Source organism: Pseudarthrobacter sp. S3 (assembly GCF_050156905.1).
Lineage (GTDB): Bacteria > Actinomycetota > Actinomycetes > Actinomycetales > Micrococcaceae > Arthrobacter.
On the sequence record NZ_CP189583.1, the window covers coordinates 397,619 to 453,656 of the forward strand.

Consider the following 56,038-nt stretch of genomic DNA (forward strand, 5'->3'; position numbering starts at 1 on the left):
ACCACTGGCTTCATCCAACTCACCGACCGTCTGACCCCACCGGACAGAGCCAGCGAGGGCACTCTCGCTGCCAGCATGTCGGGCTGACGGTTTGAGACCATGCCCGTGCTTTACCGAGTCAAAAGACCGGACGCCTGCTGCTGACAAGGGACTGAGATACATGTCGAACCACCTTGAAAGAAGGTGTTGCTTCGATCAACAGAATCCGGTGGGGGGATAGCCGGTACGTTCAAGACCATGACCGGGCTGCTGAACGGTCACGCTCGCGTATCCACCAACGGCCAAGACCTCAATGATGGCGAATCCGGCCCGGTCGAAGGCCTTCGAGACGGCGGCGAAATGGCCCTGTGCGCGCTTTAGGGGGTTGATCACAGGGTGAGTTGTGTGGGATTCAGCTCCAAGGGATGCTCCAGAATAGCTCGCGGGTGTTTCATGACTTATACCCCCCAGGGTGTTTTGACTACCCCGGGGGGTATCTGTAATATCGGTGGGTATCCACCCGACCCCTCCCGAGAGGCCTTCAATGACGTCCCCTTCCAAAGCAGCCGCCGTTAAGGCACTTGCCCCGGAGACCCTTCAGTCCTGGTTTAAAGAGCACCGGGATTTGGTGGTAATCGATGTGCGTTCCGCCGCGGAGTTCGAGTCCATGCATATCCGCGGCTCCTACAATGTGCCGCTGCCGTTGCTGTCCGAGCACACTGACGAGCTCGCCGCGCGGCTGGGTTCGCGAGTGGTTCTGGTCTGCCAGTCCGGGGTACGGGCCGAGCAGGCCCGCCAGCGCATGGCGACCGTCGGCTTGGACACTGCTTACGTCCTCACCAGCGGCGTTCCTGGCTTCGACGCGGCCGGCGGCGACGTGGTCAAGGGCAAGGACCGCTGGGACCTTGAGCGCCAAGTCCGCCTGGCCGCGGGTTCCTTGGTGGTTTTGGGCCTGGCCGGGGGCAGGTTCGTCTCCCCGAAGATCCGCATGCTGGCCGGCGCCATCGGCACCGGCCTGACGTTCTCGGCCGCGACCAACACCTGCGCCATGGGCAAGGCCCTCTCGGCCATGCCGTGGAACAAGGCAGCCACGGAGCCCACCCGAGAAAGCGCTATCCTGCAGCTTCCCGTTCCGGCCGCAGAAGAGGACGCCGCGGCATGATTCCGGCCCTGGGTCTGGGGCTCGTCGTCGGGATCGTCCTGGGCGTAGTGGGCGGCGGCGGGTCGATCATCGCCGTTCCAGCTTTGGTGTACGGGATGGGCATGAGTCCGGCGCAGGCCATCCCCACCTCTCTGCTGGTAGTGGGGGTGTCTTCGCTGGCAGCCCTGCTTCCCCGGATCCGGGAGGGCCTGAACTGGCCCGTGATCGCATTGGTCGGGGCCGCCGGTATTCCGGCGGCCTGGGCCGGCGCGGCCGTAGGCAAGCTGCTGGATCCGAATATCCTGATGCTGGGGTTTGCCGTGATCATGGTGGCTGCGGGCATCCGGATGCTGATGAAGCCCCGCGAGTCCGAAGGGTCCTGCAGCACCGGCCCCCACCGGGCTTTCCGGTCCTGCGCCCCGAAGGCCGTGGCGGTGGGCCTGCTCGTAGGATTCCTCACCGGACTGCTCGGGGTAGGCGGCGGGTTCCTCATCACCCCCGCGCTGACCATCTTCCTGGGCCTGCGGATGAAGCAGGCTGTCGGAACCTCCCTGGCGATCATCATCATTAACTCCGCCGCCGGCTTCAGCGCCCACGCCGCCGGCTACACCATCGACTGGGCCACCACCCTGGCGTTCGCGGTCCCGGCCATCCTGGGTTCCGTCCTCGCCGCCCGCCTGGCCCGCCGCCTGCAGGACAAGCACATCCGCATATCCTTCGCGGTACTCATCTTCGCTGTCGCGGCGTGGGTTACCGCCGGCACCCTCACCGCCTGACGCCACCCAACAAGTACAACACCCGAACATCACCTCCATCCCCACCCTCATGGCCTCCAAGGACAACACCCTCGTCTTCTCCCAGCCCGGAGCACTCAACGCCGCCGGACTCGACGAAGTCATCCAAGCCGTCAAGAACCTGGACGTGGACAAACTTGAACGAGCTATCCAGTAGGGAATCCGATTTGGCACCTACTCAATTGCGGGATACCCCTGGGGGTATATACTAGGTTGAGAACTGAACCTCCCGATCCCCTTTCACCTGAAGGAGAACAACAGATGCTTATCGAGCGTATTTACGACGAGGACCTTGCCCAGGCCAGCTACCTGATCGGCTGCCAGGCCAACGGCACGGCCGTCGTTGTCGACGGCCGCCGCGACATCGCCGTTTACCAGTACTTGGCCGAGAAGAACGGCATGAAGATCGTGGCCGTCACCGAAACCCACATCCACGCCGACTACCTCTCCGGCACCCGCGAACTCGCAGCCGCCACCGGCGCGAAAATCTACGTCTCCGGTGAAGGCGGGCCGGACTGGCAGTACGAATTCGACGGCGAACGCCTTCACGACGGTGACAAGATCACCGTCGGCAACATCAGCATCCAGGCTGTTCACACCCCGGGCCACACCCCGGAGCACCTGTCCTTCCTGGTCACCGACGGCGCATTCAGCGACCAGCCCGGCTACCTGCTCTCCGGGGACTTCGTCTTCTCCGGTGACCTGGGCCGCCCTGACCTGCTCGACGAAGCCGCCGGCGGCGTCGACACCCGATTCGAGAGCGCCAAGCAGTTATTCGCCAGCTTGCGGGATAAGTTCCTGACCCTGCCGGACTACGTCCAGGTCCACCCTGCTCACGGCGCCGGCAGCGCCTGCGGCAAGGCACTCGGCGCCATCCCCTCCTCCACCGTCGGCTACGAGCGTCTCTACGCCTGGTGGGGCCCCTACCTCGCCACCAACGACGAGCAGGGCTTCATCGACGAACTCCTCGAGGGCCAGCCCGACGCCCACGCCTACTTCGGCCGGATGAAGCGCGAAAACCGTGTGGGCCCGGCCGTCATGGGGGAACGCGCTCCGCTACAGGAACTGAATCCCGAAATGGTCGCGAAAGACCTCTCCGAGGACAAGGTCACCTTCATCGACAGCCGCCCGAACAGCGAAGTCCACGGGGGCACCGTGGCCCGGTCCCTGAACGTTCCGGCCGCGAAGTCCGGGGCCAGCTACGGCGCCTGGGTGGTAAACCCGGAGACGGACAAGAACCCGCTGGTGCTCCTGGCCGCCGACCAGGAATCCGCGCACGACATGTGGGATCACCTGGTCCGCGTGGGCATCGACAACGTTGCCGGCTACCTCACCAGCATCGACGGTCTGCCCACCTTCATACCCAAGCTTATCCAGGCCGAGGACCTCGCCGGCTTCGAGGCGGCCATGGTCCTGGACGTCCGCAACCGCACCGAGCACACCGCCGGGCACATCCCCGGCTCACACCAGCTCAGTGGCGGCCGCGCCATGTGGCACCTCGACGAACTCCCGGCCGAGGGCACCATCGTGAGCTACTGCCAGTCCGGCGTACGGAACTCCGTGGCTGCCAGCGCCCTCCGCCGCGCCGGGTACGACGTCGTCGAACTCGACGGCAGCTACGCCGCCTGGAACGCCTGGCAGAACAGCGTTCCTGCTGTCTAAGCAGGCGTAGCGGTGCGAACACCAACTAAGTAAAACCAGGGTGCGGTTGTGCGGGTGCGTTCCACCCGTGCCACGCACCCCCCTGTTCAGCGACTTACCAACCAAGGAGAATCACATGTGCCGGGCAGTGAAATGCGATAAATGCCACAAGACGGCGTGGGCCGGATGCGGCCAACACGTAGACGAAGTCCTGCGCGGAGTTCCCAGCTCCCAGCGCTGCCTCGGTCACGCGCGGGAGAGCCGGTCCGCGAGGGGCTTTTTCGCCAAACTCTTCGGGCGGTAGAGCTCCTTAGCCGCCCCGGAGATCGTCAGCTACGGCAGTACCAGCAGGTAGCCGGACGGTCCGAGCTGCTGGGCACGATCGGCCCACGTGCCGCGTTAAACGCCGACGGCGGGGCGTCCCAGAGTGCGGCCGGCGCGCAGGACCAGGACGCGGCGGAAGCTGCGGTCCACTACGAGGACGTCGGCACGCAGGCCCGCGCGGAGGCTTCCGATTTCGTGTTCCCGGCCGATGATGGCCGCCGGCACCGCCGTGGCTGACAGAACAGCGGCGGCCGGCTCCACCCCGGATTCAATGGTCCGCCGCAGAACGTCCAGCATTGTGGCCGTCCCGCCGGCGAGCGTGCCGTTGCTGAGCCGGGCCACGGCACCGCTGACGGAGACGGCTGCGGGGCCCAGCTCGTAGTCGCCGTCGGGCAATCCGGTGGCGGCCATGGAGTCGGTCACCAGGACCACGTTCTCCGCGCCTACCAGCTCGAAGACCATCCGGACCGTTTCGGGGTCCAGGTGCGCGCCGTCGGCGATGAGTTCGACGGCAATCGTGCCGGCACCGGCCAGCCGGAGGCACGCGGCGACGGGTCCGGGGCTGCGGTGGTGCAGCGGTGGCATGCCGTTAAAGAGGTGCGTGACGGTGGGGCGCGATACGGTCCCCAGACCGGAGGCCGCCAGCAACTCCGCCGCCTCGGTGAGGGAGGCCGCCGTCGTCCGTGCGTCCGCGTCAGTGTGGCCCAGCGACGGTGTGACGCCGTGCTCGGCGAGCGTGCGCACCACGGCGCCGGCACCGGGAAGTTCAGGCGCGTAGGTCATTGTCCGCAGGTGGCCGCCGGCCGCGGCCAGCAGCTCGGCCAGCATGGGGAGGTCCGGCTTGAGCAGGTACCGCGGATCCTGGGCGCCGCAGCGTGCATGGGAGAGGAACGGCCCTTCGGCGTGGATGCCCGCGATGAGTCCTTCGTCGGCGAGCTGCCGCAGGGTTGCCAGGCTACGCATCAGGTCCTCGCGGGACGCCGTAACCATGCTTGCCAGCAGCGTGGTGGTGCCGCTGCGGTGCAGGAAGTCCACGGCGGTCCTGGCAGCCCCGCTATCGCCGCTGGGGAAGTCGCCGCCCACGGCGCCGTGGCAGTGCAGGTCTACGAGGCCGGGCAGAATCATGCTGCCCGGCGGAAGGTTAAGTTCTTCAAGGCCCGGCAGCGATGCCTCGTCCAGGCCCGCACGGGGCCCCACATACGCGATCCGGCCGTCCGCGACGGCCACCACGGCGTCGGCCTGGGCCGAGCCGCCGGTCAGGACCGTGCTGGCCAGCAAATAGGTCCCGGCCTCGGCGGCGGTGGGCTGTGTCTGTTCCCGCGGCGGATTCACTTCAGGGCCTCGGCGAACCAGCCGGTGATGGTGGCCGGGTGCGTGATCGCGGTTCCGACGACGACGGCGAACGCGCCGGCGTCGAGGCACTGCCGGGCCTGGGCGGGGGAGTGGAGGCGGCCTTCGGCGATGAGCGGCACGCCGAAGCTGGCAGTGGCGATCTGCTCCAGCAGTTCCAGGTCGGGGCCGTGCGTCTTGGGGCGCTCGCCGGAGTAACCGGAAAGCGTGGTGCCGATCAGGTCGGCCCCGGCCGCGACCGCTGCGGCAGCGTCGTCGAACGAGCCGCAGTCCGCCATGACCAGCGCGTGGGAATCCTGATGGATGCCCGCCACCGTCTGGGCCAGGGTCAGGCTGTCCGGACGCTCCCGTCGCGTGCCGTCGATCGCCACCACGTGTGCGCCCGCGTTGGCCACCGCCAAAGCGTGGCAGAGCGTGGGAGTGATGAAGACGCCGTCGTGCCCGTCCTTCCAAAGCCCGATCACCGGAACCTCAACCGCTGCCCGCGTGAACTGCACATCGGCCAGGCCTTGGACGCGGATAGCAGCGGCGCCGCCGATCACGGCGGAGGCGGCCACCTGCGCCGTGGTGCGCGGGTCCCGCATGGGCTCGCCCGGATACGCCTGGCAGGAGACGATGAGTTGCCCGCGCAGGGCTTCGAGGGCTTCGGGGGTCAGAATCACGGTCGGGTCCTCTGGAAGGTTTGGCGGAGCGGGTTGAAGATCGGGTTGGGGCGGGGTGCTTAGGACGGAGTGGTGAGCACCAGGCGCGCGGCGCCCACCATTGCTGCTGCGTTGCCGAGTTTAGCGGGCAGGACCGGGAGGCTGAGCAGGGCCGGCAGGAGTTCGGCGCGTAAGGCCCGTTCCATGGGGCGCCACCAGGGGGCGCCGGCGTCGGACAACCCGCCGGAAACCACCACTACCTCGGGGTCCAGGATATTCGCGAGACCTCCCACCGCCTGCCCTGCCGCGGCGGCGCCCATGCCCACAGCTTTGATGGCCACGGCATCGCCGGCGCCGGCAAGGGCAAAGACGCCGCGGGCGTCCAGCGCCGGCTCGTTGCCGCCCAGACGCACGTACGCCTCACGGATGGCAGGCCCGGAGGCGATCGCCTCAACGTGCCCGGCGCCGCCGCAGACGCAAGGAACGGGCAGACCTTCGTCGAAAGCGTACGGGGAGGCGAAGTGGCCCACGTGTCCGCCCGCGTACCGGTGACCCAGGACCGGGTGCCCGGCCAGGACAAAACTGCCGCCGACGCCGGTGCCGAACGCCACCAGGAGCGAACTGGTGGTTCCTGCGGCGGCACCCGTCCACGACTCGCCCAGGGCGTGCGCGTGGACATCGTTTACTGCCTGCACAGCCCCGGGCGCCAGGCCAAGCCGGGCGGCCAACCCTGCGGTCAGCTTGGTTCCGGCCCACCCGAGAATGGCATCCGTAGCCGACACCACCACACCTCGTCCGGCATCGATGACCCCTGCCGAGCCAACCCCGACCCCCACCATGTCCAGGTTCTCTGCTTGAGCCCGGGACATGAGGGAAGAAATGAGCGCCGCAGTAGCGTCCAGGATCGCGTCGCCGCCGTCCCGGTTCAGGGTGGGAATGGTTTCTGAAAACAAGACCTCCCCGTCCCCGGACACAACCCCGGCAGCAGTCTTAGTACCCCCAAGGTCGACACCGATCGCGTACATCATTTTCTACACCAGGCCGTTGCGTTCCAGGATGACGCGGATTGCCTTGGTCTCGGCCTCGTCCAGGGAGAGCATGGGGGCGCTCATGACGTTCGTCTTGATGATGCCCATGAGCTGCAGGGCGGTCTTGAAAGCGCCCAGACCCGCGGCGTTGCCGGACATGCGGCCGGCCTTGGGGGTGTAGACGATCTCGAAGACGTCGGCCAGGCGGTCCTGCTCGGCTGCGGCCTGGGCCCAGTCGCCGGCCTGCGCGGCGTCGAACAGGCGGCGGTAGCCGGCGGGGTCAACGTTGCCGAGGCCCGGAACAACACCCTGGGCGCCGCCCAGGAGGGCGCCGTCCACAACCACTTCGTGGCCGGTGAAGATGTCGAAGTTGGGGATGTCCTTGGCGGCCAGCAGCAGCTGGCGGAACGAGACGTCGTCGCCGGAGGAGTCCTTCACACCGGCAATGACGCCGTCGCGGCCCAGCTCGACCAAAAGGTCGGTGGGCAGCTTGAAGTGGGTGCGCACCGGCACGTCGTAGGCGAAGACGGGAACGTCGACGGCGGCGGCGATGGAGCGGAAGTGCGTGTTGTTCTCCTGGGCGTTGGAGATGGCGTAGTACAGGCTGGTGGCCACGATAGAGTCGGCGCCCAGCGCGATGACGCGCTTGGCTTCCTCAATGACGCGGTTGGTGGTCTGTTCTACTGCGCCCACGATGACCGGCACCTGGCCCGCGTTCACGCCTGCCACGGTCTGCACGACGAGGTCGCGCTCGCTGTTGGTCATGTGGGTGACCTCGCCGGAGGAACCCAGCACGAACAGGCCGCTGACGCCGCCGTCGAGCAGGTGCTTGGTGACGTTTTCCAGCGACGCTACGTCGATGGCGCCTTCGGCGGTGCGTGGGGTTACGACGGGCGGAATGACGCCCTGGAAACGGGAAGCGACGGTGGTCACAGAGTTCTCCAAATATTGATGGTTTAGACGAAAATTTATGGCGGGAAGGCTAGATGTGGAGCAGACTCGGGGCGGCGCCCAGGAGCTTCTTGGTGTAGTCGTTGGTGGGGCTGTCGAAGACCTGGGTCGCGGTGCCCTGCTCGACGATCTTGCCGAAGTACATAACGCAGATGCGGTCCGAGACGTAGCGGACGGTCTGGATGTCATGCGAGATGAAAACCATGCCGAGGTTCAGCTGGGTCTTCAGGTCCGAGAGCAGGTTCAGCACCTGGGCGCGGACGGAGACGTCAAGGGCCGACGTCGGCTCGTCCGCCACGATAATGTCCGGATCCAGCGCCAGGGCGCGGGCAATCGCCACACGCTGGCGCTGGCCGCCGGAAACCTGCGACGGCGTGACTTCTGCAGCGGACTGCGGCAGGCCCACGACGGCCAGCAGTTCCTTGACCTTCGCCGCACGGGATGCGGCGTTGCCGATGCCGTGGATCTGAAGCGGGTCGGTGAGGATGTCCTGGACGGTCATGCGCGGGTTCAGCGCCGTGGCGGGGTCCTGGAAGACCACGGACACGGAGCGGCCGAATTCCTTGCGCATTTGTGCGTTGCGCTTGATGGCGGGCTTGCCGTGGAACAGGACCTCGCCCGACGTCGGCGGCTGCAGTCCCACGAGCACGGACGCGAGTGTGGACTTACCGCAGCCGGACTCACCCACGATGCCCACGGTTTCGCCGCGGCTGATGGTGAAGTCGACGCCGTCGACCGCTTTGACGATGTTCGGGCGGAAGAGCCCGCCGCCACGTGCGTGGTGGTAGACCTTGACGTCCTTGAGCTCGATGACCGGTTTGCCGGTTGATTCGCTCACTTTGCATCCTCCTTCAGATGGCTCGCCCAGTAGTGGTCCGCGTCCCCGCCGTTGGCGGCTCCCGCCGACGTCAGGACCAGCTGCTGGTTGGGGTCGGCGTCGGACCGCAGTGAACGCGGGGCGAAGCGGTCTCCCGGGGCGAAGTCCCGCGGGGACGGGACGGTGCCGGGGATCTGGTGCAGGCGCACGGCGTCGGCCTCGATGGAGAGGACAGCGCCGAGCAGGCCGCGGGTGTACTCGTGCTTGGGGTTCTGCAGCAGTTCCGAAGCTTGTGCGGATTCCACCACCTGGCCGGCGTACATCACGGTGATGCGGTGGGCCAGGGAGGCCACCAGGGCGAGGTCGTGGCTGACGAAGACCATGGCGAAGCCGAGCTGTTCGCGCAGTTCGTTGAGCAGGTCCACTACCTGTTTCTGGACCGTGACATCCAGTGCGGTGGTGGGCTCATCGGCAACCACGATCTTCGGCGAACGGGACAGGGCCATGGCGATCAGGACGCGCTGGCGCTGGCCGCCGGAGAGCTCGTGCGGGTAGCTGGCAAGCGTCCGGACCGGATCGAGCCTGACCAGTTCCAGCAGCTCGGTGGGGGTCTTGCGGCCGCCGCGCTTGGTCAGCTGCTCCATCTGGTCCTTGATCTTCATGGACGGGTTCAGGGAGCTCAGGGCGTCCTGGTAGACCATGGCGATCTGCTCGCCGCGCAGGCCTTCGTAGGCTTTGACGCTGCTGTGGCTGGTGGCCGGATCCAGCAGTTCCTTGCCGTCGAACTTGATGGACCCGGTGACCTGCGCGGTCTTGGGCAGCAGGCCCATGACCGCGAGGGACGTGATGGACTTGCCGCAGCCGGATTCGCCCACCAGGCCCATGGCTTCGCCTTCGCGGACCGTAAAGGAGACGTTGTCCACAATCGCGGTGTCGCCGAAGCGGCCCGGGAAGCGGATGGAAAGGTTCCTGACCTCGAGGACGTTGCGCGCTCCGGCCGGTACCTGGGGGAGTCGGTCGGTGCGCGTAGCCTCGATGGCGGAAAGCAGTTCCAGTTCCTTGTCCAGCAACAGGTGCGGGTTCGCCGCGGCCAGCTTCGGATCGGAGAGGATGGCTGCCTCGTTGTAGTGCTCCTCGGTGAGGACGTCACCGTAGGCGGCGCGCACGCCGTCGAGCTCGTGTTCTTCCACCACCGAAGGCTGGGCCACGGAAGTGCCGATCTGGGTGTCGACGCCGGCACCCACCGCTGCGCCGGACACAACAGCCGATGCGCCGTCGTCGTCCTTTACTGCAGGTGCCTTGCGCAGTTTCGGGTTCACCATGGCGTCGGTGAGGCCCTCGGCGAGGATATTCAGCGAGAGGACGGTGAGCAGGATGGTCACACCGGCGAAGGTGGTGGCCCACCAGCCGCCGGACAGGACCAGGTTGCGGCCGTAGGAGATCACATTGCCCCACGACGGTGCGGGGTCCTGGACGCCGGCGCCGAGGAAGGACAGTGAGGCTTCGAGGATGATGGCGTCGGCCACCATCACCGTGGCGAACACCAGTACGGGGGCCGCGGTGTTGCGGACGATGTGCTTGAGCAGGATGTAGAAGCGGCCTGCGCCGATCACACGCTCGGCGCGGACGTAGTCTTCGCCGTACTGGGAGAGCACGTTGGCGCGGACCACGCGGGCCAGCTGCGGGGTATAGATGATGGCGATCGCGATGATGATGGTGGGAACCGAGTTGCCGAACGCGGCCAGCAGCACTGCGGCCAGGGCGATGCCCGGAAACGCCATCAGGATGTCCATCAGGCGCATGATCAGTTCGTTGACGGCCTTGCTGGATGTGGCGGCGAAGGAACCCAGCAGGGCGCCTGCCAGGATGGCCAGAATGACGGCGCCGAGGCCGATCATCAGTGAGGACTGGGCGCCGAAGAGCAGGCGGGAGAAGATGTCGCGGCCCAACCGGTCGGTGCCGAAGAAGTGCTCAGCTCCCGGCGGGGTAGCGGGGATGAAGGTCTCGAGCGGATCGTGCGGCGCGATGACGGGCGCGAACACGGCGGAGAGGACGATCATAATGAGGAAGAGGAGGGCGATGCGGGAGCCCCAAGGCAGGGCCTTGAAACGGAGGCCCGGGGCACTCAGCCGTTCAGCAAGCTTGCTACGCATGGGCTATACCGTCCTGATTCGGGGGTTGATGAGCAGGTACAGGAGGTCCACCACGATGTTCACCAGAACGAAGGTGACCGAGATGGTGAGCACCACGCCCTGGACCAGGTTGACGTCCAGGTTGGTGATGCCGTTGAGGATCAGCTGGCCCATGCCGGGCAGGGCGAAGATCATTTCAATCACGACGGCGCCGCCGAGCAGGTAGCCCACGCGGAGTCCCAGCACGGTCACCGGAGTCACCAGTGCGTTGCGGAGGACGTTCTTGGAGACCACTTCGCGGTAGGGGACACCGTTGCCGATGGCGGTGCGGACGTAGTCGCGGTCCAGCTCCTCCACCATCGAGGTGCGGACCACGCGGATCAGCGAGGCGGAGACCGGGATGCCGAGGGCCAGGGCCGGGAGGGCCATCGAGTTGAGCCAGCCGCCGAAGCCGGATTCCGGCGTCGCGATTCCCCCGGAGGGGAACAGGGGGCTGGCGCCGAGGGCAAACCACTGGATGAGCAGGATGCCCAGCCAGAACGAAGGCGTGGCGATCGCGGCGATCGAGAAAACGCGGACCAGCTGGTCCTGCCATTTGTCGCGGTAGAGGGCGCCGAGGATGCCGAAGGTCAGGGACAGGACGATTGCGATCAGCACGCCCAGGAAGGTCAGCTGCAGCGTCAGGGGGAACGCGGAGCCGATCATGGAGGCCACCGACTTTGCCGGCGGCGTGGTGACGCCGAGGTCCAGCTGCAGCAGCTTGCCGAGGAAGCTGAAGTACTGGATGACCAGCGGGTCGTTCAAGCCGTTTTCCTGGCGGTACTGCTGCTTCGCTTCTTCGCTGGCGCCGTCGCCGAGGGCGGAGCTTGCCTGGTCGCCGGGAGCGGCCTGCAGGACAAGGAAGACGAGCAGGGTGATGCCCAGGATCATCAATGGCAGTGCTGCGAGTCTGCGGCCAAGCAGACGCAATATCGTGACCAATTTGTTCTCCGGTTTGTTTGGTTGTGCCGCGGGGGCCGCTGCACGGGTGGTGCTTTCGAGCCCAGAGAGGCCATGGCCGGCGGGCCACAGCCCCTCCGCTGCGTCGAGTTCGTGATGCCGTTTCCCCGGGAGGCCCCGGGGTGCTGCGCTGGTTCTCAGCGCAGCTTAGGCGGTGCGGCCGACGTCGATGAACGACATGCCGGTGGTGGGCAGCGGCTTGAAGCCGTTGAGCTTCTTGTCGTCCCAGGCGGAGGGCAGCTGGCGGTGGAAGATCGGGTACAGCGGAACTTCATCGGAAACGAGGTCCACAATTTCGCCGGTGATCTTCTTGGCGTCTGCTGCGGCAGCCTGGGAGCCCTTGTTCATGAGCTCCTGCAGCTTGGCGCGTTCCGGGGCGGTCCAGTAGGCGCGCTTCTCCATCCAGGTGGCGCCCGAGTAGAACCAGCTCAGGAGCAGGTCCGCGTCGTTGCCGAAGACTGAGGGGTCGCCGGGGGCTGCGACCACTGAGTAGTCGCCGGTGCCGACGCGGTCGGTGTACAGCGCGCCGGACTGGATGCTCTTGACGGAGACCTTGACGCCCGGGATCTTGTTCCAGGATTCGAGGATCAGCGGGGCAACGTCCTTGACCCAGGCAGTGTCCGTGGTGAGCAGCTCGAATTCGAGGCTCGTGACACCGGCCTGCTTGAGCAGGTCTTCGGCCTTGTTGACGTCGTAGCCGTAGACGTTCTTGGCCTTGACGTAGTCCGGGTGGCCTTCCTGGAAGTAGGAGCTGGCGGGCTTGGCGTTGCCGAACAGGGCCTTCTTGATGATGGCTTCTTTGTCCAGGCCGTAGTGCAGTGCCTGGCGGACCAGCTTGTTGTTGAACGGGGCCTTGTTGCAGTTGAACATCAGGAACATCAGGCCGAAGGACTGGACGGATTCAACCTTGACCTTGGACTTCAAACCGTCGATGTCCAGATAGGGGACGTCCTCGATGGCCTGGACGCGGCCGGACTGGACGGCGGTGACGCGGGCAGCGGCGTCGGAGAGCAGGAGCCAGGTCATGCCCTTGGCCAGTGCCGGCTTGGGGCCGTTGTAGTCTGCGAACGCTTCGAAGACGATCTTGTCGTCCTTGGCGGCGGAGATGAGCTTGTAGGGGCCGGTGCCGACGGGCTTGGCGTCGAAGGCCTTGAGGTCCTGGGCCAAGGCCTTGGGAACAACCTTGACCACGGAGATGCGGGGGCCGAAGCCGGGGAAGGCGTACTTGAGGGTGAACTCAACCGTCTTGGCATCCAGGGGCTTGACGTCCTGGATGAACGGGATGAACTGCGAGAACAGGGACTTGTTCGCCGGGTCCATCACGCGGGTGAAGGAGAAGGCGACGTCTTCGGTGGTGACCGGGGTGCCGTCGTGGAACTTGGCGCCTTCGCGGATGGTCACCTGGTAGGTGGTGTCGTTGACCTTCTTGGGGTCCGAGGCCGCCAGCGCGTTGTACGGCACGCGGGTGGCCGGGTGCAGTTCGATGAGGCCTTCGAAGATGTGCAGGTTGGCGGCCATCGGAGTGGCGCCTGAGGAGCTCAGCGGGTCGAAGCCGGTGGAGAGGGCATAGGAGATGCCCGCCTCGATGGTGAGGTCCTTGTTGACTGCCGCAGCGCTCGCGGAGTCGCCGGTGGTGGTAGCTGCCGGGCTGCCGCACGCGGCGACAGAGGCGGTGAATGCTGCAGCGGCGCCCATGGCACCGGTGAGCTTGAGGAAGTTCCGGCGGCTGGCGTCATTGACCAGCGGCAGGTTCTTGGTGATGTTGTTCATGAGGGCCTCGCCATTCCAGAAGGTTTATCGGATGTAGGACGTCCGAGCTCGTATGTCGACTGTAAGCGTCATCACAGGTTCACGTCAAGCGCCAACTTCGTAACGCTTTCCACTTCCTGCGGGCTTTCGGCGAACGCTCTCTCACCCGGTCGCGCTGACGTCGCCTGAGACAGTGTCAAACCTGAAAGCACGACGGCGGCGCTCGGCAGTGCCGCCGCGCTCGCCGGTCACTTCAAACGTCACCTCGTAGGCCACCTCGGCGTAGCCGCGCGCCACATCGGCCCTGGTGACGGTGTACACCGGGGTGAAATACAGGGCTTCTTCCCCGGGGTCAAGATCCGTCGCGGGAAAGGCGTCCGAGCTGGGACCGGACAGCCGGACCGCGGCCACCGGCAGGGATCCGTCATTGCGCGCCCTGCCCGTGAAGGCCAGGATGTCCCCGGCCTTGTAGCCGGGAATGATGGGGCCGTAGTTCAGGTCCTGCGCCTCCCGGGTGCCGATGACCTGCGCAGCCTCGGCCGAGTAGCCCTGTCCGATTTCCTTCCAGGTGTGCACGCCCCAGTCCTCGCCGCCGGACTGCAACAGGTGGAACTCGCCGGCGTTCTGCCAGACCGTCGGCCGGCCGGGCGTGATGGACCGCAGTTCCATGTCGAACACAAGGCCGTCGCCGTCATTTGGCGCGCTTACCCCGCCGGTGGACCCGGGCGGGGTGCCCCCGGCGGGGCTCCCAGTGTCGGCGCTGCCGGAGCCGCCGGGAATGCGGGCGGTGAGCTGGGCGGTGAGTTGCAACGCAGGCACCGAGGCGAACACGATTTCCCGGTAGCCCTGGCGCTCGTAGAGGACGCCGATGTTGCCGTCGGGGAGCCGGGTTGCCGTCGAATACGCCGAGCTGCCTGGGCACAGGACCAGCTTGGCGGGCCAGCTGCGCCCGTTATCGGTGGACAGGCTAATCACCGTGTTCCGCCGCAGCGCGGTGTCCTGGTTGTTGGTTGCCAGTAGCCATGTATCCGTGGCCTCGCCGGCGAATGCAGTCAGGGACGGCAGGCCGTCAAAGCGGACCAGTGAGCCGTTATCGCCCGGGTCCGGGAGGTCCTCGACGGCGCGAAGGGCGCTCCAGGTGGCCCCGCCGTCGTCCGATAGTGCCGCAAGGCGGCGCGGTGTGCCGCGGCTGTGCAGCAGCAGCCGGCCGTCCTGGAGCGCGGCAACCTTGTTTTCGTTGGGGGCATGGCCGTGCGTCCCGGCGCCGATGAGCTCCCCGAGCGTCCAGGTGCTGCCGTGGTCGTCGCTGTACGCGGAAGCGGCCATGATCTCGCCGCCGGCCAGGACCACAAACTGCTGGACCAGCCGGCCGCGGTACGGGCCCGTGTGGATCTGGATGCCCTGCCCGGCCGCGGCGAAGATCCCGGTGATGTCCGGCTCGTCCGTACTAGGCTCACGCGGGCGGAGGGGCGGCCGGAGCTTAAGCTGGGCGGTGATCCGGCGGTGCTGCCAGGTCAGGCCGTCGTCGTCCGAGTAGCTGAGATCGCAGTGCTGCACATCGTCGTCGGGCTCCAACCCGGCCGCGGCTTCGAAGAATCCGGCGTGCGTTCCGGCGGCGTGGAACAAAAGGATCCGGCCGGTCTCAGCGTCCACCAGGAGGCTCGGATCGCCGTAGCCATTGAGGCCGCGGCCAGTCCTTACTACCTGCTGTTTGCCCCAGGTCCGGCCGTTGTCCGTGCTGCGCCGGAGCAGGAGGTCAATCGGGTTGGGCAGGTCATCGAGGTTGGGGCGGCCGTCGTAGGCGGCCAGCAGGGTGCCCTGCCGCGAAACGGCGAGGGCGGGGATCCTGTATTGCCGGTAGCCTCCGGCGCCCCGGACCGCCAGCACGTGTTCGACGTCGGGCATGGCAGCCGACATTGGCTGCAGGACATGGGATGTCATATCTCCATGATAGGGGACGCGTAACACGCCTGTGTAGGCGGATTCATGTCTGGCAGAGTATGAGCATGCTCACAGTAATAGGCGAGGGCCTTGTTGACGTTGTCCAGCGCGCCTCCGGAATCGAAGCCCACGTGGGCGGCAGCCCCCTTAACGTCGCGGTGGGCCTGGCCCGCCTTGACCATCCCGTGCAGTTCATCGGCCGCTACGGCCGCGACGCCTACGGGGAGTCGGTGGCGGCGCACCTGCGCTCCAGCTCCGTTATGCTGCCGCTTGGCCCCGATGAGCTGCCTACCAGCGTGGCCACCGCCGTAATTGACGACGACGGCGCCGCCACCTACACGTTCGACCTCGCCTGGGAGCTTCCCGGCCTGGCGGACCGCCTCGCCTATATGCTGCAGGGAACCACGCTGCTGCACACCGGCTCCATCGCTACGATGCTGGCGCCGGGCGCCGCGGCTGTGCTGGCCGCCGTCGAGCACGCCCACCCCGCCGCCACGATCAGTTTCGATCCCAACTGCCGGCCCAGCATCATCACCGACGTGGATTATGCGCGGCAACAGGCGGAGAAATTTGTCACCCTTTCGGACGTGGTCAAGGCCTCGGACGAGGACCTGGAGTGGCTGTACCCGGGTGTGGACGTGCTGGAATCGGCGCGCCGCTGGCTGTCGTTGGGCGGTTCCGAGGGGCCTGCCCTGGTAGTGGTCACGCGCGGCGCGGCCGGTCCGTGGGGAATTACGGCTGCCGGTGAAGCGGCGATTGACGCGCCTCGTGTGGAAGTGGCCGACACGGTGGGCGCTGGTGATTCCTTTATGGCCGCGCTGCTTTCGGGGATCGTGGATCGGGGCCTGGACGGCGCGCAGAACCGAAAGGACCTGCGCGAGCTTCCGGCCGAGGGCCTGGCTGAGCTCCTGGCCCACGCTGCCCGCGCGGCGGCCGTCACGGTTTCCCGCCCGGGGGCCAACCCGCCCTCGCGTGCCGAGCTGAACTCGGTTCCGGGGGAGTGAGGAAGAAATGCAGAAGAAACTGCAGCGCTGGCCCGGAGCTCCATAGGATTTGGCCACGCGGAGGCAACGGCACGCAATCCGATGAGACATCTGCCCTCACCGCAACCGGAGCGCTTGGGGATCCTTATGCGTGGCGCAATTCCGAAGGCGACGTGCCGCAGGTCAGCCGGCATACGCCAGGATCGAGAGGCTCCTGACGCCGTACTTCGTAGTCGCCGCACGGGCGCTGTCGGAGAGGAACTCATAAGGATTCGTCCGGAGCGTTTCCAGCGCGAACCCGCTGCCGGCGATCAATTCCTGGTAGGTGTCTTCCTGCGTGGCGCCACCGATGCAGGCGGCCCAGAGATCAATGTTGCAGTCGAAGCTGGCATCGTCGAAGGGGAGTTCTTCGATGTACCCGTGCGCGAAGGCGACCTGGGGAAAGCCGCCCTTTCCGCAGGCCGTCGGCCTTCTCCAGTTGCTCCGCAAGACCGCGTCCATCTTGAAGTGGTACTTGCCAACGGGGTTTTGGGCCACCGCCCTGTAGACCTGCTTGACCTTGTCCTCAAGCTCGCTTCGGTCAACTGCAACTGTTCCCATGTCCATGGCTCTACCCGTGCTTCATACGATTTCGAGGGTGGTTTCAACCGGAACCGGGTTGGCCAGGCAGTCGCGGACCGGTGACGTGTCCTGGACATACCGGCACAGGGACTGAAGCTGCTCCGGGGTGGCATTCGGGCTGGAGACCCGTGCCTGCGCACGGATGGCGGTGAATCCGGGCCGAGGTCCTTCGAGGCCGAGGAAGGGCCGGGCGTCCAGATCGCCTTCGACGTGGAACTCCAGTGAACTGATTTCTATGCCCTGGGCGGCCGCATTGGCCGCGTATCCGACGGCGTAGCAGAAGCCCAGGGCCTGCAGCAGCAGTTCGACGGCGTTGGGTCCGGCGTTGTTTCCGAGGAGCACGGGAGGTTCGTCACCCTCGATCGTGAAGTCTCCGGTCCGGGTGGTGTCGGGTTCCCCCGCATGGGTGAATCCCAGGATCTTTCCCGAGTTGTGGGTGCCGCCGCGCCAGGTGCTGGTGGCTCTGAACGTAAAGCTGCCCTGGGTGGGATCTGCCTGGATCGCATCGATGGTCCCCAGTAGCTGGTCGACGTCAATGCCATTGCGGATGGTCGCTGTCGATTCCATCGCAATTCGCCTCTTTTCCGGGTTGTCCCGGGTCCGTGGCGCGGCCCCGGGGGTATTCAAGTGAATACTTGAATACCACACCCGGTGGGTATATCTTGTCAAGTACCTACTTGAATATGATTTGCGGAGGATCGGGCATGAGTGACAGGCCGGCAAAGGACAAGCTGTTTGATGCATTTGCTTCCGTGGCCAAGGTCCTTGGCAGTGGTCGGCGCGCCGAGATAGTGGATGTCCTGGCCCAGGGTGAGCGCCCTGTGGACGAAATTGCCGAGGAAATCGGGCAGAGCATCGCCAATGCTTCGCAGCATCTTCAGCAGCTCCTGCGGGCGGGCCTGGTGCGCACCCGTCGCGAAGGAACGCGGATCTATTACCGACTCAGCGGCACCGCGGTCACGCGACTCTGGGCGGCCGTGCGGGAGGTTGCAGCCGAGCATGTCGCAGAACTCGACGAACTCGCCGAGGCCTACCTGGGGGACAGGGCGGCCTTGGACTCCCTGACCCGGGCTGAGCTGACCAACCGAATGGCCGCGGGAGATGTAGTAGTTCTCGATGTGCGGCCTGAGCGCGAATTCCGCTCCGGCCACATCCGGGGCGCGGTTTCGGTTCCTGTCGGAGAGCTGGCGGGGAGGATGAAGGACCTGCCGCACGGCCGCATCATCGTGGCGTACTGCCGCGGACGGTACTGCGTGTTCGCCGACGAGGCGGTGCGGACGCTGCGGGAACAGGGTATGCCTGCCGCCAGGCTCGAGGAGGGCTATCCCGAGTGGGCTGAGGCCGGGCTGCCCGTCGAGGATGGCGCGCCGCGCAAGTCCGGCGCGCCGGGATAGCCGCCGCCTTCGAGCGCGTCGCTGCGGTCGCGCACGGTGTAGCCTGGTCGCCGAGTAGCTGGGTTCTGGCCTCATCCATTGCTCCGTAACCGCCGTTGTGAGGGGTCAAAAGGGCGAGGGGGCCGGTGAGGAGCAATCGATGAAGTCCTGGCTACTCCTTGCGTGCAGCGTTGATGACGCTGGCCTTCTCGCCGGCAGCCGCGCCGTTCAGCCACTCGACAGATTTAACGTGGCCGCGCAGCAGTGGCCTCACGGTGTCCGGGTGTTCGCGCGGACGTTCACGCAACGACGCGCAGGCTCAACAGAACGTAGCGCGGCGTCAAAGAACGTCGTGGGCCGACTCCAACGGCCCAGTCGTCCGGGACGAAGCGGCACGGACCGGGAAACCCCAAGCCCCACGTAGACTGGCAGGATGCGGCTGGTAGCAAGTGATATTGACGGAACGATTCTTGGGCACGATGGAAAGATCAGCGACCGCACCGTCCGGGCCTTCCATGCCTGCCGGGAGGCCGGCATCGAGCTTGTTTTTGTCACCGGCCGCCCGCCGCGCTGGCTCCACCCGCTGGAGGAACAGCTAGGCCACACCGGCACGGTCATCTGTTCCAACGGCGCCGTGGTGTGGGACCTCGAAGCGGACCGGCTGGTGTCCGCTCGGACGCTGGGCATGGACGCGGTGCTGGAACTGCGGCGGATCATCAAGGAACTGCGCCCCGCCGCGTTCTTCGCCGCGGAAACCCTGACCGGATTCCATCTGGAGCCCGGTTTCATCGAGAACGGTTCGAGCGAGCTGCTGGCCGAATTTACCCCCGCCCCGCTGGCCGAAACGCTCACCCCGGACGACGCCGTCGTGAAGTTCCTGGCAATTGTCAGGGATGGCACCGCGGACGACTTCCTGGCAGCCGTGCGGCCCGCCGTCACCCATCTCGCGTCCGCCACGCACTCCGCACCGACGGTGGCGTTGCTTGAACTGTCTCTTCCCGGCGTCAACAAAGCCGTCACCCTGGCCGAATACGCCAAGGCGCTGTCCATTGACGCCGCCGACGTCGTGGCGTTCGGGGACATGCCCAACGACGTCGAGATGTTGCGTTGGGCGGGCCACGGGTACGCCATGGCCAGCGGCCATCCGGACGCCATCAGCGCGGCCGGGCAGCAGGCACCGCACTTTGACGACGATGGCGTGGCCCAGATCCTCGAAGCCAGGCTCGCGGCGCTGGGGGTAAAGCTCTCCTGACCCCGGCTTCCGGGCCAGGAATTCACAGCTGCCGCTCACCTTCCGTTCACATTTGCCACCTACCGTGGGTTACGGACAATCATCCGCAGCTGAAGGGGCAGTCATGGCAAGGAACGGTAACCAACGCGCGGTCGACGAGCCGTTGCGCCCGGCAGAGCCGGCTGCGCACTGGAAGGCACTGAAAGAGGGTGACCGCGTGCGCGTCCGCCTCACCCCAGGATACGAAACCGGCGGGTTCGTGGATGCCATCACGTGGGACCACACCGCTGTGTGGGTGGACCTCGACGACGGCCACGGCCGTACGCTGCTGCACTGCAGCGACAGCGTGGAGATTGTGCCGCAGGACGCATAGCCCGGCGGCTCCGGTACGCTCGAAAACGTGACTGAGCCGTTTTTTGATGCTTCTGACGGTGCTGGCCGTCCCCCGCGTCCCATTGCCCTGGCCCACCGCGGATTCTCCCGGGCAGGGCTGGAGAACTCGATGGCCGCGTTCCGGGCCGCCGCCGAACTTGGCTATGAGTACCTTGAGACGGATGTGCACACCACCTCCGACGGCGTGCTGCTGCTCTTCCACGACGACACCCTGGACCGGGTCACAGACGGCCGTGGCCGGATTTCGGAGCTGACCGCCGCTGAGGTTTCCACCGCGCGGATCGGCGGGCGCGAGCCCGTGCCGCTGTTTGACGACCTGCTGACAGCTTTCCCGGCTGCCCGGCTGAACCTGGACGTCAAAGACTGGAAGTCGGTGCAAAGCCTGGCTGCCGGCATCGAACGGCACGGTGCGCATGACCGGGTCCTGGTGGCCAGTTTCTCAGACCGCAGACGCCGGGCGGTGCTGAAAATGCTGAGCCGTCCGGTGGCCTCCTCGGCAGGGATGGTGACAAATGCGCTGTTTGTCCTGCTGGGCCCGGTGCTTCCGGCGGCCTGGCTGCGCCTGGCGCTGCGGGGGCCGTTGCGCGATGTCCAGGCCCTGCAGGTTCCGGTCCGCTACGGGGCGGTCCGCGTGGTGACGCCTGCCTATGTGCGGCGGGCGCACGCCCTGGGCCTGGTGGTCCACGTGTGGACCATCAACCACCCGGCTGAGATGCACCGGCTGCTTGACCTGGGCGTGGACGGGATCGTGACGGACCGCGCGGATCTCCTGAAGCAGGTCTTGCGGGAACGTGGCCAGTGGCCCGGCGGCTGACCCGGTTCCAGGGAGCCTGCGCCGAGGCCACTGCGCAGGACTGCGGTGCATTTCCGCGCAGTTAGGAGCCGCCGGGACCCTGGATGGCGTGATTGGCAGCGAGGTGGCGGAGCCCATCGGGGTCTAAAGGCGTATTCCACGCCGCCCAGTCCTTAGGCCGCACGGAGGGCCGGCCCAGCAGGTAGCCCTGGCCGGCACTGAAACCCAACTCCGTAAGGACCCTCAGTTCCTCGGCGGTTTCAACACCTTCGGCCACCAGGACACTGCCTATCTGCTCCGCGAAGTCCACCAGGCACGCGGCCAGGGCGTGCTGGGAGGTGTCCGTGTCCACGCCGCTGATCACATTCCGGCCCAGCTTGATGAAATCAGGCCGCAGATGGAGCATTCGGCTCAGGGCGCCCGCGGTTGGGTGCGAATCATCGATTGCAATGCGCAGCCCCCGTTCACGGAGCGGCGTAATTGCGGAAATGAAATGCGAGTATTCTTCGTCCGGAATTTCGTCCGTCAATTCGAGCACAATACGGTCTATTGGCAGCTCGATGTGTTCAAACAATTCGGGGAGCCGGGGATCCAGGCACGACACGGGGGAGATGTTCAGGGACACGTAGAGGTTCGCGGGCAGTTTCGCGGCAGCTAAGGCTGCGGACGCGAGGGCAGAGAATTCCAGGTTGGCGCCCAAGCCAACGGCGGCCGCCTCGGCAAACCAGATTTCCGCGCCTGCGCCGTCGTCGCTGACAAAGCGTGACAACGCCTCTACACCCACTACGACCTTGGATTCGAGGCCGTAGATCGGTTGGAATGCGGTCATCAGCATCTGGTTTTCCAGCAGCGAGCTGATTCGCGACAGGCTGCGGAAGGAATCCAGCCGCTCGGCCAGCTGCGGCGGCATGGCGCTGAGAGGCTGCGGGAAACGGGCAGTGTCCGGAGCGCTGGCTTCTGCGCTGTCCTGTTGTTGGCGCTCCAGAAGATACTCCAGCAGGGCCCGTTCCGGCGCGCCTGGGTTTTCTCCCAGGCGGTCGCTAAGGCGCTGACGTATTGCCGCCCCGGCAGGATCAGAATCCCCGAGGACCCCAGCAATAACTCCCCAAGCTTGTATCCGAACCGTCATTAGCAACGCCCCCAGTTGACGAAGTAATGGCTCCTTGGTCTCTTTATTTTCAAATTTCCAGATACCTTCGGAATGCGCTACTTCTGATTAATACCGATCTTCCTGACCGCGAAGAATCGGATGCCGCCACTTGATCGTATATCGGGATGATCGAAAGCGCAGCCCAAAATCGATTAACCCCTATTACTCCCGGATGAAGTTTCTGCCAACAGCGCAGGAAGCTCTTCGGGCGGGACGGGTTTGCTGAAGAAATAGCCCTGTGCGCTGAGGCACCCGAGGTTCCTGAGGTGCTCGGCCTGATCCGCTGTTTCCACGCCCTCCCACACGGCTTCGAGCCCGCAGGCGCGCACCAGTTGAAGGACTGCGGCCACCAATGCAGGCTGGCTGGGGTCCGTGCCCAGTCCCTCAATCAGGGACCGGTCCACTTTGACCCGGTCCACTGGGAGCCTGCGCAGGTAACTGATGGAGGAATACCCGGTACCGAAGTCGTCGATTTCGATTCCGACGCCCAGTCCGCGCAGCCCGCCCAGGGAGTACCGGTCCAGTTCGTTGCCCCTGACGATGGCCGCTTCCGTCAGCTCCAGGACAACCTGCTCGGGGCGGACGCCCGTCTGCTTGAGCACGGCGCGGACGTCCTCGATGAACTGCAGGCTCTGCAGATCAGTTGCGGAGATGTTGATCCGGACGGAAAACCTGCTGTCCACCAGTCCGGCATCAATCCAGCGGCGTAGCTGGCCGACAGCTGTGCTGAGCACCCACAGGCCCAGCTCGGAGATCAGTCCCGCATCTTCTGCCAGCGGGATGAACTCGTCGGGCATGATGCGGCCGCGGGTTGGGTGGTCCCATCGGATCAAGGCCTCCACGCCTTCGATGCGCCCGGTGCCCAGTTCAATCACGGGCTGGTAGTGCAGCACCAGGCCCTGGCCCTTGATGGCGGTCCGGAGGTCCTCCAGCAACTGGCTGCGGAGCTTGCGGATGAGCAGAAGCCCGGGTTCGAAGACGTGGAGCCGGTTCTGCCCCTCGGCTTTGGAGGCGTACATGGCCACATCGGCCTCCATCAGCAGGTCCTCGGCCTGCCGCCCGGACGCCCCGACGCTGAGTCCAACGCTCGCCCCGCAGCGGACGGTCCGGTCAGGAAGGTCAATGGGTTCCCTAATGGCTGCCAGGATGCGCTGGCCTACGACGGCGGCCTGGTCGGCGCCCGTGGCCGGCATAACGATGGCGAACTCGTCCCCGCCCAGCCGGGCCACAACGTCGTTGGTCCGGACGGCGCGGCGGATGCGTTGTCCCACGGTGACCAGTACCTGATCCCCGGCAGAGTGGCCGAGGGTGTCGTTGATGGATTTGAAGGCGTCAAGGTCAAGGAGGAGGATAGCTGGCTGGCTGAGGGCATCGCCGTCGTGGTCCTGCGCGGACTTCAGTGCAGCCAGAAGCGCCGAGCGGTTGGCAAGGCCGGTGAGGGGATCCTGCATGGCCATCTTCTGCATCTTGCGGTGGGCGTCGTGCAGCAGTTGCGTGCGGACCTCAACACGCTGCTCAAGCTCTTCGTAAATGATCTGGAGGTCCTCGGCCAGGAGGTTGGTGCCCATGATGATGGCGTCGAGCTCGTCCCGGGCCGGTGAAACTTCTATCCGCGACTGGAGGTCGCCGGAGGCGAGCCGGACGATGCCATCGAGCAGCTGGGAGAGCCTGGGGTCATCGTCAGCGAACATCTGTTGCCTCCTTCCCGCGTTCAGATTTCCTGGGGCCCGTGGGCTCCTAGGGGGAGGCTTACGGTGACAGTGGTGCCAACACCCAGCTCCGAGGTTACGCCAATGCGGCCGCCGTGACGCTGGACGATGTCCTGGGTGATGGCGAGCCCCAGTCCGGTACCTGGAACCGCCCCGGACATCGCGTTCGAGGCGCGGTAAAAACGCGTGAAGACGTGGGCTATCTCGTCACTGGATATCCCAATCCCGGTGTCCGAGACGCTGACCGTCGCCCAGCGTGCGCCGGCTGCATCTTCCCGCGTCAGACTGACCACGTCGATCTGTCCTCCGCCGGGGGTGAACTTGATGGCGTTGGAGACCAGATTCGTAAAAACCTGCTGCAGCTGCACTTCGTCTGCCAGGAATTCGAGCTCGTCCGAGGCCATCGACGTGGCAATGGCGACATTCTGCACTGTTGCGAGCGGCCTCAGCGCAGCGGTGACGATCTCAAGTGTCCGCGCCAGCCGGACGGGGCTCAGATGCAGCGGACTTTGCTCGTGCCCGTTGCGGGAGACGCTGAGCATGTCCTCGATCAGCAACCGGAGCCGTTCGGTGTTTCTTACAACGATGTCCAACATTTGGTGGACCTCGCTGGACACGGGGTCGGACGTGTTCTCCTGGATCATGTCCAGGTAGGCCATGATCGATGTCAGCGGCGTGCGGAGCTCATGGTTAACGGTGGCCAGGAAGTCGGTCTTGGCTTTGTCCAGCTGCTGGAGTTGCTTGACCACCTGCTGCTGGCTGGTGATCAGGTGGCTTTGGATCAGGCCGTGGACGGTATTGCCAGCAACGTGCTGGATCAGTGCCAGCTCAGCCCGCGACCATTCCCTGGGGGAGTCCAGCAGGGCGATCCAGATAATCCCCAGCGACGAGCTGCCGTCCCCCATCGGGACGGCAACGGACGCGGCGGCGCGCAGTTGCGCGAGCTCGGCTGGCAGCCGGACATCGCCGGCACCGTACGGTGCAAACGCCCCGTCCGCAGTGAGGACCTCGGCCCGCGCCCACAGTACGTCAGCGGTCTTGCGCACCGGGCCTTCGTCCGTGCACAATCCTTCAGGCAGCGGGCCCAGACCGGGCCGGTGCCACTGGGCGGTAATCGGCGGCACCTTGTCGTCGTCGAACGTGGTCAGCCAGACCCGGTCCGCGCCGAAAGTCTCACCGAACCCCCGGACCACAACATCGGCGATCTGTTGCGGATGGTTGGTTCCGCGGACCAATGCGGACACCTCCCGCAGCCTTTCGCGTAACGTCTCCGCTTCCTGCCGGGCTTCATTCCGGCGGGAGACCAGGTTAATTAGGGCAGTGGCGCGGTGGACGAGTTCCTTGGGAGCAGGCGGTTTGGCGATGCTGTCCCGCACGCCGGCATGCTCCACCGCCTTGACTTCGGCCGGGCTGTCGAGATCAACGAGAACCAGCACAGGGGCGGTCGCGTCGACGTCGGAGAGTGAACTGTCCAGGACCAGGACGGAGGCCTCGCGCTGTTCCAGAAGGGTCGAAAGGCCGGTGGCGTTGTCCACAACGCTCACCGTGAAGCCCGCCGCCTCCAGTGCCGCCGTGGTGGATTCCCGGCGCCCGGCGTCGGGATCCGCAACGACAGCCAGGTACGGCACGGTTGCGAAATGTGGTGTGTCCGCTGGCAACCTGTCCCCCTTTGCTCCTGAGTGAGCACCCGTTTGCTCCTGACTGAGTACATTGTAGGGTGACGGAGCACACCTGCTCCTATAAAATGCGCGGAGGGTATCGTGACGAGTCAGCCTGCAGAAGCAGCAAAGGCGGACCTGACGCTGGATGAACAGGGTGTTATCCAGCTCAAGTGGCCGCGGGGTGTGTCCATCGCGGAATCGGACGCCGTGGCCGCCATGCAGAACGTGAACGACCTGTGCGGGGCCGGCCGCCATCCCATGCTGGTGGACATGGCCACCACGGCCCAGGTGAGCCGGGGAGCCCGTGCCGTTTTTGGCCGCCCCTGCCAGGCCTCCCGGATTGCGCTGCTCGGGGCGTCGCCGGTTGATAAAGTGCTGGCCAACTTCATTCTGGGCATCAACAAACTGCCCTGCCCCACCCGGTTCTTTACGTCCCGCGACGACGCCATGGCCTGGTTGTTGAAGGAACCCGCGGCCACAAGCTGAACGGAACAGCCCGAGAACGGCTGCGGCGCGTTCGGGGTCCTATATTTGTCCTATGTCATCCCGCGCGAAACAGGTACTCACCGCCTTGCGGCAGTACCTGATCCTGCCCAAGCTGATGAGGCTGTCCATCTCTGCTCCGAAAGACAGAACCGTGGCCTGGGACAGGTATTGGGCCGGGATCACGAGGACGGGCGCCCGGAGTGACGTGCTGTGGGATTCCGGCACTGACCACGAGCTGCTGGGCTACGGGGACGTCCTGCGGCGGCACTTCGATCCAGGCCTTCCCGTGGTGGATGTGGGGTGCGGGCATGGCGCATTCAGCCGCGCCCTGACGGCGTATTCACCGAAGGTCCTGGGCGTTGACGTGTCTGCGCACGCGGTGGCCCGTGCCCATGACGAATCGGCCGGAGTTGACGGTGTCAGCTACCTGGCCCGTGACATGACCGAGCCTGGAGCCGGCGCGAGTCTGGTGGAATCCACGGATGCCAACGCCTTTGTCCGTGGCGTGCTTCACGTCCTGGCGCCGGCCGATCAGGCCGCGCTGATGGAAAATCTGCGGCAGCTCGTAGGTGCCCGCGGCACCGTTTTCCTGGCGGAGACGAATTTCCAGGGCAACCCAGTGGAGTACGTCGCGCACCTGGGGGCGTCACTCCGCAGCATCCCGGCCCCGCTGGAGCTGGCTATCCGGAAACTGCCCATGCCGGGTCGCTTTGGACCGGAGGAGCTGGCCCGCGTGATGCCGAAGGGCCGGTGGACGCTGGTGGAAGACGGTGCCGCAACCATCGAAACCAACCCGCTGATGGATGCGGCGGGGAACAGCAGAATACCGGGCTACTTTGCGGTGCTCAAGCCCAAAAATTCCGACGCTGGCCGGTAGGGTTCGTCCTAAGCTGTCCGCATACCGGATTAGGCAAGCGCTTTCCCGGAAGCGGCTGGCATGATGGACGGCATGCGCATTCTCATCGCTCCGGACAAGTTCAAGGGCTCGCTCACCGCCGCGGAGGCCGCCGCCGCCATCGCCGAAGGTGCGCTGCGCGTATACCCGGACGCCGTCGCCAACCAGTTTCCGATCGCCGACGGCGGCGAGGGCACCCTGGAGGCTGCCGTTTCGGCCGGCTACGAGGAGCGGCTCAACGCCGTTGTGGGCCCCATTCTTGCCCCCGTCGGCGCTGCCTGGGCCATCCGGAAGAACGCTGGCGGCGGGGCGACCGCCGTCATCGAAACAGCCCAGGCCTCGGGCCTGGCTGAGATGGAACCCACCCCGGCCAACGCCCTGCGGGCGCACAGCTACGGCTGCGGGCAGCTGATCGCGGCGGCGCTCGACGCCGGGGCTACCGAGGTTGTGTTGGGGCTGGGCGGATCAGCCATGACCGACGGCGGCAGCGGCGCCCTGCGTGCGCTGGGCCTCAAGCCGCTGGACGCCGCCGGCAACGTTGTTCCGTTGGGCGGCGGATCACTGGCCGACGTTGCAGCCCTCGATACCTCCGGGCTGGACCCGCGACTCTCCGCAACCTCCTTCAGGATCGCCGTGGACGTCCAGAATCCGCTGTATGGCGCCACCGGCGCGGCTCACGTCTTCGGCGCCCAGAAGGGTGCCGACGGCGAGGCAGTTGAACAGCTCGACGCCGGTCTCCGCAACTGGGCGTCCGTACTCCGGGGGGCCACTGGCCGGGACGTTAACATCCCGGGAGCCGGGGCGGCAGGCGGCTTCCCGGCGTCGTTCCTCGCCTTCACGAACGCCCGGCTGGAAGGAGGGTTCGCGCTTGTCGCAGGGCTCACTGGGCTCGCAGGTCAACTGGACAACGCAGACCTGGTGATCACGGGGGAGGGTTCCCTGGACTCGCAGTCGCTGACAGGCAAAGCTCCCATCGCCCTCGCGGACGCAGCCCGGGACCGAGGGATTCCGGTGATCGTGGTGGCGGGGCGGATCCTGGTCACACCCGAGGACCTGGCCGGGCACGGCGTGGTCGCCGCAGCGCAACTGCTCGATGTTGCGGCCAGCCAGGAAGACGCCGTGGCCCACGCCGCAAAATACTTGGCCTGGGCCACAAGCCAGGTCCTTGAAGGCGCCTGAAGCCACAGCCCGTGTTCCGGTAATTACCCATTTGCGCCTGTGCACTCCGTCGACAGGATCCCCGGCGATTTGCTGGCTTGGCGGCCTGCTACCGTCCCGCTGCGCGTCTGTTGAGCCGCAGCGGGACGTAGATCAGCAGCACCAGGAGGACGGACAGCAAGATTCCGCCAGCAGTCAGGCCGGCGGTGCGGCCGCCGGTTACGTCAAAGACCAGTGTGGCTGTCCCGACGCTGAGCATCCCCACGCCGGCCAGGGCGATCTTGGTGATGGTGTCGGCGCTGGAGACCAGGGTTTCCTTGAGCCGTTGGCGGAAGAGCCTGCGGTGGACGCTGACCGGAAGCAGGATAAAGGCAGTGGTCAGCGTCGCGACCACCACGTTGACGAGATAAAGGCCCACCTGGAAAGCATCCAGGGTCTCGAACCGGTTCTGGAAGGGCAGGGTCAGGAGGAAGCCGGCCAGGATCTGGACCCCGGTTTGCAGCACCCTGAGTTCCTGCAGCAGCTCAGCCCAGTTGCGGTCCAGCTGTTCCTCACGGGTTTCATTCCGCCCGGAGCTTCCGGTGAAGTCCTCAACACCAGACATGCTATTCCTCGCTCCCGGGGCATATCCGCGTATTCCTCGCTCCCGGGGCATATCCGCGTGATCCAAAGCTAGGCCCGAGTTGCGCCAAAATCAACATTTGATAAGTTTACTTATTTATTTGCTCCGGATGGTGGACTTGCGCCTCCGTGCGGGATAGTTTCGAAGGGCCGGCGCAGGCAGGAGCCCTTCGAAAATCGATCCAATGAAGAGGTGGACTATGAGCGAAGCGCAGAAACGGACAGACCCGCCCACCGACCCCCGGGACGGTTTTCATTCCGGGCCCTTCCCGAAGCAGGAACAGAAGAAGCCGGGCCTGACTGCACTCATGGATCCGAAGCCAGACCACGGCGAACTTAGCTACGAGGGGCGCGGTGCGCTGCGGGGTAAGGCGGCGCTCATCACCGGCGGCGACTCAGGAATCGGCAAGGCAGCGGCCATCGCGTTTGCCCGCGAGGGGGCCGACGTCGCAATTTCCTACCTTCCGGAAGAAGAGGAAGATGCTCAGGACACGGCCGACTGGATCCGCAAAGCGGGCCAGCGCGCGCTGCTGTTGGCCGGGGACGGCCGGGAAGAGGCCTTCAGCACCCGGATCGTCGCTGATGTCGTGGCGGAATTCGGCGGTCTGGATGTGGTGGTGCTCAACGCTGCCTACCAGAAGAACCGCGAAAGTTTCGAGTCCCTGCCGACCGAGGAATTCGACCGCGTGCTCAAGACCAATCTGTATTCCCTGATCTGGACGGCCCGGGCCGCGGTTCCGCACCTGAAAGCCGGCTCCTCAATCATCACTACGGCTTCGATCCAGGCTTTCAATCCGTCGCCGGGGCTGATCGACTACGCCATGACCAAGGCAGCGCAGGTTGCCTTCACCAAGGCGTTGGCCCAGGAACTTGGACCAAAGGGGATCCGCGTCAACGCGGTGGCCCCCGGACCCATCTGGACCCCGCTGATCCCGGCCACGGAGTGGCCGGACAAGCTGCCCACCTTCGGGCAGGATACGCCGTTGCAGCGGGCGGGTCAGCCGGCAGAGCTCGCCGCGGCCTATGTGCTGCTCGCGTCCGATCAGGGGTCCTACATCTCCGGAGCAGTGCTGCCGGTGACCGGCGGCAAGGGCCTGCAACGAAGTTTGCACGTCAGATTCACATCTACTACAGGAGGAACCATGAGTCAGGACAACCAGCGCACGGAACCCGCCGAGGAAGTGGGCGGCTACGGCACGCCGACTGCGGAACAGGAGATGGGCGGGACGGACAGCAAGCAGTATGCTCAGCCCCGCGACGAAGAGGATTTTGATGCCGCCGGGCTCAATCAAAACAGCCCTGACGGCGAGACGTTCGACACCGGCACACCCAATCTCAGCCACTTCGATGAGGAAGACAAAGACAGCGCCGGCGAGCCGGGTGCCGGCCGATTCGGCGGCACTGATGACCAGCACCACGCCGAAAGCGACACCAATGATCCCGGTTTTGAGCCGGGAGAACCGCTCATCCCGCGCGACGCCGACGTTCCCTCCGCCGATGCCGAGATCAACGAGGCCAACGCCGACGCGCAGGGCTCTGAACCCTTCTCGTCGGAATCGGGACAGGAGGCTGCCGGCCTGCCGGACGGCAGCGGAGCTGACCTGCCCAAGGACAAGTCACCGAAGGATGACGACGAGGAGAGTTTCGATGCCGGATAGGCGGTGTTCTCCGCCGGGACTGCGGTTTTTGTGTGGGTGGATCTTGCCCACGGAGCGGTCGCCGGACGTATCCTAGAAACAGGTTTTGCAGTGGGCCACGCGTTTCGAGCCTAGGCGTGGAACATGGCCGCGGAGACACAAGGGGAACCGGGCCGGGAATCACTTCCGGACCCCCAGGAGATGGTGTTCGAGAGCACGGATGTCGAAGACTTCCTTGTGGCGGTTACCCGCGAGTTCATGCGCGACATCGACGGCGATTCCCGTGGTATCAGCTGGGCCGTCACCTTCTTCCGCCCCGGATCGGCCCGGACTGCAGCCGCGGGGAGCGCCGCCGCGCGCGCCGCGGACGAAGAGCAGTGCTCGTTTGCGGACGGACCAGTGCTGGAAGCTGTTCGCGCGGGTGATTTTGTGCATCTGGCCGACGTCGGCCGCGACCGGCGCTGGCCGGGCTATGCCAGTGCTGCCGCGGACCACGGCGTCAGGTCGCTGCTGTCCACTCCGGTTGTTGCCGCTGCCGAATGGAGTGCAGCAGTGAGCCTCTACGCGTCCACTCCCCACGCCTTCACCAGCGAGGACATCATCAGGACGCGCAGGTATGCGCGTCAAGTGGCCCGGTCGCTGTTGATGGTGGTGTGTGTGGCGGAGCGGGCCGCAGCCGGCGCACAGCTGGCGGTGGCCCAAAGCTCCATGGTGCTTATGGACCTGGCCGTGAGCACGCTTGAATCCGATTACGGGCTCGGCCATGATGCGGCACTGCAGTACCTCCGGACCGTCGCGCGGCACACCCGCCACGGGCTTCGCGAGACAGCCCTGAATATTGTGGCTGCCTCGCGTTCCGACCACGCAGGGCGCGGCCGTGAAAATGCCTCCTTCCGGGGACTCGCCGCCCTTGAAGCACCCGCGCTCCGCCAGGGTCACTACAAAACAGGGAGTACGGCATGAACGTCTGGAAGCAGGACATTGCAGCCGCGAGGGCCGCTTCGGATCCGGCGCCCCACCCGTGGCACCGGCTGGTTGCGTTGGGTGACTCCTTCACTGAGGGCATCGGTGACCCCGAGCCGCGCAGCGAGGGTGGCTTGCGCGGCTGGGCAGACCGAGTGGCCGAGGAACTCAGCGCGAACCAGCCCGATTTCGCCTATGCCAACCTGGCCGTACGGGGCCTGCTGGTACAGCAGATTTTAGACCAGCAACTCGCTCCGGCGCTTGCGCTGAAGCCCGATCTGGTCACGCTCTCCGCCGGCGGCAACGATATCGTTTTCCGTCGCAGCGACCCTGACCGGCTCGCAGAAACGATCGACAACGGCGTGGGCCAGCTGGCCCGGTCCGGCGCCACCGTGGTCCTTTTTGCCGGGCCGGACTGGGGCGCGACGCCAGTCTTCAGCCAGATCCGCGGCAAAGTGGCCATCTTCAACGAGAACCTCCACGCGGTGGCCGCCCGCCACGACGCGGTCATGGTTGACCTGTGGTTCCTGCGTGAATTGTCGAGCGCGGGCATGTGGGACCCGGACCGGCTGCACTTCTCACCGCTGGGGCACCACACCATCGCCGCGGCCGTGCTGAAGGCCCTGGGTGTCTCGCACACACTGGAGCCGTTCGAGCCTAAGCCGCCGCTGCCCCACAGCTGGAAGGAAGCCCGGACCGAGGACCTCATCTGGGCGCGCGAATATCTGGTTCCGTGGGTGATCCGGCAGTTGAGGCACCCGCCGGAAGCGGAGCTGACCGCCAAGCGTCCCGAGCCGCGCCCGGTTTTCGGCGTCGGAACCCGGCCCGGACCGTTTATCAGCGGCGGTCACGCAGCCTGACGCAGCTGTGGCCGGGTCAGCGCTTCTTCGGCGCCCGTTTCGCTGCTGCGTTGACGGCTGCCTTGACGGCGGGAGGCAGGCCCGCCTGCTCCGTTTCCGGTTCAGCCACAGAGCCGCGGGCCTTCGCGATGGCTTTCATGCCGTGGTAGATCACCAGGGCCGCGGCTGAGCCGAGGGCGATGCCCGTGAACGTCAGTTCCCCGATGGTCCAGGTGTAATCCGCGATGCCGATGATCAGCGCGACGGCGGCGGTGGTCAGGTTCACGGGATTGGAGAAGTTCACCTTGTTCTGCACCCAGATCTTGACGCCCAGGATGCCGATCATGCCATAAAGCATGGTGGCGGCGCCGCCCAGAACGCCCGGCGGGACCGTAGCAATCAGTTCGCCGAATTTCGGCGAGAAGCTCAGGACAATAGCGAAGACGCCGGCAACCCAGTAGGCCGCCGTCGAATACACCTTGGTGGCCGCCATAACGCCGATGTTCTCCGCGTACGTGGTGGTGCCGGAACCGCCGCCGAAGCCGGCAAGGACCGTGGCAGCGCCGTCCGCCATCAGCGCGCGGCCGGAGACGCCGTCGAGGTTCTGGCCTGTCATGGCCGCGACGGACTTCACGTGCCCGATGTTCTCGGCTACCAGGACCAGCACGACGGGGACAAAGAGGCCAATCACGCCCACATGGAACTCGGGGGTCTGGAAGTGAGGGAGCCCGATCCAGGCGGCGGCCTCCATTTTTTCGTAGCTCACTTCGCCGCGCAACATGGCCACGAGGTAGCCCACCACCACGCCCACCAGGATGCTGAGCCGGCCGACGATTCCACGGAAAAGTACGCTGACCAGGATGATGGTGACGAGTGTGATGGCGGCGGTGAAGGGGGCGGCGTCGAAGTTCATTTTTGCGGCGGGGGCCAGGTTCAGGCCGATCAGCGCCACGATGGCGCCGGTGACGATGGGTGGCATCAGCCGGTTGATCCAGCCGGCGCCGAACTTCTGCACGATCGCACCGATGAGGGCCAGTGCGACGCCGGCGAGCACCACTCCGCCCAGCGCGCCGGGCACACCGAACTGCTGTTGAGACGCCATGATGGGCGCGATGAACGCGAAGCTGGAGCCGAGATAGCTGGGAACGCGTCCCTTGGTGATCACCAGGAACAGCAGCGTGCCAATGCCGGAGAAGAAGAGGGTGGTGGCTGGCGGCATGCCGGTGATGATGGGAACCAGGAACGTGGCTCCAAACATGGCCACGACATGCTGCATGCCCACGCCGATGGTCAGGGGCCAGGCCAGCCGCTCATCCGGAGCAACCACGTGGCCGGGCTTAATTGATTTGCCGGTGCCGTGAAGCTTCCATTTCATTCCGAGCATGCTCATGGTCGGGGCCTTTCAAAGGGGGTTGCCGCTGGGCTGGGATCTTCCGGTGCAACAATACCGCGCGGCCCAGCTGTGGTGAACGTCACGTGCGGATTGGGAAGAGGACGGGCGTGCTTGAAGTTACAACTATGGAAAGCAGACCGCCGGCTCATCATTTGAGATGAGCGGGCCCAGCGAAAGGTACGCCATGACTATTGCCCACGAAGAAGCGGTTATCGATCCGGCCGCCGTCGACGCCATTTTTGCCGAGGCCCGCACGGCCAACTCCTTCACCGGCGAGGTGACCGAGGACCAGGCCCGCGCCATTTACGAACTTACCAAGTTCGGCCCTACGGCTTTCAACTCCCAGCCCCTCCGCGTGACCTACGTCCGCTCTGACGAGGCGCGTGCCACCCTGGTTGACACCCTGGCCAACGGCAACAAGGCCAAGACCGCCTCCGCGCCGCTGGTTGCCGTCCTTAGCTACGACACCGCCTGGGCCGAGCAGTGGGACAACTTCCTGCCCGAGTACAACGCTCCGAAGGCCATGTACGACGCCGCCCCGGACCTGGCCGCGTCCACCGGCAACAACAACGCCCACCTGCAGGCCGGCTACTTCATCCTGGCCGTCCGGTCCCTCGGGCTCGCGGCCGGCCCGATGACCGGAGCCGACTTCAGCGCCCTCGACGCCGCCTTCTTCCCCGCTGGTGACCAGAAGAGCTTCCTGGTGGTCAACATCGGCCAGGCCGGCGAAAACGCGTGGGGCGCAGCGAAGCCCAAGTTCAGCTACGAGGACGTTGTCCGCACCGTCTAACCAAACCCAAGATGCTCTATCACTTTTGGTCCCCATCCGGGTTGGATGGGGACCAAAAGTGATAGAGCATCTGCTTTTTAAGGTTACGCGATGACGCCGTCCACCAGCGCTTTGGCTTCCGCCTGGACCTGCTTGAGGTGCTCCTCGCCCTTGAAGGACTCGGCGTAGATCTTGTAGACGTCCTCGGTCCCGGACGGGCGCGCCGCGAACCAGGCGTTCTCCGTGACCACCTTGAGCCCTCCGATGGACGCGCCGTTGCCAGGCGCCTCGGTCAGCTTGGCGGTGATGGTTTCGCCGGCCAGTTCCGTTGCGGTGACGTCCGACGGCGAGAGCTTGCCGAGTGCCGTCTTCTGCTCCCGCGTGGCTGCTGCATCAATGCGCGCGTAGACGGGGGCGCCGAACTGGTCGGTCAGCCCCGTATACAGCTGGGACGGCGACTTGCCGGAGACTGCGGTGATCTCCGAGGCCAGCAGCGCCAGCAGGATGCCGTCCTTGTCGGTGGTCCAGACGCTGCCGTCCAACTTATTAAAGGAAGCGCCTGCCGATTCCTCGCCGCCGAACGCGCCTTCGCCGGACAGTAGTCCCGGCACAAACCATTTGAAGCCCACGGGGACCTCAACCAGTTTGCGGCCCAGGCTTTCCGCCACACGGTCGATGATGGACGACGAGACCAGGGTCTTGCCCACCACCGAGTTGGGGTTCCAGCCGCTGCGGTTGCGGTAGAGGTAGTCGATGGCGACGGCGAGATAGTGGTTCGGGTTCATCAGGCCGCCGTCGGGCGTGACAATGCCGTGCCGGTCGGCATCGGCGTCGTTGCCGGTGGCGACGTCGAACGCCGCTGAACTGCCGCCGTCGGACATCCTGTTGATCAGGGAAGCCATGGCGAACGGTGAGGAGCAGTCCATCCGGATCTTCTCGTCCCAGTCCAGGGTCATAAAAGCCCACTGGGGATCTACGGTGGGGTTCACCACGGTCAGGTCGAGGTGGTGGCGCTCGCCGATCTCGCCCCAGTAATCCACGGCGGCACCGCCCATGGGGTCCGCGCCGATGCGGACGCCGGCCTCGCGGACGGCGTCCAGGTTCAACACGGACGGGAGGTCGTCAACGTAACTGCTGAGAAAATCGAACTTTCCGGTGCTGTCCGCGGCAAGGGCGTCGGAGACGGGGATGCGCTTCACGCCCCGCAGGTCGTTTTCGAGGAGTTCGTTGGCGCGGTTGGCGATCCAGCCTGTGGCGTCCGAATCGGCCGGGCCGCCGTGCGGAGGGTTGTATTTGAAGCCGCCGTCTCCGGGCGGGTTGTGGCTGGGCGTGACCACAATGCCGTCCGCTTCCGGAGTGCCGGGCTGGCGGTTGTTGTTGTAGGTGAGGATCGCGTGGCTCAGTGCGGGTGTAGGGGTGTAGCCGTGCCGTGCGTCGATCAGCACGTGCACGCCGTTGGCCGCGAGGACCTCGAGGGCGGAGTTCTGCGCCGGTTCGCTGAGGGCGTGGGTGTCCTTCGCCAGGAAAAGCGGGCCGGTGATGCCCTGCCCGGCGCGGTATTCCACGATTGCCTGCGTGATCGCGACGATGTGTTTTTCGTTAAACGACGCCTTGAGGCTGGAGCCGCGATGCCCGGAAGTACCGAACGCCACGCGCTGGCCGGGGTCACCCAGATCCGGCGTGATGTCGTAATACGCGTCGAGGAGCGCAGTGATGTCAACAAGGTCCTGGGGTTGGGCAACTGTGCCCGCGCGGCTAGCCATGGCACCAGCATGCCAGACCTGGGCTGGAGTCAAGACGCCGGGTCCACAATCCGGGCCCCTATGACGCGGAAAAGTCCCCTCCAGACTGTTGGCAGCAAGTAGTTAAAGCAAGTACCGGCCCCAAAAGTACCTATATACCGGCTCCCTGCGGCGCTGCTACTTTCGGAAAACTCAGGAAAGAATGCCCGACGGCGGGGAGCGCCGCCGTCGGGCACTGCAGTTAGCGTCGGGCACTGCAGTGAGTCGGCACGCGGGAACCAGGGGGCAAGGTCATGGGGGCAGGAGACGGCGCGGCCGAGCAGTCCAGGCTGGCTGCGGAACGTGTTCAACGGCTGAAACGCCAGCTCGATCAGGCCGAGCGTGCCACGAAGTCGTGGGATGCCGGTGCAGTGGGCGAGCGTCTGGTGGCGGACAGGCTGAGCCGGCTCATTCCGCACGGCTGGTACCTGCTGAACGATGTCCACTGGCCCGGGCGGCCCAAAGCCAACCTGGACCATGTTCTTGTGGGGCCCGGCGGTGTGGTGGTGATCGATGCCAAGAACTGGACCGGCGAGGTCCGGGTCTCCGCCGGTGTCCTGTGGCAGGGCCGCTTTGCCAGGACGCAGTCCGTGGACGGCGCATTAGCACAGTGCGCCGCCGTCGCGTCCGTGCTGGCGCCGCCCCACCGGCGGTTCGTCCGCCCGTTGATCTGCCTCGCCGGGCAGCCGGACCTCTTCGGCATCACCAATTCCGACGTCGCCGTGGCAGGCGCCGACCGCGTTGTTGCAGCTGTCCTGGCGCTGCCCCCGGTGCTCGACCAAAAGACAGTGGTGGGCCTCTATGCGCACCTTGGCGAGCAGCTCACGCAGGAATCTGCTGCTCAAACTCCTGCGGTGAACTCGCTGACCGTGAAGTCACCAACCGCGAAGCCGCTGACCTCGAAACTGGCGTCAGGACAGGCGGGCGGCGTCGGATCCGGACGTGCCAGGAAGCCGAGGGCACACCAACACGCCGCAGGTGGGTTGACCCGGGTGATGTTCCTGGCTGCCTTTGTGGTTTTTGCTGTCTACGTGCTGCCCTATTGGGGGCGGTAGGACGGGATGGCGGCGCCGGTAGGCCTGTATTGCAGGCGGCGGTAGGCTGGGAATCGAAGACTTCGAATGGGGAAAAACATGACTGGCCAGCCAATTCCGCGCCCTGACTCGGAAGGGTCCGCCGCCCAGGGACCAGTCGATTCGCCGGCAGGCTACGAGCCGCCGCAGTTTGTGCCGCCGCAGGGCCCCAGCATTCCGGCGCCGCCTTTGTATGACCAGAATCAGTTCTTCTTGGCTGGTTCATGATTCCGCAGATCGCTGCAATCATCACCGGCCATCTGGCCCTCCGCCGCGAACCGTCGGGCAAGGGCATGGCCATCACCGGGCTTGTCCTGGGCTACCTTTGCCTGCTCGGCTACGGAGCGTTCTGGCTGCTCCTCATCATCGGGCTGATGTCATACGGCACCACCTACGGGTACTGACTCCCGGTCGAAACCGGGGTCGGAGAGCGGGGCAGGCTGGCTCCGCCCGCCGCAGACTCCCAAGCAGCGGAAAGGCCCCCGACAGGGGGCCTTTCTTCAGTCGGGGCTGAATTACAAATTCAGACTCTCTCGCGCCGGCGTTCAGCGGCCGGTTTCTGGGCTTCGTGGGTCCTTCCCCGACGCGGGAAGGCCCAGAAGGTGAAATCCTGGGCCGTGTAATGCGGCTCCGGACGGTCCGGCGGTGTTTCCTGGCGTTCTTCGGGTTTCCGGTCGGCTTGCTTCTTGGCACGCCAACCGAAATCTTCCATCGATGAATAGCACATCACAGACCTCCTCATAGTGACTGCCCCTTAATCGTCCTCCGGATCGGCCCCGGAGTCGACCCCCGGAGCGGTTCAAACTGTCATCAGAAGCCGAGCTGGGCCGCCACCTGGAGCAGGACCAGTTCCGAGCCCGCCGGCCCCACGAGCTGGATTCCCATGGGCAGGCCGTGCGCTGGCCGCCCACCGGTCCAGTACACGGGAATCGTGATGGCCGGCAGGCCGCAGACGTTCACCATGGAGGACCACGGCGCGAATTCGCACTGCCTGCGGTAGTCGCCGTCGGCGTCCCCGGGCCAGTCCGCGGCCGGCCACGGTTCGTCGCCGTGCGTGGCGCCGGTAAACCAGCCCACTGGGCGGGGCGTCTGAGCCAGGGCCGGCATCAACATCAGGTCCCAGCCGCCGTACTGCATGATGGTGTCGCGTTCGAATTGCCGGAGGAAAGCCAACGCTTCATTGAGCTTTAGTGCGCTGCGCTGCTGGGCCCGGCGTCTGAACGTGCGGGTCAGCGGGGCCAGGAGCGCTTCGCGGTGCGGACTGATCCGGGCGGTTCCGACGGCGGCGGTCCACGCAGTGGTGAAGGCGTCGGGGTAGCGGTTGTCGTAGCGGATGGCGGCTTCGCTGACGGCGTGCCCGGCGTGCTCCAGCATTTCCAGGCCCGCCTGCAGCGCGGCTAAGGTCTCGGGTTCCGGGGTCAACGGGAAGGTGGTGGACCAGGGGCTGTCCAGGGTCAGGCCGATGCGCAGAGGACGCGGTTCGTGTCCCACAGCGTCGAGATAAATGTTGTCAGGGGACGGCACCAGAGCATCCATCAGCAGGGCCGCGTCGGCCGCGTTGCGGGCCAGGGGCCCCGCTACCACCAGCCGGGCGGGATCGCTTGAACTTTCGCCGGACGGCACCACGCCACGGCCGGGTTTGAGGCCCACCAGGCCGCAGGCGGCGGCCGGGATACGGACGGAACCGCCGCCGTCGGTCCCCGGCGCGAACGGAAGCAGGCCCGCGGCCACCGCGGCAGCGCTGCCTCCCGAGGAGCCACCGGAACTCCGGCTCGGGGCATGCGGGTTGCGCGACGGCGGTGCGATGCGGTTTTCGCTGTACGCCGTCAGCCCAAACTCCGGAACCTGCGTCTTGCCCAATGAGACAACGCCAGCGGCCTTGAGGACTGCGGCCAAGGTGCCGTCGGCGAGGGCCGGTTTGTGGTCAAGTGCAGCGCTGCCGTGGGTGGTCACCACGCCGGCGACGTCGGTCAGGTCCTTGAAAGCCACCGGCATGCCATGCAGGAGCGGTAGGCCGTCCGTCCTGGCCCCGGAGGCCTCTGCCGAGCCGGTTCCGAAGTCTTTCCGGAACCGGGTGAACCGGGCATCGGCGGCGTCCGCATCGGCCATGGCCTCTTCTGCAGTGACCGTGACAAAGGCACCCAGCAGCGGATTCTGATCGGCAATGCGGGCCAGGAAATGTGCGGCGACGTCCCGAGCTGAGAGCTCTCCTGTGCGGAGCGCATCCCGCAGTTGGACGGCGGTCAGTTCGTGGATGTCAGCGGTGGAACCGGTTGTCTGCTCAGCGGGCAAAGCCCCTCCTCAGGGTCATTTAGAAGCGTAGCCTGCGTCAGCTTTCGGCAGGCACGGCAGGGCGGCTGACGCTAGGCTGGAGGGAGACCCGTGATTCTCTGAAAAAGGACTCCCATGAGCGATTTCGATTCTGTGCCCGTCATCGACGTCCCGGCAGACGCCGTGATTCTGGACGTCCGCGAAGACTACGAATGGGTAGCCGGACATGCCGCGGACGCTCTGCATGTCCCCCTGGATCAGCTTCCGGCACGGCTTGGCGAGTTGGACCCGGACCAGGATATCTACGTTATCTGCCGCACGGGCGGACGGTCCTTCCGTGCGGCGCAGTGGCTCACCGGCCAGGGCTATACAGCCATCAACGTGGCTGGCGGAATGGACCAGTGGCTCGAGTCCGGCAAGCCGCTTGTGTCCGATAACGGCCTCAAGCCCCTCGTTCTGTAGTCCAACCCGTATCTGTGTCCATCACCCAAGAGGAATCCATGCCCGCGATGCCCGTTACGTACGCTTTCCTTGGGCCTGAGGGCACGTTCACTGAAGCGGCACTGATGCAGGTACCGGACGCCGCCAACGCCACGCGTAATCCGGCCTCCACCGTCAATGCGGCGCTGGACATGGTCCGCGACGGCTCTGCGGACGCAGCGATGGTGCCTATTGAGAATTCGGTCGAGGGCGGCGTCACCGCCACCCTGGACGCTATCGCCGGCGGACAGGAACTCCGGATCATCCGCGAAGTCCTGGTGCCCATCAGCTTTGTCCTAGTAGCCCGTCCCGGCGTGGAGGTGGAGGATATCCGCCGGATCTCCACCCATGGCCATGCCTGGGCGCAGTGCCGTCTGTGGGTGGATGCGAATATTCCGGGTGCGGAATATATTGCTGGCTCCTCCACCGCTGCGGCCGCAATGGGGCTACTGGGCGACGAAGCCCACTACGATGCCGCGATCTGTGCGCCCATCGTTGCACAGGAGCAGCCGGGGCTGACCGTCCTGGCAGAGAGCATCGGCGACAACCCGGGGGCCGTAACGCGGTTCATCCTGGTGAGCAGGCCGGGCGTACTGCCCGAACGGACCGGTGCGGATAAGACCACAGTGGTAGTCCCGCTGCCGGAAGACCGTCCGGGTGCCCTGATGGAAATCCTGGACCAGTTCGCCACGAGGGGCGTGAACCTCAGCCGGATCGAATCCCGGCCGACAGGTCAGTACCTTGGCCACTACTTTTTCAGCATCGACGCAGACGGGCACATCGCGGATGCCCGTGTGGCCGACGCCTTGGCTGGGCTTCACCGCATCAGCCCGGCCACCCGCTTCCTGGGCTCCTACGGGCGGGCAGACGCCCAAAGCCCCAGCGTCTCGCAACACACCTCGGACGAGGCATTCCGGTCCGCACATGAATGGGTCGGGAAGATTCTGCAGGGGGAATGAACGCGGCTGGACGACGACCAGGGCTTCGCCCACAGCGTAGGTCAAGGTACTTCCGCGGGATAGTTACTGTGCGTATGCTTGCCTGATCCACCTGGGGGATGGACCCCTAACGAAGGGAGCAGGTCATGAATACCAGCAGCACAGACAATGACGGCCAGGGCATGATCGTTAATCCCAAGCCCGCTGTCGACAATCAGGACTGGGACGGCGACGATGCGGACCGCGCTGACCGCCTGCGCTTCGAAGAGGAACAGGCCATGATCCGTGAGCAGTCCGAGGCGCGTGCCGCGAAGGCCGCCGCCGAGGCTGAGGCGGTCAAGAAGGCAACTGCCTGAGGCCAGGCCTGCTTAGCCCTGCTGGCCTTTCACCCTGATCAGGAGAGACCGCGGCTCCACCCGGACGGTGAGCTTCGTGGCCAAACCGGATGTGTCGCCGTCGATTTGTGTGGGCATAGGCTCCGGGCACTTGATGACGATACGGCCGGCCCGGTACATCGTCATGATGGGCAGGTTGCCCTTGTGTTTGAAGAGGATTTTCGCATACATGGCGAGCCAGCCGATGGCGCTGCGGGGGCTCATGACCACCACGTCCAGCATGCCATCGTCGATCATGGCTTCCGGGATGAAATCGATCCCGCCCGGGACCAGCCCACAGTTGGCAAACAGGACGCTGCGGATATTCCGGACCTGCTCCGGCTTGCCATCCAGCGCCACTGATACCTTCCTTCGCCGCCCGGGCAGGTGGCGCATTCCGGCTTCGGTGTAAGCGAGCCAACCCACGGCTTTCTTCAGGCCGTCGTTGGTGTCCGCGAGAATTTCGGCGTCCATGCCGATCCCGCCCATCACCAGGAACGCGTGCTCGGAAGAGTGCCCCGTGCGGGAATTTTCGATGCCCATCCGCGCGGTATCAATGTAGCGCTGGTGGCCAAAAAGCGCTGTCTGCACGTTGGCGTGGAGGTCGTTGACATTCAGATCCACGTTTCGAGCCAGGAGGTTTCCCGTCCCCAGGGGAATCAGGCCCATGGCCACATCCGTATGTGCGAGAGACTCAGCCACCACGCGCACAGTACCGTCGCCACCGCCCACCAGAACGACGTCGGCCTTGTAATCCAGCGCCGCCCGGGCCTGGGAGTACCCGGGGTCCTCGGCCGTCGTCTCGATGAAAAGAGGATCGTCCCAGCCGGCGGCCAGGCAGGCGCGCTGGATGGCTTCCTTCGCCTCCGGGGCACGTGCCTTGACGGGATTAAGGATGACCACGACGCGTTGCTGGGTGAGGCCGGTTTCGTGTGCTTCTTCGTGGACTGCGCTGCGGATGTGCAGGGCTTTGAGCCTGCGGACGCCCCACCAGCTGGAGACGGCGAAGGCCAGCGCCGCCGCGCTCAGGACGTAAAGAAGCCAGTCGTTCATGGTGCTTCAACAGTAGCCCGGCCGCGGCGCCGCGATTCCCGCCGTCCGGCCAGAAGGTGTTGGGTCCGCCGGATTCGATACTCTTGTCTGGTGATCGACGTAAAAGAGCTCAGCGAAAACCCGGACAAGTTCCGTGCCAGCCAGCGCGCCCGCGGCGCAGACGAATCAGTGGTGGACGCGATCATCGCCGCGGACTCCGCCAGGCGTGCCGCCCTGATCCGCTTTGAAAACCTCCGCGCCGAGCAGAACGTTTTCGGCAAGAAGGTGGCGCAGGCCAAGGGCGACGAGAAGAAGGCCCTGCTCGCCGAGGTCAAGGAACTGGCCAACACTGTGAAGGCCGCATCGGCCGAAGCGGACGCTGCCCAGGCCAAACAGGACGAACTGCTGCGCACCATCCCGAATCTTATTGAAGACGGTGTCCCCGAGGGCGGCGAGGAGGACTACGTGGTGGTCAAGACCGTTGGCACGCCCCGAGGGTTTCCCGATTTCGAGCCGAAGGACCACCTGGAAATCGGTGAGCTGATCGGCGCAATCGACATGGAGCGCGGTGCGAAGGTGTCCGGCTCCCGCTTCTACTTCCTGCGCGGCGTGGGTGCACGCCTGGAGATGGCGTTGCTGCAGATGGCCATGGACCAGGCCATCGAGGCGGGCTTCGTACCCATGATCACGCCTACTCTGGTGCGCCCCGAAACCATGCAAGGCACCGGCTTTGACGTAAAGCACGACGCCGAGATCTACCGTCTCGCTGAGGACGACCTTTACCTGGTGGGCACCTCCGAGGTTGCCCTGGCCGGTTACCACGCGGACGAGATCCTGGACCTGACGGCCGGCCCCATCCGGTTTGCCGGGCAGAGCTCCTGCTACCGCCGCGAGGCCGGTTCGCACGGCAAGGACACCCGCGGCATCATCCGCGTGCACCAGTTCAACAAAGTGGAGATGTTCGTCTACACCACGGTGGAAAAAGCCGCAGCCGAACACGAACGGCTGCTGGCGTGGGAAGAGGAGATGCTGGCCAAGTGCGAGCTTCCGTACCGGGTGATCGACACCGCTGCCGGGGACCTCGGCATGTCTGCGGCCCGCAAGTTTGACTGCGAAGCCTGGGTTCCCACGCAGGGTGCCTACCGTGAGCTCACATCCACCTCGAACTGCACCACGTTCCAGGCCCGGCGCCTGAACATCCGCGAGCGTGTGGTCAACGACGAAGGCGTAGCCAAGGGAACCCGTGCCGTGGCCACGCTGAACGGCACGCTGGCCACCACCCGCTGGATCGTGGCCATCCTGGAGCACCACCAGAACGCCGACGGCTCGGTCAACGTCCCGGCCGGACTGCAGAAGTACCTCGGCGGGATGGAAGTCTTCCCGGTCCTGTAGCATTCGCTGATCCCTGGACGCAGGATTCATGGGCTTGCCGGATGTTAACACTCACACCGTGGATAACCCTGTGAGTATTAACCGGGTGTTCATGGGCGCTGTGGCCTGCGTCCTAGCCGGTGCAGGGGGTCTCTGGTCTACTGGATGTATGACTACATTGACTGAAACCACAGTCGCTGGCATCGATGACCAGCGGATCGCAAACGAATACACCACCAAGTTCATGATTGCCCTGGACGTGGACGGAACCTTGGTGGACCACGACGGGCACATGTCCGTGCCCGTCCGGGAGGCCGCAAAGGCCGTGGTCGCGGCAGGGCATGACGTTCTGATCGCAACCGGCCGCTCGCTAAACGCCACGCTGCCCATCATCGAGCAGATCGGCATCCAAAGCGGTTACGCCGTCTGCTGCAACGGCGGCGTGACACTGCGGCTGGATCCGGACCTGGCTGATGGCTACGAAATCATCCATAAGGCCACCTTCGATCCGGCCCCGGCGCTCCGGGCGTTGCGGGAGAAACTGCCCACCGCGAAGTATGCGCTGGAAGACGAGGACGGCAACTTCCTGTCCACGGAGCGATTCCAGGACGCCAGCTTCGGCGTAGAGGCTATCGGCGTTGACTTCCAGACACTGCTGGAAGCCACCGCCGTCCGGCTGGTGGTGTTCAGCACCGAAAACACCCCGGAAGAATTCACCGCAACCATCCAGGAGATCGGCCTGGCCGGTGTCACGTACTCGGTCGGATGGACCGCATGGCTGGACATCGCCGCGGAAGGCGTCACCAAGGCCAGCGCGCTGGAACGGCTCCGCGGCCAGTTGGGGACTGAACCCCACCGGACTGTGGCCATTGGCGACGGCCGCAACGACATCGAAATGCTGGGCTGGGCCGGGCGCGGAGTCGCCATGGGCCAGGCCGCGGAGGAAGTCATCGCCGCCGCGGATGAGGTCACGCATTCAGTATTCGACGACGGCGCCGCGCACGTGCTGCGCAGCCTCCTGGTGTAGGGCTGCTTCCGCCGCGCCTCGTCTCAAGTTTTTGGCCAGATGATGCCGTCTGATTGCCTGAAACGGGCACTATCTGGACAAAAACTCCCAAGCGGGGGCAGGATGGGCTAGTTCTCGTCCGTCCAGTTCGGTGGCCAACGCCGTCAATGGACCCACACCGTCCAAGTCCAGATTCTTGAGATCGGTCAGCCCCTTGGACTCGCCGATCCGCCGCCCGTAATTCAACCGGCTCGGGTCGTCCACCAGGACATGCAGCAGCCCCCCGCTGGGAATCACGATGGCACGCTCGCCCAGTTCACAGCTGAGCGTGCCGAGCGGGAGACCGTCAAGGGAGAACTGCCCCCGGTAGCGGACCTCCCCGAAGGCCAGAACACCGCCGCGCTCCAGGGTGCGCCCGTTGAGGCAGAAGACGCGGTACTGCCGTGACCGCTGACTCCGGCCGGGCCGGCCGTACCGCCTGGTAGACCCGTTTGCCGGGGCCTTACGGCATCGCAGCGTTAGCTGACGCGCCGCCGTCGCAACCGGAGCGCACGGTGCAGGACACGGCCCGCTTCCTGCCCGGACTTTCGGTCCTTCGTGCCGGACTGGCAGACGCCGATCCGGCGACCGCTTTCGAGGCGCTGTTGGCCGAGGAGGATATCCCGGTGGGCGAGCTGGCTCACCGCCTGGGCATCAGCCCGCTCCTGGCCTCGCCGGCTACTACGACCAGCCCCACCTGATCCGCACCTCCCGGCGCTTCAACGGATTTACGCCGTCGGTATACCTCCGGCTCATCCGCCAGCACGGCCCCGAGTACGCCACCTTCGTTCCCTTGGAAACCCCGACGGCGGTCCGCTGAGCGGGTGCCCATCGTGCCCGCTGCGGGCTGCGGCTTTTCTACAAGACAGTGCGGTGTTTGTGGGAACATTCCTGCTCGCCGTGGTGATGGCCGTGGTGCTAGCCGCCTTCATCGGCAACGGCGGCGTGAGCCAGCTGTGTTCAGCGCACCTCGAGGATGAGGGCCAGCAGCCGTGCGGCGGCGGGACGGGCAGCGTGTTCCTCGTTCCACTGGGCCCTGGCCACTCCCTTGCTAACGGCCTGGGTGGTAATTCCGAGTTCCTGGGCCACCGCCTTCTGCTGTCCGCGGACCCCGGGGGTCATGAGGTCAAGAACGCGCCATTCAGCCCCGGATCTGTTTCGCACAATATGGCCCAAGAGCCGCAGCACAGCCTCGGCCTCGTGGGCGATTTCCGCCAGCGGTCCTTCCACGGCGACCGGGATGCGTTCTTTGCTGTTCCGGAGCCGGTCCACCGCGCGCCGGGCGTAGATCAGGCCGTGACCGGAGGCATCCTTGATCTGGTTCGGCAGCGGTTCGTTGACTGGCCCGACGCCCAGCCCCACGTACCAGGAACCGCATCGCAGGGCGATCAGGGCTGCCTCCACGGCTTCGTGCGGGCAGTCCACAATGCCTTGGACTTCATCCTCCACAGAGCGGTCGAAGTCCAGGCGCGCGGGGATGTGCCGCAGGTCCTTCAGCAGCTGAGGGACGCGGTCGCCGTCGCGCCGGCTGTCGGTCTGGTTGATGGTCAACGTGAACATGTGGATCAAAGACTACCGGTTAGTAGTTGGCCCAAGGCAAGTCGGCGAGAGGTCCTGATTCAGGCAAGGTCAAGACTCGTGGCCGAGCTGATCTGAAGGGGACGCAGCGCCTGCAGTCCGGGAAACCGAACAGATCAGGCCCATGATTGCCGTGGGCTTCTTCGGAGCAGCCCTGCCTTTGTAGCTACGGGCCAACATGCCCCCGGCCTGCCGCCGTCCCTCGATGCCGTCGTGGTCCAGGACCGGCTGGACATCAGGGTTCCGGGGCCCGGCGAGGAATGGCAGAGAGGCGTCCGGCTAGCCAACCGGATAGTCGCTGCCGGTATACTGCCGGGGGTCATGCAACGGACCTTACCGCCGCCATGATGGACGCTCCGTGACGCGCGGACGGGGTTCTGAGACGCTAGTGTGCGGAGGGCCGGCGGCCCGGGGCCCGGAGGGACACATACACATGCCGTGGCTTGATGTGCTTGGCAATGACATCCACTACACGGCAGGACCTTCTGGTGGCGGCCATCCGCGACGCTGTATCCGGCACCTGAGAAAGCTCCCCGGGCTTACAGCGAGCGGTACTCGAGTGCCCCGGGAATCCCGCCAGTCTGACCAAGGCCGTCGCCGCGGGCAAAGTCCGCCCACAGCCGGCGCACCTCACGGCCCACGGCGTCGATCTCATCCCAGGTTGCGCCCTTGAGGAGCCCTGCGTCGGCCCAGGTCTGCTGGTTTCCGAACAGCAGCGGCAGGTCAACGGTGTGTGCGGCGCGGTAAAAGTTTCCCGGTGCGCCCCAGGACAGCAGGTAGCTGTAGGCCTTGCCTCCTGCGCGGGCGTGGCGGCGGGCAAATTTGCGGGCAGATCGGCCGTAGACTGCCTCCGTCACCGCCCAATTAATGGCCCGCACGGCAACGTCACCCAGCACGGGGACCTTGCCCAGCCAGCTGACCACTGGACTCCGGGGAAGGAACAGGCGGGCCTCGTCGGAGGTGTGCCCGATCAGCACCTCGATGCCCGGGGCCGTGGCGTTCCAGGCCGCCTCAACGCATGATTCAGGTGGCAGCGGGGCGTGCCCGTATTGGGTGCCGAACGGCATGGCTGCCATCAGGCCGTATTTCCGGGCCACCTGGGACACGTGGTCTTCGATGTCCACCACGTCCAGCATCGGGGTGTCTTCCGTGACGGCTTCGGCCGCGATGCCCATGGCGCGGCTCATCTTGTGCCGGCCGCGGGTGATCCCCAAAGGTGCACTCTGGATGATGGCCCGCTGAAACAGGGACGGCGCCTCCGGAGTGGCCATGAGGTGGACTACGGAGTCACCGCCTGCGGACTGCCCGAACGCGGTGACCCGCCCCGGGTCGCCGCCGAAGGCCGCGATGTTGCGCTGCACCCACCGGAACGCTTCCAGTTGGTCCAGGAGGCCGAGGTTCGCGGGTCGGCCGGTGCCGGTGGACAGGTAGCCGAACAAGCCCAGCCGGTAGGTCACGGACACCACGACGACCCGGTTCTCGGACACCAGGGACTTGGCGTCAAAGATCGCCAGGTCGCCGGAGCCCGACGTGTAGGAACCGCCGTGCAGCCACACCATGACCGGGACGTGCTCGCCGTCGGCAAGCCCTTCCGGAACGGTGATCGATAGGCGCTGGCAGTCTTCACTTCCGGGGAGCTCGCCATACCGGGTACCCAGGACGTCGTCCAGGAACGGAACAGGGCCCTGCGGGCAGGCGGGTGCGAGGGTGGTGGCGGCATAGTCGGCGGTCCAATCGGACGCGGTCACCGGAAGTTGAAAACGGCCCGCGGTGGCGTAGGGAATGCCGGTGGCCCGCAGCACCGAACCGTCCCGCCACCCGGTGATCGGTCCGCACGGAGGATTAAACGAAGGCTCGGAACTCACAGGGCAACGATTCCACAGAAACGCCGCGGCCGGTTAACGGGCAACGCGGGGTCACTTACGGCCCTTGTCCGTCGTCCGGATGGGCGTTAAGTGACCCCGCGTTGCAGTTGCGGAGCGGTGGCTAGTGCGCTGCCGGCACGAAACGCTTGATGGAAGCTTCCAGCTCGGCCTCGGCGGCGGCGCGGTCGCCCCAGCCCTCGGCCTTGACCCATTTGCCCGGCTCCAGGTCCTTGTAACGGGTGAAGAAGTGCTCGATTTCCTTGATCAGGAATTCGCTGACATCGCTGATTTCCTGGATGTGGTCAAAGCGGGCGTCAACCGGGACGCACAGGACCTTGGCGTCGCCGCCGCCGTCGTCGGTCATGTTGAAAACCCCGATGGGGCGGGACTCAACAATGACGCCGGGGTGCAGGTCGAAGTCCTGCAGGAGCACCAGTGCATCCAGCGGATCGCCGTCTTCGCCCAGGGTGTTCTCGAAGAACCCGTAGTGCGTGGGGTACTGCATGGAGGTGAAGAGGACGCGGTCCAGGCGGACGCGGCCGGTCTCGTGGTCAACTTCGTACTTGACTCGTGATCCCTTGGGGATCTCGATGGTCACGTCGTGCTTCATGGAATGCTCCTCGGCAATTGCAGGGGGGGGGGTCGCGGCACAGGAGACGAACAACAAAAAAGGAGTGTCGGTGCCGCCGACTACTATTGAGGATATAGCGACAGGCCCAGGTTTCAGGAACTTGCGGGGAAATTTCAGGACTTGAGGACCAGCACCAACATGAAGGAAACATCGGGCGCAGGCGCGTTCCGGCGCACGGTTCAGCGCGGGCTGCAGGCCTGGCCCACCGCGCTGCTCTTGGCCGTGATCGTTATCCTGGCACTCCCCGCCGTGTGGCTGGTTGCCCCTGCTTTCGTCGTCCCGCCGCCGGCAGCGACGCCGGTGGTGCCCGCCTGGCAGCAGCTCCCGGCCACGCTTTCCGCCCGTCAGGGCCTGGCTCCGCTTACGGAGTCGGCGCCCGTTCCGCTGCCCGCCGCTGTCGCCGCGCAGTTGGACGCCTTGTTAAAGCCCGACGGCGACGGCAGCTTCACTGGGCTTGTCCAGGATGCGCTCACTGGCCAGGTCCTGTTTGACCGGGGCGGTTCGGAGAGCCGGATCCCTGCCTCCAATATGAAGCTGCTCACCGCTGTGGCCGCACTCCGGGCGATCGGGCCGGACCGCCGTTTCGGCACCAGGGTTCTAGCTGGGCCCGCCCGCAATCAGGTGGTGCTGACCGGCGGCGGCGACGTCCTCCTGGGCGCCGGTGAGTCCGCGCCCAACCAGGTGATGGGCCACGCAGGGCTCGCCACCCTGGCCACCGCCACCGCGGACGCGCTCCAGGCCATTGGAACAACCGGCGAGCTGAAGCTTCTGGTGGACGATTCCCTGTTCAGCGGCCCTGCACTGAACCCAGCCTGGGCTGACGGCGACGTTGCAGCGGGCGAGGTGGCCCCCTTGTACCCGCTGGCGCTGAACTCGGCGCGCTTTGACCCGGCCGTGACCACCGGCCTGCGCCCCCAGGACTCTGCAATCACCGCCGCGGAGGCGTTTGCCGCGCAGCTCAAGACGGCAGGCGCCGCTGCGGGACTCACGGTAGCGGCCGGCGTCGAACGTTACACGGAGCCTTCCGGCGATGCGCTCCCCGCTGAAGAGCCGGGGGTCCTTGCCGAAGTCCAGTCCGCCACGGTGGGCCAGCAGGTGGACCTGATGCTGCAGACCTCGGACAACTATCTGGCGGAGGTCCTGGGTCGGATGGCTGCGTCGGCGGCCGGGGAGCCCGCCAGCAATGACGGCGCCACCTCAGCAGTCCGCACACAGCTCGTGGACCTGGGGATCCCCACTGACACCATGCGTCTGGCCGATGTGTCCGGGCTGGCGTTGGCGAACCAGGTCTCTGCCCGCCAGTTCGCGGAAGTGGTGCGTGCCATCACCTCCGGTACCGACACCAGGTTGCTGGCTGCGCTGGATGGATTTCCGGTCGCCGGGCTGACCGGAACGCTGGACAGCCGCTACGGGGATGGCACCACTGCCCGCGGCGCCGGCCTGGTGCGGGCCAAGACCGGGACCCTAAACTCGGTGATCGCACTCAGCGGATACGTGGTGGACGCAGACGGGCGGCTCCTGGTCTTCTCGTTCATCGGCAACGGTTTGACGCCTGGCGCTGCAGCTAACAGGGAGGCCCTGGACCGGGCCGCCACGGCGCTCGCCGCGTGCGGCTGCCGCTAAGGCTGGCAACTCGCTAGGACGTAGCGGAATGTCCCGAGTTCGCGGCAGGAGTTGCCTGTGCCGCCGCCGAAACCGAGGACTCCCCGGACAAACGAGCGCTGGGGCGGTACGGATCATGGGGTTCTCCTCGATGCGGGGCGGTTCTGTGGTCCCTACTTTGCCCGCGCTTGCTAGCAGGGCGCTTTCGGCATCCTGTGCGCCGGATGTGCCTGCGGACATCGCCTGAGGCCCGATGCGCCGGTGACCGTTCGCCGGTCAGCGAACTTAAGGACCATCTGCCGTCCGCTGTGATGTGATGGGGACTATGGAGACCACTGCGCGTGATTCGTCAGCCCCGGCATCGTCCAGCCCCGCCCAGGCCCTGATCAACTGGGACTTGGCCGCGTCCACAGCGGCCCGGTTGGCCTCCTCGGGGCCCACCCTCAACTCTGCGGAAATCGGCGAAGCCGTGGACAGCCTGCGCCGCCTCGCGGACGCCTCCGTCCCGCACGTCCACGAAATCACGGGCCTCGAAGCCGCAAGGGACCTCCGCGACTCCTCTGTCCTGGTGGTGGACCGGGCCAGCTGGGCCAAAGCCAACACGCAGAGCTTCGCCGTGATGCTCAAACCCGCGATGGAAAAAATGCTCGAAAGCCGCCGCGGCAACGTCAGCCCGGCGGCGGCCAGCGTCAGCGGCGCCGTCACCGGCAGCCAACTCGGCGCTGTCCTGGCGTTCCTGTCCAGCAAGGTTTTGGGCCAGTACGATCCGTTTGCCGCGCTCGCCGAAGGTTCCAAAGCGCCGGCAGCCGGCCGCCTGCTTCTTGTGGCGCCCAACATCGTGGCTGTGGAGCGCGAACTCAACGTCACGCCGGAGGATTTCCGGCTCTGGGTCTGCCTTCACGAACAGACGCACCGCGTGCAGTTTGCCGCCGCGCCCTGGCTCCGCCACCACATGCTTTCCGAGATTGACAACCTCAGCGGGCACCTGCTGGGCAACGTTGATTCGCTGATGGAGCGCGCGTCCGCCGCCGCACGTTCCCTCAGAGACCGGACCGCCACCGGCGATACTCCCGGCCGCGGCGCCATCCTGGACCTGCTGCAGAATCCCGAGGAGAAGGCGTCCCTGTCCCACCTGACGGCAGTCATGAGCCTGCTGGAGGGCCACGCCAATGTGGTGATGGATTCCGTCGACGCCAGCATCGTCCCCTCGGTCAGGACTATCCGGCAGCGCTTCACCGACCGTGGCAAGGAGCGCGGCGTGATGGAGAAATTCATCCGCAACCTCCTGGGCTTGGACGCCAAGATGCGCCAGTACTCCGACGGCGCCAATTTTGTCCGCGCCGTCGTGGCGGTGGCCGGCATGGAGGGCTTCAACCGGGTGTGGGAATCCGCCGAAAACCTCCCCACCGAGCCCGAAATCCATGACGCCAAGCTGTGGGTTGACCGGATGGGTCTGTAGGTGCCCCACGCCCCGAATGTGCCGGACGCCCGTACGGCTTTACCCGGCCGACGGCGGCCCGGCAGGCTCGCGCCCGTCGTCGGCAAGGCGCGCAAGATGGTCCAGAACGCCCTGGCAGAGGCCGGCTATCCGGGGCACGTGCTGGTGGCCTGCAGCGGTGGTCCCGATTCGATGGCCCTCGCGGCGGTGGCGGCCTATTTTGCCCGCCGCGGCCACGTTGACGGGCACGCCCTGACGGTGGGCGCGGTGGTGGTTGACCACCAGCTGCAGGAAGGCTCGGCCAAGGTGGCTGCCGCCGCAGTCCGGACATTGCAGGAACTGGGCCTCTCCCCGGTGGACCTCCGGACCGTTACCGTCGCCAGCACCGGGATGGGCCCGGAAGCGGCCGCCAGGGATGCCCGCCACGCAGCGCTGGAGGCTGCGGCCGGGGATCACGGGGCCACCGCTATCCTGCTCGGGCACACTCTGGATGACCAGGCCGAACAGGTCCTGCTGGGGCTTGCCCGCGGCTCCGGCACACGCTCGCTGGCCGGTATGCGCCCTGCCCGCGGCCTGTTGCTGCGGCCGTTCCTGGGCCTGCGCCGCGCGGATACCCTGGAGATCTGTGTCGTCGAGGACCTTGAGCCCTGGCACGATCCCAGCAATTCGGACCCGTCGTTTGCCCGCTCCCGGACCCGGGTGGAAGTACTGCCGCTGCTCGAGGAAAAACTCGGCCCCGGCGTGGCTGAATCGCTGGCCCGGACCGCGTCCATCCTGCAGCTGGACGCTGACTATCTGGAGGACGTGGCAGATCGCACATTTGCCGCCTTGGCCGAGCGGTCCGGACTCGAGATCGGCCTCCCGGAGGAGGCCCTGGGGGATCTTTCCCCGGCCATCAGGTTCCGGGTCATCGCCAAGGCAGCGGCCGACGTCGGGGGCCAACAGCCCAGCTACCAGCGCCTTCTGGCAGCGGAAGCGCTGCTGCGCCGGCAAGGTTCTGCCGGTCCCGTGGAGCTGCCAGGCGGGGTGAGCGTGTACCGGCTGTCCCTCGCCGAGCTGGCCCAGCGGGACGCGGCGGAAACTCGGCCCGCGACCCCAGACAGCGGCGCCCCCGTTCCCCGTGAAGCGGCCCGCTGTGGGAAGCTAGTATTCCGGCCTCAAAAACCGCCCCAAGAATAGTCGCACCCCGCATCTACACAGGAGCCATTGGTGGATTCAAACGACGTCCAGGCAGACCTCAAGCACGTTCTCTACACCAAGGAACAGATCCAACAGCGGATCGCTGAGCTCGCCGCGCAGATCGACAAGGACTACGAAGGCCGCGAAATCCTTCTGGTCGGTGTACTCAAGGGCGCTGTGATGGTTATGGCCGATCTCGCCCGCGCGCTCCACAGCCACGTTTCGATGGACTGGATGGCAGTGTCCTCCTACGGCTCCGGCACCCAGTCCTCGGGTGTTGTCCGGATCCTGAAGGACCTGGACACGGACCTGATGGGCAAGGACGTCCTGATTGTCGAAGACATCATCGACTCCGGCCTGACCCTGTCCTGGCTCAAGACCAACCTGGAATCCCGGGGCACCGCTTCTGTGGAGATCTGCACCGCCTTCCGCAAGCCCACGGCCGCCAAGGTGGAGATCGACGTCAAGTACATCGGCTACGACATCCCCAACGAGTTCGTGGTGGGCTACGGCCTGGACTACGCCGAGAAGTACCGCAACCTGGACTTCGTGGGCACGCTCGCCCCGCACGTTTACGAGTAAAGATTTAGGCACGGCAATGCCGGCGGCGGCCTCTTCGGAGGCCGCCGCCGGCATTTAAGCTGCCGAACCTACAGGATCCGCCCGTGCCGCCGTCGGAATCCTCCTGGCGGCCGGCCACACCCGCATCGGCTTCCTTAACAACACCAACGACGTCCCCGCCACCCGGGACCGCCTCCGCGGCTTCCGGGCAACACTCACGCAGGCAGGGCTCGACGGCGACGCGGCACCTGTCGAAGCGGAGATCTCCGCAGTGCAGGGAGGCTATGAGGCGCCCCACCCGACCATCTTGGACTGCCCGCCGGTGCTGCGCGATTCGGTGGCGGCGCCCGCGCGCTGACCGCTGCCGCGTTGCGCCAGTTACAAGGGCCAAGGCCAGAACCTACCCACACCGTGCTCACGCTGCGCATCGTCGTCGACCATTGCATGGTTGAGGTGTTCGCGCAGGGCGGGAAAGCGGTCCTGACCGACCTGGTCTTTCCGCGCGTTGGAAGCAGGGTTCGTCCATGTTTACCGCGAGCGGCACGGCCATCCTCCGGAAACTGGCTGTCGCCGCAGCCGGGCTGACCTGCGGAGTTCCGCTTTTGCCGTCCGCATCCCGCTACGCCCAGAGGGAACTTTTGCGCAGCACCGTGCGTGAATTACTCCGAACGGTGTATAGCTAGTAGCTGATGCAGGACCACACGCGCGCAGACTCACTCGCCGTGCAGCACTACCAGGAGGGACGGGGCCAGCCCCCGAACAGATGAAAGCTAAGAGTTTCTTGAAGGGCCCGGGCATCTGGATCGTTGTTGTGATCGCCATGCTCCTTGTGGCTTTTGCAACACTGGCTCCCGGTGGTGCGGCACGGATCGATACGGACAAGGGCCTTGAGCTCCTTGCCGACAGCGGCAAGGTTGAGCAGGCAAAAATCTTCGACGGCGAAAACCGCGTTGACCTGACCCTCAAGGACAACCTGGATGTCAACGGGCAGGACAAGGGCAAGAGCGTCCAGTTCTTCTTTGTCGACGCCCGCGCCGCCGACGTCGTCAAGGCCGTCACGGCTGCCAAACCCGCCAACGGCTACACGGACCAGCCGATCGAAAGCAACTGGTTCTCCGGCCTGCTTTCGCTGCTTATCCCTGTCATCCTGCTCGGTGCGCTGTTCTGGTTCCTGATGACCCGGATGCAGGGCGGCGGCTCGAAGATCATGCAGTTCGGCAAGTCCAAGGCCAAGATGGTCAACAAGGACATGCCGCAGGTGACTTTCGTGGACGTAGCCGGCGCGGACGAGGCCGTGGAGGAGCTCCAGGAAATCAAGGAGTTCCTGCAGGAACCCGCCAAGTTCCAAGCTGTGGGCGCCAAGATCCCCAAGGGCGTGCTGCTCTACGGCGCTCCGGGAACCGGCAAGACTCTCCTGGCCCGCGCGGTCGCCGGCGAGGCCGGCGTGCCGTTCTTCTCCATCTCCGGCTCGGACTTTGTCGAAATGTTTGTCGGCGTGGGCGCGTCCCGTGTCCGCGACCTTTTTGAGCAGGCCAAGGCCAACTCTCCGGCCATCATCTTTGTTGACGAGATTGATGCGGTCGGACGGCACCGCGGTGCCGGGATCGGCGGCGGCAACGACGAACGCGAGCAGACCCTGAACCAGTTGCTGGTTGAAATGGACGGCTTCGACGTCAAGACCAACGTCATCCTGATCGCGGCCACCAACCGTCCCGACGTCCTGGACCCGGCACTGCTGCGTCCCGGCCGTTTTGACCGCCAGATCTCGGTGGACGCCCCGGACCTGATCGGCCGCGACCAGATCCTGCAGGTGCACGCCAAGGGCAAGCCGATGGCCCCGGGCGTTGACCTCAAGGCCGTGGCGAAGAAGACTCCGGGCTACACCGGCGCAGACCTCGCCAACGTCTTGAACGAGGCAGCCCTGCTGACCGCGCGCTCCAACGCCAACCTCATCGATGACCGCGCCCTCGACGAGGCCATCGACCGCGTTATGGCAGGCCCGCAAAAGCGCAGCCGCGTGATGAAGGAACACGAACGCAAAATCACCGCATACCACGAAGGCGGACACGCCCTGGTGGCGGCTGCCCTGAGGAACTCGGCGCCGGTCACCAAGATCACCATCCTTCCCCGTGGCCGGGCCTTGGGTTACACCATGGTGGTCCCGGAGAACGACAAGTACTCCATCACCCGCAACGAACTGCTGGACCAGATGGCCTACGCAATGGGCGGCCGCGTGGCGGAAGAGATCGTCTTCCACGATCCCTCCACGGGAGCCTCCAACGACATCGAAAAGGCCACCTCCACGGCCCGCAAGATGGTCACCGAGTTCGGTATGAGCGAGCGTGTCGGCGCGGTACGCCTGGGCCAGGGCGGCGGCGAACCCTTCCTGGGCCGCGACGCCGGGCACGAGCGCAACTACTCGGACCAGATCGCCTATGTGGTGGATGAGGAAGTGCGCCGCCTGATCGACCAGGCGCATGACGAGGCGTACGCCATCCTCACCGAAAACCGGGACGTCCTGGACCAGCTGGCCCTGGAACTCCTGGAACGGGAGACCCTCAACCAGGCCGAGATCGCGCACATCTTCACGGACATCCGCAAGCGTGACTTCCGCGAGGTATGGCTGTCCAAGGAGACGCGACCGGTCCAGCAGGCCG

52 protein-coding genes and 4 pseudogenes (1 of these 56 only partly in view) are annotated in these 56,038 nt (G+C 65.8%); 33 read left to right on the forward strand and 23 right to left on the reverse strand.

All coding sequences use genetic code 11. From position 1 onward, the window contains the following. The first annotated feature begins 237 nt into the window (after positions 1-237). The 5 genes and pseudogenes from ACQCSV_RS01925 to ACQCSV_RS01945 all read left to right on the forward strand — a co-directional run bounded on the left by ACQCSV_RS01925 (position 238) and on the right by ACQCSV_RS01945 (position 3,576). On the forward strand, positions 238-360 hold the full coding sequence (locus ACQCSV_RS01925) for a hypothetical protein (protein WP_426939069.1): 123 nt from the start codon (positions 238-240) through the stop codon (positions 358-360). Between the two features lie 163 nt (positions 361-523). Continuing rightward, positions 524-1,141, forward strand: coding sequence for a rhodanese-like domain-containing protein (locus ACQCSV_RS01930; protein WP_426939070.1), 618 nt, complete (start codon positions 524-526; stop codon positions 1,139-1,141). After that, entirely contained in the window at positions 1,138-1,896 is a 759-nt protein-coding gene (locus ACQCSV_RS01935) for a sulfite exporter TauE/SafE family protein (protein ID WP_354160974.1), read from the forward strand. Before ACQCSV_RS01930 ends, ACQCSV_RS01935 begins: the two co-directional genes overlap by 4 nt. 25 nt (positions 1,897-1,921) lie before the next feature. After that, positions 1,922-2,071, forward strand: a pseudogene (locus ACQCSV_RS01940) (thiol reductase thioredoxin); the annotation flags it as partial. A gap of 104 nt (positions 2,072-2,175) precedes the next feature. Then, positions 2,176-3,576, forward strand: a complete 1,401-nt coding sequence (locus ACQCSV_RS01945) for an MBL fold metallo-hydrolase (protein WP_426939071.1) — start codon at positions 2,176-2,178, stop codon at positions 3,574-3,576. A 378-nt stretch (positions 3,577-3,954) separates the two neighbouring features. Here the strand turns inward: ACQCSV_RS01945 and nagA are convergent, their stop codons facing one another. The 9 genes from nagA to ACQCSV_RS01990 form a co-directional block, all read right to left on the reverse strand. Next, complete coding sequence (gene nagA, locus ACQCSV_RS01950; protein WP_426939072.1) at positions 3,955-5,211, reverse strand: N-acetylglucosamine-6-phosphate deacetylase; 1,257 nt, start codon at positions 5,209-5,211, stop codon at positions 3,955-3,957. After that, the gene (locus ACQCSV_RS01955) at positions 5,208-5,891 is read right to left on the reverse strand and encodes an N-acetylmannosamine-6-phosphate 2-epimerase (protein WP_426939073.1); all 684 of its coding nucleotides are present in this window, start codon (positions 5,889-5,891) and stop codon (positions 5,208-5,210) included. Before ACQCSV_RS01955 ends, nagA begins: the two co-directional genes overlap by 4 nt. A 59-nt stretch (positions 5,892-5,950) precedes the next feature. Further along, complete coding sequence (locus ACQCSV_RS01960; RefSeq protein ID WP_426939074.1) at positions 5,951-6,898, reverse strand: ROK family protein; 948 nt, start codon at positions 6,896-6,898, stop codon at positions 5,951-5,953. Positions 6,899-6,901: 3 nt separating this feature from the next. Continuing rightward, a complete protein-coding gene (locus ACQCSV_RS01965; RefSeq protein WP_354223461.1) occupies positions 6,902-7,843 on the reverse strand; it encodes a dihydrodipicolinate synthase family protein in 942 nt (313 codons plus the stop codon). Between the two features lie 37 nt (positions 7,844-7,880). Next, positions 7,881-8,687, reverse strand: coding sequence for an ATP-binding cassette domain-containing protein (locus ACQCSV_RS01970; protein ID WP_426939075.1), 807 nt, complete (start codon positions 8,685-8,687; stop codon positions 7,881-7,883). Beyond that, on the reverse strand, positions 8,684-10,819 hold the full coding sequence (locus ACQCSV_RS01975) for a dipeptide/oligopeptide/nickel ABC transporter permease/ATP-binding protein (protein ID WP_426939076.1): 2,136 nt from the start codon (positions 10,817-10,819) through the stop codon (positions 8,684-8,686). The genes ACQCSV_RS01970 and ACQCSV_RS01975 overlap by 4 nt, the downstream gene beginning before the upstream one ends. Positions 10,820-10,822: 3 nt before the next feature. Next, positions 10,823-11,779, reverse strand: a complete 957-nt coding sequence (locus ACQCSV_RS01980; protein ID WP_141139074.1) for an ABC transporter permease — start codon at positions 11,777-11,779, stop codon at positions 10,823-10,825. Positions 11,780-11,944: 165 nt separating this feature from the next. Next, positions 11,945-13,567 (reverse strand): ABC transporter substrate-binding protein, encoded by a 1,623-nt coding sequence (locus ACQCSV_RS01985; RefSeq protein ID WP_354155505.1) that lies wholly within the window; start codon positions 13,565-13,567, stop codon positions 11,945-11,947. 141 nt (positions 13,568-13,708) lie between these two features. After that, positions 13,709-15,487: a sialidase family protein gene (locus ACQCSV_RS01990; protein WP_354155504.1), complete on the reverse strand. Its 1,779-nt coding sequence runs from the start codon at positions 15,485-15,487 to the stop codon at positions 13,709-13,711. A 65-nt stretch (positions 15,488-15,552) separates the two neighbouring features. Between ACQCSV_RS01990 and ACQCSV_RS01995 the strand changes: the two genes are divergently transcribed. After that, positions 15,553-16,491, forward strand: a complete 939-nt coding sequence (locus ACQCSV_RS01995; RefSeq protein ID WP_354155503.1) for a PfkB family carbohydrate kinase — start codon at positions 15,553-15,555, stop codon at positions 16,489-16,491. 162 nt (positions 16,492-16,653) lie between these two features. Here the strand turns inward: ACQCSV_RS01995 and ACQCSV_RS02000 are convergent, their stop codons facing one another. After that, entirely contained in the window at positions 16,654-17,070 is a 417-nt protein-coding gene (locus ACQCSV_RS02000; protein ID WP_354155502.1) for a hypothetical protein, read from the reverse strand. 21 nt (positions 17,071-17,091) lie between these two features. Next, positions 17,092-17,658, reverse strand: a complete 567-nt coding sequence (locus ACQCSV_RS02005; protein ID WP_354155501.1) for an OsmC family protein — start codon at positions 17,656-17,658, stop codon at positions 17,092-17,094. A 137-nt stretch (positions 17,659-17,795) separates the two neighbouring features. Between ACQCSV_RS02005 and ACQCSV_RS02010 the strand changes: the two genes are divergently transcribed. After that, positions 17,796-18,485 (forward strand): metalloregulator ArsR/SmtB family transcription factor, encoded by a 690-nt coding sequence (locus ACQCSV_RS02010; RefSeq protein ID WP_354155500.1) that lies wholly within the window; start codon positions 17,796-17,798, stop codon positions 18,483-18,485. Between the two features lie 151 nt (positions 18,486-18,636). Here the strand turns inward: ACQCSV_RS02010 and ACQCSV_RS02015 are convergent, their stop codons facing one another. Next, entirely contained in the window at positions 18,637-18,771 is a 135-nt protein-coding gene (locus tag ACQCSV_RS02015) for a hypothetical protein (RefSeq protein WP_354155537.1), read from the reverse strand. 126 nt (positions 18,772-18,897) lie between these two features. On the opposite strand from ACQCSV_RS02015, the gene ACQCSV_RS02020 reads away from it, so the two are divergent. The 3 genes from ACQCSV_RS02020 to ACQCSV_RS02030 all read left to right on the forward strand — a co-directional run bounded on the left by ACQCSV_RS02020 (position 18,898) and on the right by ACQCSV_RS02030 (position 20,902). Then, entirely contained in the window at positions 18,898-19,716 is an 819-nt protein-coding gene (locus ACQCSV_RS02020; RefSeq protein WP_354155499.1) for an HAD family hydrolase, read from the forward strand. A 103-nt stretch (positions 19,717-19,819) separates the two neighbouring features. After that, positions 19,820-20,068, forward strand: a complete 249-nt coding sequence (locus tag ACQCSV_RS02025) for a hypothetical protein (RefSeq protein WP_354155498.1) — start codon at positions 19,820-19,822, stop codon at positions 20,066-20,068. Between the two features lie 27 nt (positions 20,069-20,095). Beyond that, positions 20,096-20,902 (forward strand): glycerophosphodiester phosphodiesterase, encoded by an 807-nt coding sequence (locus tag ACQCSV_RS02030; protein ID WP_354155497.1) that lies wholly within the window; start codon positions 20,096-20,098, stop codon positions 20,900-20,902. Between the two features lie 61 nt (positions 20,903-20,963). On the opposite strand, the gene ACQCSV_RS02035 is transcribed toward ACQCSV_RS02030, so the two are convergent. From ACQCSV_RS02035 to ACQCSV_RS02045, 3 genes are all read right to left on the reverse strand, one after another. Next, a complete protein-coding gene (locus tag ACQCSV_RS02035) occupies positions 20,964-22,010 on the reverse strand; it encodes an EAL domain-containing protein (protein WP_354155496.1) in 1,047 nt (348 codons plus the stop codon). 173 nt (positions 22,011-22,183) lie between these two features. Continuing rightward, positions 22,184-23,722: an EAL domain-containing protein gene (locus tag ACQCSV_RS02040; protein WP_354155495.1), complete on the reverse strand. Its 1,539-nt coding sequence runs from the start codon at positions 23,720-23,722 to the stop codon at positions 22,184-22,186. Between the two features lie 20 nt (positions 23,723-23,742). Continuing rightward, on the reverse strand, positions 23,743-25,368 hold the full coding sequence (locus ACQCSV_RS02045) for an ATP-binding protein (protein ID WP_426939077.1): 1,626 nt from the start codon (positions 25,366-25,368) through the stop codon (positions 23,743-23,745). Between the two features lie 132 nt (positions 25,369-25,500). Here ACQCSV_RS02045 and ACQCSV_RS02050 point away from each other — a divergent pair, with 132 nt between their 5' ends. The 3 genes from ACQCSV_RS02050 to ACQCSV_RS02060 all read left to right on the forward strand — a co-directional run bounded on the left by ACQCSV_RS02050 (position 25,501) and on the right by ACQCSV_RS02060 (position 27,961). Further along, positions 25,501-25,887, forward strand: coding sequence for an STAS/SEC14 domain-containing protein (locus tag ACQCSV_RS02050; protein WP_354155493.1), 387 nt, complete (start codon positions 25,501-25,503; stop codon positions 25,885-25,887). A gap of 52 nt (positions 25,888-25,939) precedes the next feature. Continuing rightward, positions 25,940-26,764 (forward strand): class I SAM-dependent methyltransferase, encoded by an 825-nt coding sequence (locus ACQCSV_RS02055; protein ID WP_354155492.1) that lies wholly within the window; start codon positions 25,940-25,942, stop codon positions 26,762-26,764. Positions 26,765-26,836: 72 nt separating this feature from the next. Next, positions 26,837-27,961, forward strand: a complete 1,125-nt coding sequence (locus tag ACQCSV_RS02060; protein ID WP_354155491.1) for a glycerate kinase — start codon at positions 26,837-26,839, stop codon at positions 27,959-27,961. 88 nt (positions 27,962-28,049) lie between these two features. Here ACQCSV_RS02060 and ACQCSV_RS02065 read toward each other — a convergent pair whose 3' ends face one another. Continuing rightward, complete coding sequence (locus ACQCSV_RS02065; protein WP_354155490.1) at positions 28,050-28,544, reverse strand: DUF6328 family protein; 495 nt, start codon at positions 28,542-28,544, stop codon at positions 28,050-28,052. Positions 28,545-28,761: 217 nt separating this feature from the next. Here ACQCSV_RS02065 and ACQCSV_RS02070 point away from each other — a divergent pair. From ACQCSV_RS02070 to ACQCSV_RS02080, 3 genes and pseudogenes are all read left to right on the forward strand, one after another. After that, a pseudogene (locus ACQCSV_RS02070) lies at positions 28,762-29,658 on the forward strand (SDR family oxidoreductase); the annotation flags it as partial. A gap of 684 nt (positions 29,659-30,342) precedes the next feature. Continuing rightward, positions 30,343-31,161, forward strand: coding sequence for a GAF domain-containing protein (locus ACQCSV_RS02075; RefSeq protein ID WP_426939078.1), 819 nt, complete (start codon positions 30,343-30,345; stop codon positions 31,159-31,161). Then, positions 31,158-32,021, forward strand: coding sequence for an SGNH/GDSL hydrolase family protein (locus ACQCSV_RS02080; RefSeq protein WP_354155488.1), 864 nt, complete (start codon positions 31,158-31,160; stop codon positions 32,019-32,021). Before ACQCSV_RS02075 ends, ACQCSV_RS02080 begins: the two co-directional genes overlap by 4 nt. 16 nt (positions 32,022-32,037) lie before the next feature. Here the strand turns inward: ACQCSV_RS02080 and ACQCSV_RS02085 are convergent, their stop codons facing one another. Beyond that, entirely contained in the window at positions 32,038-33,390 is a 1,353-nt protein-coding gene (locus ACQCSV_RS02085) for a solute carrier family 23 protein (protein WP_354155487.1), read from the reverse strand. Between the two features lie 187 nt (positions 33,391-33,577). On the opposite strand from ACQCSV_RS02085, the gene ACQCSV_RS02090 reads away from it, so the two are divergent. Beyond that, positions 33,578-34,183 (forward strand): malonic semialdehyde reductase, encoded by a 606-nt coding sequence (locus ACQCSV_RS02090; protein WP_354155486.1) that lies wholly within the window; start codon positions 33,578-33,580, stop codon positions 34,181-34,183. A gap of 83 nt (positions 34,184-34,266) precedes the next feature. On the opposite strand, the gene pgm is transcribed toward ACQCSV_RS02090, so the two are convergent. Further along, positions 34,267-35,925: a phosphoglucomutase (alpha-D-glucose-1,6-bisphosphate-dependent) gene (pgm, locus tag ACQCSV_RS02095; RefSeq protein WP_354155485.1), complete on the reverse strand. Its 1,659-nt coding sequence runs from the start codon at positions 35,923-35,925 to the stop codon at positions 34,267-34,269. Between the two features lie 272 nt (positions 35,926-36,197). Between pgm and ACQCSV_RS02100 the strand changes: the two genes are divergently transcribed. Beyond that, positions 36,198-36,998, forward strand: coding sequence for a nuclease-related domain-containing protein (locus tag ACQCSV_RS02100; RefSeq protein ID WP_354155484.1), 801 nt, complete (start codon positions 36,198-36,200; stop codon positions 36,996-36,998). 233 nt (positions 36,999-37,231) lie between these two features. Further along, a pseudogene (locus tag ACQCSV_RS02105) lies at positions 37,232-37,420 on the forward strand (DUF4190 domain-containing protein); the annotation flags it as partial. A 406-nt stretch (positions 37,421-37,826) separates the two neighbouring features. On the opposite strand, the gene ACQCSV_RS02110 reads toward ACQCSV_RS02105, so the two are convergent. Then, entirely contained in the window at positions 37,827-39,308 is a 1,482-nt protein-coding gene (locus ACQCSV_RS02110; protein WP_426939079.1) for an amidase, read from the reverse strand. A gap of 114 nt (positions 39,309-39,422) precedes the next feature. Between ACQCSV_RS02110 and ACQCSV_RS02115 the strand changes: the two genes are divergently transcribed. The 3 genes from ACQCSV_RS02115 to ACQCSV_RS02125 all read left to right on the forward strand — a co-directional run bounded on the left by ACQCSV_RS02115 (position 39,423) and on the right by ACQCSV_RS02125 (position 41,061). Continuing rightward, the gene (locus tag ACQCSV_RS02115; protein ID WP_426939080.1) at positions 39,423-39,749 is read left to right on the forward strand and encodes a rhodanese-like domain-containing protein; all 327 of its coding nucleotides are present in this window, start codon (positions 39,423-39,425) and stop codon (positions 39,747-39,749) included. Positions 39,750-39,787: 38 nt separating this feature from the next. Then, on the forward strand, positions 39,788-40,726 hold the full coding sequence (gene pheA / locus ACQCSV_RS02120) for a prephenate dehydratase (protein WP_426939509.1): 939 nt from the start codon (positions 39,788-39,790) through the stop codon (positions 40,724-40,726). Positions 40,727-40,851: 125 nt separating this feature from the next. Continuing rightward, entirely contained in the window at positions 40,852-41,061 is a 210-nt protein-coding gene (locus tag ACQCSV_RS02125; protein WP_185262232.1) for a hypothetical protein, read from the forward strand. A gap of 12 nt (positions 41,062-41,073) precedes the next feature. Here ACQCSV_RS02125 and ACQCSV_RS02130 read toward each other — a convergent pair whose 3' ends face one another. After that, positions 41,074-42,132, reverse strand: a complete 1,059-nt coding sequence (locus tag ACQCSV_RS02130) for a diacylglycerol kinase family protein (RefSeq protein WP_354155479.1) — start codon at positions 42,130-42,132, stop codon at positions 41,074-41,076. A 90-nt stretch (positions 42,133-42,222) separates the two neighbouring features. Here ACQCSV_RS02130 and serS point away from each other — a divergent pair, with 90 nt between their 5' ends. The 4 genes from serS (at position 42,223) to ACQCSV_RS02150 (ending at position 45,228) form a co-directional block, all read left to right on the forward strand. Further along, a complete protein-coding gene (gene serS / locus ACQCSV_RS02135) occupies positions 42,223-43,503 on the forward strand; it encodes a serine--tRNA ligase (protein WP_354155478.1) in 1,281 nt (426 codons plus the stop codon). Positions 43,504-43,651: 148 nt separating this feature from the next. Continuing rightward, on the forward strand, positions 43,652-44,509 hold the full coding sequence (locus ACQCSV_RS02140; protein ID WP_354155477.1) for an HAD family hydrolase: 858 nt from the start codon (positions 43,652-43,654) through the stop codon (positions 44,507-44,509). Between the two features lie 249 nt (positions 44,510-44,758). Then, the gene (locus ACQCSV_RS02145) at positions 44,759-44,935 is read left to right on the forward strand and encodes a hypothetical protein (RefSeq protein ID WP_354155476.1); all 177 of its coding nucleotides are present in this window, start codon (positions 44,759-44,761) and stop codon (positions 44,933-44,935) included. 44 nt (positions 44,936-44,979) lie between these two features. Then, positions 44,980-45,228 carry a hypothetical protein gene (locus ACQCSV_RS02150; RefSeq protein ID WP_426939081.1) on the forward strand — a complete coding sequence of 83 codons (249 nt, stop codon included), beginning with the start codon at positions 44,980-44,982 and terminating at the stop codon, positions 45,226-45,228. A 259-nt stretch (positions 45,229-45,487) separates the two neighbouring features. Here ACQCSV_RS02150 and ACQCSV_RS02155 read toward each other — a convergent pair whose 3' ends face one another. The 3 genes from ACQCSV_RS02155 to ACQCSV_RS02165 form a co-directional block, all read right to left on the reverse strand. Continuing rightward, positions 45,488-46,087 carry a hypothetical protein gene (locus ACQCSV_RS02155; RefSeq protein ID WP_354155474.1) on the reverse strand — a complete coding sequence of 200 codons (600 nt, stop codon included), beginning with the start codon at positions 46,085-46,087 and terminating at the stop codon, positions 45,488-45,490. 557 nt (positions 46,088-46,644) lie between these two features. Next, positions 46,645-47,970, reverse strand: a complete 1,326-nt coding sequence (locus tag ACQCSV_RS02160) for a carboxylesterase family protein (protein ID WP_426939082.1) — start codon at positions 47,968-47,970, stop codon at positions 46,645-46,647. Between the two features lie 121 nt (positions 47,971-48,091). After that, a complete protein-coding gene (locus ACQCSV_RS02165) occupies positions 48,092-48,580 on the reverse strand; it encodes an inorganic diphosphatase (protein WP_354155472.1) in 489 nt (162 codons plus the stop codon). Between the two features lie 159 nt (positions 48,581-48,739). Between ACQCSV_RS02165 and dacB the strand changes: the two genes are divergently transcribed. From dacB to ftsH, 7 genes and pseudogenes are all read left to right on the forward strand, one after another. Beyond that, a complete protein-coding gene (gene dacB, locus ACQCSV_RS02170; protein ID WP_354155471.1) occupies positions 48,740-50,224 on the forward strand; it encodes a D-alanyl-D-alanine carboxypeptidase/D-alanyl-D-alanine endopeptidase in 1,485 nt (494 codons plus the stop codon). Between the two features lie 304 nt (positions 50,225-50,528). Next, on the forward strand, positions 50,529-51,662 hold the full coding sequence (locus ACQCSV_RS02175) for a zinc-dependent metalloprotease (protein ID WP_354155470.1): 1,134 nt from the start codon (positions 50,529-50,531) through the stop codon (positions 51,660-51,662). 96 nt (positions 51,663-51,758) lie between these two features. Further along, complete coding sequence (gene tilS, locus ACQCSV_RS02180; RefSeq protein ID WP_354155533.1) at positions 51,759-52,820, forward strand: tRNA lysidine(34) synthetase TilS; 1,062 nt, start codon at positions 51,759-51,761, stop codon at positions 52,818-52,820. 30 nt (positions 52,821-52,850) lie between these two features. Then, positions 52,851-53,402: a hypoxanthine phosphoribosyltransferase gene (gene hpt / locus ACQCSV_RS02185; protein WP_282329812.1), complete on the forward strand. Its 552-nt coding sequence runs from the start codon at positions 52,851-52,853 to the stop codon at positions 53,400-53,402. Between the two features lie 73 nt (positions 53,403-53,475). Next, positions 53,476-53,673 (forward strand): annotated as a pseudogene (locus tag ACQCSV_RS02190) (substrate-binding domain-containing protein); the annotation flags it as partial. A gap of 119 nt (positions 53,674-53,792) precedes the next feature. Further along, positions 53,793-53,966: a GH32 C-terminal domain-containing protein gene (locus ACQCSV_RS02195; protein ID WP_426939083.1), complete on the forward strand. Its 174-nt coding sequence runs from the start codon at positions 53,793-53,795 to the stop codon at positions 53,964-53,966. Between the two features lie 178 nt (positions 53,967-54,144). Then, a protein-coding gene (gene ftsH / locus ACQCSV_RS02200; protein WP_282329811.1) for an ATP-dependent zinc metalloprotease FtsH crosses the window boundary here: on the forward strand, positions 54,145-56,038 show its 5' portion. The gene runs 173 nt beyond the window's last position; only the first 1,894 of its 2,067 coding nucleotides appear in the window; its start codon is at positions 54,145-54,147; its stop codon lies beyond the right edge, outside the window.

What these genes read in the sequence shown, in the direction of transcription:
- ACQCSV_RS01925 (WP_426939069.1), top strand. Translation starts at nt 238, where the DNA reads ATGACCGGGCTGCTGAACGGTCACGCTCGCGTATCCACCAACGGCCAA.
- ACQCSV_RS01930 (WP_426939070.1), top strand. Translation starts at nt 524, where the DNA reads ATGACGTCCCCTTCCAAAGCAGCCGCCGTTAAGGCACTTGCCCCGGAG.
- ACQCSV_RS01935 (WP_354160974.1), top strand. Translation starts at nt 1,138, where the DNA reads ATGATTCCGGCCCTGGGTCTGGGGCTCGTCGTCGGGATCGTCCTGGGC.
- ACQCSV_RS01945 (WP_426939071.1), top strand. Translation starts at nt 2,176, where the DNA reads ATGCTTATCGAGCGTATTTACGACGAGGACCTTGCCCAGGCCAGCTAC.
- ACQCSV_RS01960 (WP_426939074.1), bottom strand. Translation starts at nt 6,898, where the DNA reads ATGATGTACGCGATCGGTGTCGACCTTGGGGGTACTAAGACTGCTGCC.
- ACQCSV_RS01975 (WP_426939076.1), bottom strand. Translation starts at nt 10,819, where the DNA reads ATGCGTAGCAAGCTTGCTGAACGGCTGAGTGCCCCGGGCCTCCGTTTC.
- ACQCSV_RS01985 (WP_354155505.1), bottom strand. Translation starts at nt 13,567, where the DNA reads ATGAACAACATCACCAAGAACCTGCCGCTGGTCAATGACGCCAGCCGC.
- ACQCSV_RS01990 (WP_354155504.1), bottom strand. Translation starts at nt 15,487, where the DNA reads ATGACATCCCATGTCCTGCAGCCAATGTCGGCTGCCATGCCCGACGTC.
- ACQCSV_RS01995 (WP_354155503.1), top strand. Translation starts at nt 15,553, where the DNA reads ATGCTCACAGTAATAGGCGAGGGCCTTGTTGACGTTGTCCAGCGCGCC.
- ACQCSV_RS02000 (WP_354155502.1), bottom strand. Translation starts at nt 17,070, where the DNA reads ATGGGAACAGTTGCAGTTGACCGAAGCGAGCTTGAGGACAAGGTCAAG.
- ACQCSV_RS02005 (WP_354155501.1), bottom strand. Translation starts at nt 17,658, where the DNA reads ATGGAATCGACAGCGACCATCCGCAATGGCATTGACGTCGACCAGCTA.
- ACQCSV_RS02010 (WP_354155500.1), top strand. Translation starts at nt 17,796, where the DNA reads ATGAGTGACAGGCCGGCAAAGGACAAGCTGTTTGATGCATTTGCTTCC.
- ACQCSV_RS02020 (WP_354155499.1), top strand. Translation starts at nt 18,898, where the DNA reads ATGCGGCTGGTAGCAAGTGATATTGACGGAACGATTCTTGGGCACGAT.
- ACQCSV_RS02025 (WP_354155498.1), top strand. Translation starts at nt 19,820, where the DNA reads ATGGCAAGGAACGGTAACCAACGCGCGGTCGACGAGCCGTTGCGCCCG.
- ACQCSV_RS02035 (WP_354155496.1), bottom strand. Translation starts at nt 22,010, where the DNA reads ATGACGGTTCGGATACAAGCTTGGGGAGTTATTGCTGGGGTCCTCGGG.
- ACQCSV_RS02040 (WP_354155495.1), bottom strand. Translation starts at nt 23,722, where the DNA reads ATGTTCGCTGACGATGACCCCAGGCTCTCCCAGCTGCTCGATGGCATC.
- ACQCSV_RS02055 (WP_354155492.1), top strand. Translation starts at nt 25,940, where the DNA reads ATGTCATCCCGCGCGAAACAGGTACTCACCGCCTTGCGGCAGTACCTG.
- ACQCSV_RS02060 (WP_354155491.1), top strand. Translation starts at nt 26,837, where the DNA reads ATGCGCATTCTCATCGCTCCGGACAAGTTCAAGGGCTCGCTCACCGCC.
- ACQCSV_RS02065 (WP_354155490.1), bottom strand. Translation starts at nt 28,544, where the DNA reads ATGTCTGGTGTTGAGGACTTCACCGGAAGCTCCGGGCGGAATGAAACC.
- ACQCSV_RS02075 (WP_426939078.1), top strand. Translation starts at nt 30,343, where the DNA reads ATGGCCGCGGAGACACAAGGGGAACCGGGCCGGGAATCACTTCCGGAC.
- ACQCSV_RS02080 (WP_354155488.1), top strand. Translation starts at nt 31,158, where the DNA reads ATGAACGTCTGGAAGCAGGACATTGCAGCCGCGAGGGCCGCTTCGGAT.
- ACQCSV_RS02085 (WP_354155487.1), bottom strand. Translation starts at nt 33,390, where the DNA reads ATGAGCATGCTCGGAATGAAATGGAAGCTTCACGGCACCGGCAAATCA.
- ACQCSV_RS02090 (WP_354155486.1), top strand. Translation starts at nt 33,578, where the DNA reads ATGACTATTGCCCACGAAGAAGCGGTTATCGATCCGGCCGCCGTCGAC.
- pgm (WP_354155485.1), bottom strand. Translation starts at nt 35,925, where the DNA reads ATGGCTAGCCGCGCGGGCACAGTTGCCCAACCCCAGGACCTTGTTGAC.
- ACQCSV_RS02100 (WP_354155484.1), top strand. Translation starts at nt 36,198, where the DNA reads ATGGGGGCAGGAGACGGCGCGGCCGAGCAGTCCAGGCTGGCTGCGGAA.
- ACQCSV_RS02115 (WP_426939080.1), top strand. Translation starts at nt 39,423, where the DNA reads ATGAGCGATTTCGATTCTGTGCCCGTCATCGACGTCCCGGCAGACGCC.
- pheA (WP_426939509.1), top strand. Translation starts at nt 39,788, where the DNA reads ATGCCCGCGATGCCCGTTACGTACGCTTTCCTTGGGCCTGAGGGCACG.
- ACQCSV_RS02125 (WP_185262232.1), top strand. Translation starts at nt 40,852, where the DNA reads ATGAATACCAGCAGCACAGACAATGACGGCCAGGGCATGATCGTTAAT.
- ACQCSV_RS02130 (WP_354155479.1), bottom strand. Translation starts at nt 42,132, where the DNA reads ATGAACGACTGGCTTCTTTACGTCCTGAGCGCGGCGGCGCTGGCCTTC.
- ACQCSV_RS02140 (WP_354155477.1), top strand. Translation starts at nt 43,652, where the DNA reads ATGACTACATTGACTGAAACCACAGTCGCTGGCATCGATGACCAGCGG.
- ACQCSV_RS02145 (WP_354155476.1), top strand. Translation starts at nt 44,759, where the DNA reads ATGCAGCAGCCCCCCGCTGGGAATCACGATGGCACGCTCGCCCAGTTC.
- ACQCSV_RS02155 (WP_354155474.1), bottom strand. Translation starts at nt 46,087, where the DNA reads ATGTTCACGTTGACCATCAACCAGACCGACAGCCGGCGCGACGGCGAC.
- ACQCSV_RS02165 (WP_354155472.1), bottom strand. Translation starts at nt 48,580, where the DNA reads ATGAAGCACGACGTGACCATCGAGATCCCCAAGGGATCACGAGTCAAG.
- dacB (WP_354155471.1), top strand. Translation starts at nt 48,740, where the DNA reads ATGAAGGAAACATCGGGCGCAGGCGCGTTCCGGCGCACGGTTCAGCGC.
- ACQCSV_RS02175 (WP_354155470.1), top strand. Translation starts at nt 50,529, where the DNA reads ATGGAGACCACTGCGCGTGATTCGTCAGCCCCGGCATCGTCCAGCCCC.
- tilS (WP_354155533.1), top strand. Translation starts at nt 51,759, where the DNA reads ATGGTCCAGAACGCCCTGGCAGAGGCCGGCTATCCGGGGCACGTGCTG.